The 54,824-nt window shown below is 74.1% G+C and carries 54 protein-coding genes and 1 pseudogene (2 of these 55 running past the window's edge); 25 read left to right on the plus strand and 30 right to left on the minus strand.

Annotated elements, in window-relative coordinates:
* Positions 1-181, plus strand: the final stretch of a protein-coding gene (locus J4557_RS08385; protein ID WP_208265872.1) for a VOC family protein. Its footprint begins 218 nt before the window's first position; 181 of the gene's 399 nt are visible here — the last part of the coding sequence; the start codon falls outside the window, past its left edge; it ends in the stop codon at positions 179-181.
* 37 nt (positions 182-218) lie between these two features.
* On the opposite strand, the gene J4557_RS08390 is transcribed toward J4557_RS08385, so the two are convergent.
* A complete protein-coding gene (locus J4557_RS08390) occupies positions 219-2,306 on the minus strand; it encodes a phosphocholine-specific phospholipase C (RefSeq protein ID WP_208265873.1) in 2,088 nt (695 codons plus the stop codon).
* A gap of 185 nt (positions 2,307-2,491) precedes the next feature.
* Here J4557_RS08390 and J4557_RS08395 point away from each other — a divergent pair, with 185 nt between their 5' ends.
* A complete protein-coding gene (locus J4557_RS08395; RefSeq protein ID WP_208265874.1) occupies positions 2,492-3,916 on the plus strand; it encodes an aldehyde dehydrogenase family protein in 1,425 nt (474 codons plus the stop codon).
* Between the two features lie 146 nt (positions 3,917-4,062).
* Here J4557_RS08395 and J4557_RS08400 read toward each other — a convergent pair whose 3' ends face one another.
* The 4 genes from J4557_RS08400 to J4557_RS08415 all read right to left on the minus strand — a co-directional run bounded on the left by J4557_RS08400 (position 4,063) and on the right by J4557_RS08415 (position 8,656).
* Positions 4,063-4,683 carry a TetR/AcrR family transcriptional regulator gene (locus tag J4557_RS08400; RefSeq protein WP_208265875.1) on the minus strand — a complete coding sequence of 207 codons (621 nt, stop codon included), beginning with the start codon at positions 4,681-4,683 and terminating at the stop codon, positions 4,063-4,065.
* A 13-nt stretch (positions 4,684-4,696) separates the two neighbouring features.
* A complete protein-coding gene (locus J4557_RS08405) occupies positions 4,697-5,566 on the minus strand; it encodes an oxygenase MpaB family protein (protein WP_208265876.1) in 870 nt (289 codons plus the stop codon).
* Between the two features lie 66 nt (positions 5,567-5,632).
* Positions 5,633-7,429, minus strand: a complete 1,797-nt coding sequence (locus J4557_RS08410; RefSeq protein ID WP_208265877.1) for a hydroxysqualene dehydroxylase — start codon at positions 7,427-7,429, stop codon at positions 5,633-5,635.
* An 81-nt stretch (positions 7,430-7,510) separates the two neighbouring features.
* Positions 7,511-8,656, minus strand: coding sequence for a hypothetical protein (locus tag J4557_RS08415; RefSeq protein WP_208265878.1), 1,146 nt, complete (start codon positions 8,654-8,656; stop codon positions 7,511-7,513).
* Positions 8,657-8,822: 166 nt separating this feature from the next.
* Here J4557_RS08415 and J4557_RS08420 point away from each other — a divergent pair, with 166 nt between their 5' ends.
* Positions 8,823-9,500, plus strand: a complete 678-nt coding sequence (locus tag J4557_RS08420; RefSeq protein ID WP_208265879.1) for a TetR/AcrR family transcriptional regulator — start codon at positions 8,823-8,825, stop codon at positions 9,498-9,500.
* Here the strand turns inward: J4557_RS08420 and J4557_RS08425 are convergent.
* From J4557_RS08425 to J4557_RS08440, 4 genes are all read right to left on the minus strand, one after another.
* On the minus strand, positions 9,431-10,846 hold the full coding sequence (locus J4557_RS08425; protein ID WP_208265880.1) for a flavin monoamine oxidase family protein: 1,416 nt from the start codon (positions 10,844-10,846) through the stop codon (positions 9,431-9,433). The two genes, J4557_RS08420 and J4557_RS08425, sit on opposite strands and share 70 nt — an antisense overlap.
* Before the next feature lie 169 nt (positions 10,847-11,015).
* Complete coding sequence (locus tag J4557_RS08430) at positions 11,016-11,237, minus strand: ferredoxin (protein ID WP_208265881.1); 222 nt, start codon at positions 11,235-11,237, stop codon at positions 11,016-11,018.
* The gene (locus tag J4557_RS08435; protein WP_208265882.1) at positions 11,234-12,460 is read right to left on the minus strand and encodes a cytochrome P450; all 1,227 of its coding nucleotides are present in this window, start codon (positions 12,458-12,460) and stop codon (positions 11,234-11,236) included. The genes J4557_RS08430 and J4557_RS08435 overlap by 4 nt, the downstream gene beginning before the upstream one ends.
* Before the next feature lie 237 nt (positions 12,461-12,697).
* Positions 12,698-13,348 (minus strand): TetR/AcrR family transcriptional regulator, encoded by a 651-nt coding sequence (locus J4557_RS08440; RefSeq protein WP_208265883.1) that lies wholly within the window; start codon positions 13,346-13,348, stop codon positions 12,698-12,700.
* Between the two features lie 142 nt (positions 13,349-13,490).
* Between J4557_RS08440 and J4557_RS08445 the strand changes: the two genes are divergently transcribed.
* From J4557_RS08445 to J4557_RS08455, 3 genes are all read left to right on the plus strand, one after another.
* A complete protein-coding gene (locus J4557_RS08445; RefSeq protein WP_208265884.1) occupies positions 13,491-14,378 on the plus strand; it encodes an alpha/beta hydrolase in 888 nt (295 codons plus the stop codon).
* 4 nt (positions 14,379-14,382) lie between these two features.
* Positions 14,383-15,354, plus strand: a complete 972-nt coding sequence (locus tag J4557_RS08450; RefSeq protein ID WP_208265885.1) for an NAD(+)/NADH kinase — start codon at positions 14,383-14,385, stop codon at positions 15,352-15,354.
* 226 nt (positions 15,355-15,580) lie between these two features.
* Complete coding sequence (locus tag J4557_RS08455; protein ID WP_208265886.1) at positions 15,581-17,491, plus strand: DUF8823 domain-containing protein; 1,911 nt, start codon at positions 15,581-15,583, stop codon at positions 17,489-17,491.
* Here J4557_RS08455 and J4557_RS08460 read toward each other — a convergent pair.
* Positions 17,488-18,441 carry an NADP-dependent oxidoreductase gene (locus tag J4557_RS08460; RefSeq protein ID WP_208265887.1) on the minus strand — a complete coding sequence of 318 codons (954 nt, stop codon included), beginning with the start codon at positions 18,439-18,441 and terminating at the stop codon, positions 17,488-17,490. The two genes, J4557_RS08455 and J4557_RS08460, sit on opposite strands and share 4 nt — an antisense overlap.
* Before the next feature lie 50 nt (positions 18,442-18,491).
* On the opposite strand from J4557_RS08460, the gene J4557_RS08465 reads away from it, so the two are divergent.
* Both J4557_RS08465 and J4557_RS08470 read left to right on the plus strand, forming a co-directional pair.
* Positions 18,492-19,151 carry a TetR/AcrR family transcriptional regulator gene (locus tag J4557_RS08465; RefSeq protein WP_208265888.1) on the plus strand — a complete coding sequence of 220 codons (660 nt, stop codon included), beginning with the start codon at positions 18,492-18,494 and terminating at the stop codon, positions 19,149-19,151.
* Positions 19,152-19,315: 164 nt separating this feature from the next.
* Complete coding sequence (locus J4557_RS08470) at positions 19,316-20,218, plus strand: LLM class flavin-dependent oxidoreductase (RefSeq protein ID WP_208265889.1); 903 nt, start codon at positions 19,316-19,318, stop codon at positions 20,216-20,218.
* 27 nt (positions 20,219-20,245) lie between these two features.
* On the opposite strand, the gene J4557_RS08475 is transcribed toward J4557_RS08470, so the two are convergent.
* Positions 20,246-21,436 carry an ROK family transcriptional regulator gene (locus J4557_RS08475; RefSeq protein ID WP_208265890.1) on the minus strand — a complete coding sequence of 397 codons (1,191 nt, stop codon included), beginning with the start codon at positions 21,434-21,436 and terminating at the stop codon, positions 20,246-20,248.
* 128 nt (positions 21,437-21,564) lie between these two features.
* On the opposite strand from J4557_RS08475, the gene J4557_RS08480 reads away from it, so the two are divergent.
* Both J4557_RS08480 and J4557_RS08485 read left to right on the plus strand, forming a co-directional pair.
* Complete coding sequence (locus J4557_RS08480) at positions 21,565-22,968, plus strand: APC family permease (protein WP_208265891.1); 1,404 nt, start codon at positions 21,565-21,567, stop codon at positions 22,966-22,968.
* Positions 22,965-23,834, plus strand: a complete 870-nt coding sequence (locus J4557_RS08485) for an ROK family protein (protein WP_208265892.1) — start codon at positions 22,965-22,967, stop codon at positions 23,832-23,834. Before J4557_RS08480 ends, J4557_RS08485 begins: the two co-directional genes overlap by 4 nt.
* 19 nt (positions 23,835-23,853) lie before the next feature.
* Here J4557_RS08485 and J4557_RS08490 read toward each other — a convergent pair whose 3' ends face one another.
* Positions 23,854-26,643 (minus strand): glycosyl hydrolase 2 galactose-binding domain-containing protein, encoded by a 2,790-nt coding sequence (locus tag J4557_RS08490; RefSeq protein ID WP_208265893.1) that lies wholly within the window; start codon positions 26,641-26,643, stop codon positions 23,854-23,856.
* 190 nt (positions 26,644-26,833) lie between these two features.
* Here J4557_RS08490 and J4557_RS08495 point away from each other — a divergent pair, with 190 nt between their 5' ends.
* Positions 26,834-28,321 (plus strand): MFS transporter, encoded by a 1,488-nt coding sequence (locus tag J4557_RS08495; RefSeq protein WP_208265894.1) that lies wholly within the window; start codon positions 26,834-26,836, stop codon positions 28,319-28,321.
* On the opposite strand, the gene J4557_RS08500 is transcribed toward J4557_RS08495, so the two are convergent.
* Both J4557_RS08500 and J4557_RS08505 read right to left on the minus strand, forming a co-directional pair.
* Entirely contained in the window at positions 28,315-29,160 is an 846-nt protein-coding gene (locus tag J4557_RS08500) for a helix-turn-helix transcriptional regulator (RefSeq protein WP_208265895.1), read from the minus strand. The two genes, J4557_RS08495 and J4557_RS08500, sit on opposite strands and share 7 nt — an antisense overlap.
* A gap of 60 nt (positions 29,161-29,220) precedes the next feature.
* Entirely contained in the window at positions 29,221-29,619 is a 399-nt protein-coding gene (locus tag J4557_RS08505) for a winged helix-turn-helix transcriptional regulator (RefSeq protein WP_307799544.1), read from the minus strand.
* A 100-nt stretch (positions 29,620-29,719) separates the two neighbouring features.
* Here J4557_RS08505 and J4557_RS08510 point away from each other — a divergent pair, with 100 nt between their 5' ends.
* From J4557_RS08510 to J4557_RS08520, 3 genes are all read left to right on the plus strand, one after another.
* A complete protein-coding gene (locus J4557_RS08510) occupies positions 29,720-30,667 on the plus strand; it encodes an alpha/beta fold hydrolase (protein ID WP_208265897.1) in 948 nt (315 codons plus the stop codon).
* A 22-nt stretch (positions 30,668-30,689) separates the two neighbouring features.
* Positions 30,690-31,562, plus strand: coding sequence for an RNA polymerase sigma factor SigJ (gene sigJ / locus J4557_RS08515; protein WP_307799546.1), 873 nt, complete (start codon positions 30,690-30,692; stop codon positions 31,560-31,562).
* A 68-nt stretch (positions 31,563-31,630) separates the two neighbouring features.
* Positions 31,631-32,809, plus strand: a complete 1,179-nt coding sequence (locus tag J4557_RS08520; RefSeq protein ID WP_208265898.1) for an NAD(P)/FAD-dependent oxidoreductase — start codon at positions 31,631-31,633, stop codon at positions 32,807-32,809.
* Positions 32,810-32,847: 38 nt separating this feature from the next.
* Here the strand turns inward: J4557_RS08520 and J4557_RS08525 are convergent, their stop codons facing one another.
* The 9 genes and pseudogenes from J4557_RS08525 to J4557_RS49395 all read right to left on the minus strand — a co-directional run.
* Complete coding sequence (locus J4557_RS08525) at positions 32,848-33,468, minus strand: hypothetical protein (RefSeq protein ID WP_208265899.1); 621 nt, start codon at positions 33,466-33,468, stop codon at positions 32,848-32,850.
* Positions 33,469-33,493: 25 nt separating this feature from the next.
* Positions 33,494-33,832, minus strand: a complete 339-nt coding sequence (locus J4557_RS08530) for an Imm51 family immunity protein (RefSeq protein ID WP_208265900.1) — start codon at positions 33,830-33,832, stop codon at positions 33,494-33,496.
* 100 nt (positions 33,833-33,932) lie between these two features.
* Positions 33,933-34,802 (minus strand): alpha/beta fold hydrolase, encoded by an 870-nt coding sequence (locus J4557_RS08535; protein WP_208265901.1) that lies wholly within the window; start codon positions 34,800-34,802, stop codon positions 33,933-33,935.
* 47 nt (positions 34,803-34,849) lie between these two features.
* Positions 34,850-35,602, minus strand: a complete 753-nt coding sequence (locus tag J4557_RS08540) for an SDR family oxidoreductase (protein WP_208265902.1) — start codon at positions 35,600-35,602, stop codon at positions 34,850-34,852.
* A 199-nt stretch (positions 35,603-35,801) separates the two neighbouring features.
* Entirely contained in the window at positions 35,802-36,332 is a 531-nt protein-coding gene (locus tag J4557_RS08545) for a GNAT family N-acetyltransferase (RefSeq protein ID WP_208266170.1), read from the minus strand.
* Positions 36,333-36,427: 95 nt separating this feature from the next.
* The gene (locus J4557_RS08550; RefSeq protein WP_208265903.1) at positions 36,428-36,811 is read right to left on the minus strand and encodes a group I truncated hemoglobin; all 384 of its coding nucleotides are present in this window, start codon (positions 36,809-36,811) and stop codon (positions 36,428-36,430) included.
* On the minus strand, positions 36,808-37,020 hold the full coding sequence (locus J4557_RS08555) for a twin-arginine translocase TatA/TatE family subunit (protein ID WP_208265904.1): 213 nt from the start codon (positions 37,018-37,020) through the stop codon (positions 36,808-36,810). The genes J4557_RS08550 and J4557_RS08555 overlap by 4 nt, the downstream gene beginning before the upstream one ends.
* A gap of 10 nt (positions 37,021-37,030) precedes the next feature.
* On the minus strand, positions 37,031-37,267 hold the full coding sequence (locus J4557_RS08560; RefSeq protein ID WP_208265905.1) for a hypothetical protein: 237 nt from the start codon (positions 37,265-37,267) through the stop codon (positions 37,031-37,033).
* Between the two features lie 103 nt (positions 37,268-37,370).
* Positions 37,371-37,694, minus strand: a pseudogene (locus J4557_RS49395) (ABC transporter permease); the annotation flags it as partial.
* A 453-nt stretch (positions 37,695-38,147) separates the two neighbouring features.
* Here J4557_RS49395 and J4557_RS08570 point away from each other — a divergent pair.
* The 4 genes from J4557_RS08570 (at position 38,148) to J4557_RS08585 (ending at position 41,765) form a co-directional block, all read left to right on the plus strand.
* Positions 38,148-39,389: an oxygenase MpaB family protein gene (locus J4557_RS08570; protein WP_208265906.1), complete on the plus strand. Its 1,242-nt coding sequence runs from the start codon at positions 38,148-38,150 to the stop codon at positions 39,387-39,389.
* 84 nt (positions 39,390-39,473) lie between these two features.
* Positions 39,474-39,920: a MarR family winged helix-turn-helix transcriptional regulator gene (locus J4557_RS08575; protein ID WP_208265907.1), complete on the plus strand. Its 447-nt coding sequence runs from the start codon at positions 39,474-39,476 to the stop codon at positions 39,918-39,920.
* Between the two features lie 133 nt (positions 39,921-40,053).
* Entirely contained in the window at positions 40,054-41,160 is a 1,107-nt protein-coding gene (locus J4557_RS08580) for an LLM class flavin-dependent oxidoreductase (protein ID WP_208265908.1), read from the plus strand.
* On the plus strand, positions 41,157-41,765 hold the full coding sequence (locus J4557_RS08585; protein ID WP_208265909.1) for an NAD(P)H-dependent oxidoreductase: 609 nt from the start codon (positions 41,157-41,159) through the stop codon (positions 41,763-41,765). Before J4557_RS08580 ends, J4557_RS08585 begins: the two co-directional genes overlap by 4 nt.
* Positions 41,766-41,863: 98 nt before the next feature.
* On the opposite strand, the gene J4557_RS08590 is transcribed toward J4557_RS08585, so the two are convergent.
* Together J4557_RS08590 and J4557_RS08595 are read right to left on the minus strand one after the other, a co-directional pair.
* The gene (locus J4557_RS08590) at positions 41,864-42,439 is read right to left on the minus strand and encodes a hemerythrin domain-containing protein (RefSeq protein ID WP_208265910.1); all 576 of its coding nucleotides are present in this window, start codon (positions 42,437-42,439) and stop codon (positions 41,864-41,866) included.
* Between the two features lie 35 nt (positions 42,440-42,474).
* The gene (locus J4557_RS08595) at positions 42,475-43,047 is read right to left on the minus strand and encodes a hemerythrin domain-containing protein (protein WP_208265911.1); all 573 of its coding nucleotides are present in this window, start codon (positions 43,045-43,047) and stop codon (positions 42,475-42,477) included.
* A 228-nt stretch (positions 43,048-43,275) separates the two neighbouring features.
* Between J4557_RS08595 and J4557_RS08600 the strand changes: the two genes are divergently transcribed.
* From J4557_RS08600 to J4557_RS08610, 3 genes are all read left to right on the plus strand, one after another.
* On the plus strand, positions 43,276-44,481 hold the full coding sequence (locus J4557_RS08600; RefSeq protein ID WP_208265912.1) for a hypothetical protein: 1,206 nt from the start codon (positions 43,276-43,278) through the stop codon (positions 44,479-44,481).
* Positions 44,482-44,555: 74 nt separating this feature from the next.
* Positions 44,556-45,194: a HemK2/MTQ2 family protein methyltransferase gene (locus J4557_RS08605; RefSeq protein WP_243775480.1), complete on the plus strand. Its 639-nt coding sequence runs from the start codon at positions 44,556-44,558 to the stop codon at positions 45,192-45,194.
* Positions 45,178-45,402, plus strand: a complete 225-nt coding sequence (locus J4557_RS08610) for a CDGSH iron-sulfur domain-containing protein (protein ID WP_208265914.1) — start codon at positions 45,178-45,180, stop codon at positions 45,400-45,402. The genes J4557_RS08605 and J4557_RS08610 overlap by 17 nt, the downstream gene beginning before the upstream one ends.
* 97 nt (positions 45,403-45,499) lie before the next feature.
* Here the strand turns inward: J4557_RS08610 and J4557_RS08615 are convergent, their stop codons facing one another.
* From J4557_RS08615 to J4557_RS08625, 3 genes are read right to left on the minus strand one after another with little or no spacing between them, the layout of a single operon-like run.
* Positions 45,500-46,552 (minus strand): iron-containing redox enzyme family protein, encoded by a 1,053-nt coding sequence (locus J4557_RS08615; protein WP_208265915.1) that lies wholly within the window; start codon positions 46,550-46,552, stop codon positions 45,500-45,502.
* A gap of 26 nt (positions 46,553-46,578) precedes the next feature.
* Entirely contained in the window at positions 46,579-47,796 is a 1,218-nt protein-coding gene (locus tag J4557_RS08620; RefSeq protein WP_208265916.1) for a carboxylate-amine ligase, read from the minus strand.
* A 53-nt stretch (positions 47,797-47,849) separates the two neighbouring features.
* Positions 47,850-48,320, minus strand: a complete 471-nt coding sequence (locus tag J4557_RS08625) for a hypothetical protein (protein WP_243775481.1) — start codon at positions 48,318-48,320, stop codon at positions 47,850-47,852.
* Positions 48,321-48,486: 166 nt separating this feature from the next.
* Here J4557_RS08625 and J4557_RS08630 point away from each other — a divergent pair, with 166 nt between their 5' ends.
* A complete protein-coding gene (locus J4557_RS08630; protein ID WP_208265917.1) occupies positions 48,487-49,014 on the plus strand; it encodes a hypothetical protein in 528 nt (175 codons plus the stop codon).
* 121 nt (positions 49,015-49,135) lie between these two features.
* Here the strand turns inward: J4557_RS08630 and J4557_RS08635 are convergent, their stop codons facing one another.
* Positions 49,136-49,840: a methyltransferase domain-containing protein gene (locus J4557_RS08635; RefSeq protein ID WP_243775482.1), complete on the minus strand. Its 705-nt coding sequence runs from the start codon at positions 49,838-49,840 to the stop codon at positions 49,136-49,138.
* 431 nt (positions 49,841-50,271) lie between these two features.
* On the opposite strand from J4557_RS08635, the gene J4557_RS08640 reads away from it, so the two are divergent.
* From J4557_RS08640 to J4557_RS08650, 3 genes are read left to right on the plus strand one after another with little or no spacing between them, the layout of a single operon-like run.
* Complete coding sequence (locus J4557_RS08640) at positions 50,272-51,384, plus strand: TetR/AcrR family transcriptional regulator (protein ID WP_208265918.1); 1,113 nt, start codon at positions 50,272-50,274, stop codon at positions 51,382-51,384.
* Positions 51,381-51,983 carry a transcriptional regulator gene (locus J4557_RS08645; protein WP_208265919.1) on the plus strand — a complete coding sequence of 201 codons (603 nt, stop codon included), beginning with the start codon at positions 51,381-51,383 and terminating at the stop codon, positions 51,981-51,983. The genes J4557_RS08640 and J4557_RS08645 overlap by 4 nt, the downstream gene beginning before the upstream one ends.
* Positions 51,980-53,533, plus strand: a complete 1,554-nt coding sequence (locus J4557_RS08650; RefSeq protein WP_307799549.1) for a pyruvate, phosphate dikinase — start codon at positions 51,980-51,982, stop codon at positions 53,531-53,533. The genes J4557_RS08645 and J4557_RS08650 overlap by 4 nt, the downstream gene beginning before the upstream one ends.
* 248 nt (positions 53,534-53,781) lie before the next feature.
* On the opposite strand, the gene J4557_RS08655 is transcribed toward J4557_RS08650, so the two are convergent.
* On the minus strand, positions 53,782-54,824 hold the 3' portion of the coding sequence (locus tag J4557_RS08655) for an AfsR/SARP family transcriptional regulator (protein ID WP_208265920.1). It continues 841 nt past the right edge of the window; 1,043 of the gene's 1,884 nt are visible here — the last part of the coding sequence; the start codon falls outside the window, past its right edge; its stop codon occupies positions 53,782-53,784.

Here is a 54,824-nt window from a genome sequence, read left to right on the forward strand (position 1 = left end):
GGGCGGCCGGGACACCGGCATCGCGCTGTCGACCGCCGACATCGACGGCTGCCACGCGCGGCTGAAGGCCGCGGGGGCCGACGTCGACGCCGAGGTCAGCCGCATGGGCGGCCCCGTGCCGCCGATGTTCTGGTTCCGCGACCCCGAGGGCAACACCCTCATGGTCGTCGAGGACGCCTGAGCCGCCCCGCGCCTGCGGAGCGGCTCCCGCCCGCCGGTCAGCCGGAGACCGACGGGCGGCCGTTCTCCAGGTGCCCCATCAGGCGGCGGCGGAACGCCGCGTCCTCGGCCGCGCGGACCTCCACGTCGTACCAGCCGTGCCCGGTGGCCCAGGAGACCGTCACGCTCTTGCCCGCGGCCACCGTCGCCTTGCGGGTCGCCTTGCCGTAGGCGAGGGCGCTCAAGGTGAACGTGAGGGGCCGCGTGCCGCGGTTCCGGACGGTGATCTCGATACGGCCGGCGTCGGCGGCGGCGCGGGACGTCACGTCCGCGCCCGCGGCCGCGCCGGAGGCCGCGCCCGCGAACTCGCGGCGGAACCCGTTCGGCCCCGTCAGGGTGAGGCGGTACCGCCCGTCCTTCAGCGCCACCCGCTCGACCGCGCGCCCGGCCACGTCGAAGTGGCGCGGCGCCGCGAACTCGCCCGCGTACGGATACAGCGCGAGGTGCGAGGCGCGCGTGCCCCGCTCGGTCATGGTGACGACCAGGGCGCCGCCGTCCAGGCGCGCCGACGCGTCGGTGCGGTACGGCAGCGCGCGCGCCGGCCGCGTCCCCGGCTCCGGGACGGGGTCCTTCTGGACGACCGGAGGGAGCGCGGGCCAGCGCAGGTAGAACTTCGGCGGCGTCCCGGGCCGGGTCACCGACGGCGGGCCGGCCGGATGCCGGAAGTCGAACGCCGAGGTCAGGTCGCCCGCGACGGTCCTGCGCCACGCGCTGATGTTCGGCTCGCGGATGCCGAGCCACCGCTCCAGGAAGCGGATCGTCGAGGTGTGGTCGAACACCTCCGAGCACACGTACCCGCCCGCGGTCCACGGCGAGACGACGGTCATCGGCACGCGGAAGCCCAGCCCGATCGGCGCGCCGTCGGCGTGCTCGTCCGCGGCGTCCGCGGGCGGCAGCGGCGGCGGCACGTGGTCGAAGTAGCCGTCGTTCTCGTCGAACATCAGGAACAGCGCCGTGGTCTCCCACGTCCGCCGGTCCGAGGCGATCGCGTCCAGGACCTGGTAGGTGATGCCCGCGCCCTGGATCGGGCTGCCGGACCCCGGATGCTCGGACTCGGCGGCCGGCGCGACGATGTAGGACACCTCCGGCAGCCGCCCCGCCTCGACGTCGGCCCGGAACGCCGCGCCGAGGGTGCCGCCCTCACTCCGCCGCAGCGCGCGCTCGAACAGGTCGCGTTCCGGCGCGGGGAGCGCCGCGACTCCCTTGTCCAGCGCGGCCAGCATGCTCTTCCGGTCCTCCGCGCCCGCCCCCGCGACGGCGCCGTAGAACTCCGTGAGGCTCTTGTACGAGCCGGCCGCCGCGAGCGCCTTGCGCATGATCCCCTTGAACCTGGTGAGGAACTCCAGCGGGTTGTCGGTGAAGTTGTCCCATTCCTGGTACACCTTCCACGTCCGGCCCGCCTTCGACAGCCGTTCGACATAGGACGTCTGCGCGTAGCCGGGATGGTTCGCCTCGTCGTAGGCGTCGTTCTCGACCGCGCGGTGCCCGTTCGCCTCGTAGCCGATCGTCCCGGTCCAGTGGTACGTCCTGTTCGGGTTCGTGGGCCCGAACACGGAGCAGTGGTAGGCGTCGCAGACGGTGAACGTGTCGGCCAGCTCGTACTGGAACGGCAGGTCCGCGCGGTCGTAGTGGACCATCGTCGGCATGAGCTTGGCCGCGATCCAGCCGTCGTGCCATCCGCCGCCGCGCGCCTTCTGGCCGCTGTCCCAGCCGTGGTCGACGCCCGCGATGTAGTTGACGTCCGTGAACGGCCCGTGCCCGATCGCGTCGCGGGCCAGGAACGGCTTGACGCGCCGCAGCAGGCCCGGCTGCGCGAACACCGGATGCCCGTCGCGCAGCTCGATCGCGTTGCGGTCGCCGAAGCCGCGCACGCCGCGCAGCGTCCCGAAGTAGTGGTCGAACGCGCGGTTCTCCTGCATCAGGAACACGACGTGCTCGACGGACTCCAGCCCGCCGGGCCGCACCGGCTGCGCGAGCGCGGCGTGCACCGACGGCGGGAGCAGCGAGGCGGCGGCGGCGCCACCGGCGACGCCCGCGCCGGTGGCGAGGAAGGAGCGGCGGGAGGGACCATCGCGGCGAGGGCTCATGACCGCACAGCGTGGGCCGCGCGGGTAACGGGACGACCGCGATCACGCGTCCGCCCGGTAACGGACATGAAAGACTTTCACGTGAGGTTCGGCGGCGCGCCCGGGGTGGGCGTTTACCGGACCGAACGGGTTTCGTATGTTGAGCGTGCAACGAAGAACGGCCCGTTCCCTGCCGGAGGAAGCCCATGGACCACGTCAAGCAGTTCTACATCGGCGGCCAGTGGGTCGCGCCCCGCACCGACACGACGCTCGAGGTCGTCAACCCGGCCACGGAACAGGCCATCACCTCCATCGCCATGGGCGGCGCCGAGGACGTCGACGCGGCCGTCGCCGCGGCGAAGGAGGCGTTCGAGACGTTCTCGCAGACGAGCAAGCAGGAGCGGCTCGACCTGCTCGACTCCGTCGTCGCCGTCTACACCCGGCGGCTGGAGGAGCTGGCCGACATCATCAGCCAGGAGATGGGCGCGCCCCTCTCGCTGGCGCGGGCCGCGCAGGCGATCGCCGGCCTCGGCCACCTCGGCACCGCGCGCGCCGTGCTGGCCGACTTCGAGTTCGACCGCCCGATGGGCGGCACCCTGGTCACCCGCGAGCCGGTCGGGGTCTGCGGGCTGATCACCCCGTGGAACTGGCCGCTCAACCAGATCGCCTGCAAGGTCGGCCCGGCCCTCGCCACCGGCTGCACGATGGTGCTCAAGCCGTCGGAGGTCGCGCCGCTGAACGCGATCCTGTTCGCCGAGATCCTCGACGAGGCGGGCGTCCCGGCGGGCGTGTTCAACCTCGTCAACGGCGACGGCCTCGGCGTCGGCGCGCCGCTGTCGGCGCACCCGGACGTCGACATGGTGTCGTTCACCGGGTCCACCCGCGCCGGCATCGAGGTGGCCCGCGCCGCGGCCCCGACCGTCAAGCGGGTCGCGCAGGAGCTCGGCGGCAAGTCCGCCAACATCATCCTGGACGACGCCGATCTGAAGGCCGTCATCACGCGGGACGTCGGCAACATGTGCACCAACTCGGGCCAGTCGTGCAACGCCCCCAGCCGGATGCTCGTCCCGGCCGCGCGCATGGAGGAGGCCGCGGCCATCGCCGCGGAGGCCGCCCGCGACATCGTGGTCGGCGACCCGCGCGACGAGACCACGCGGATCGGGCCGGTCGTGTCGGCCACGCAGTACGGCCGGATCCAGCAGCTCATCGAGAAGGGCATCGGCGAGGGCGCCAAGCTGGAGGTCGGCGGCCCCGGCAAGCCCGAGGGCCTGGAGACCGGCTACTTCGTGCGCCCGACGGTGTTCTCGCACGTCTCCAACGAGATGACGATCGCCCGCGAGGAGATCTTCGGCCCGGTGCTCGTGCTGATCGGCTACGAGGACGACGACGACGCGGTGCGCATCGCCAACGACACCCTCTACGGCCTGTCCGGCTACATCTCCGGCAGCGCCGACCGCGCCAAGGCGATGGCCCGCCGGCTGCGCACCGGCAACGTCCACCTCAACGGCGCCGGTCCCGACTTCAACGCGCCGTTCGGCGGCTACCGCCAGTCCGGCAACGGCCGCGAGTGGGGAGCGCTCGGCTTCGAGGAGTACCTCGAGACCAAGGCCATCATGGGCTACAACGCCTGACCGGCGCCTGGAGCGGAGCTCCAGCGGAGCGCAAGGCGTCGGTCAGGCTGCTCTTGCCGGGGGTGTGGGGGTCGCCCCCCCACACTGACACTGACCGGCGCCTGGGCCGGTGCCCGCCGCGGTGCGGCGGGCACCGGCCGGCCGGGTCAGCGGATCATCGGGGTGAGGTAGCGGCGGGCGAAGGCCCGGGCGCCCTCGTCGTCCAGCGGGATGTGGCCCTCCGGCGTGAGCAGGAGGGAGTGGGTGAGCCGGATGAGGATCTCCGCCACCACCTCCGGGTCGAACGCGCCGGCGTCGCCCTGCCGCTGCGCGGCGCGGAGCCGGCGGGCCAGGTAGCCGCGCGCGGCGGCGAGCAGCGGGCCGGCGCGGCCGGTGGCGTGCGGGAGGAGCAGGTCGGGCTCCAGGACGAGCAGGCGGTTCACCAGCCGCTGCTCGCGGCTGATCCGCAGCGTCGCGACGAAGCCCTCGACGAGGCGCTCCTCCACCGTCGGGCAGGCCGCGACGGCGGCGTCCAGCTCGGCGAAGAACCGCCGGGCCTCGCGCAGCAGGACCCCCGTCACCAGGTCGTTCTTGGTCGGGAAGCGCCGGTAGAGGGTGGCGCGGCCGAGCCCGGAAGCGCGGGCGACGTCGTCGACGGTGGTGCGGCGCAGCCCGAACGTCCCGTACAGCTCCAGGGCGGCGTCGAGGATCCGGTCGACCTGCGGACCGGACACCGCCGGGCCGGCGAGCAGGTCGTGCAGCGGCGCCCGGTCCGTCGGCTCGGTCATGGTGCCACCGACCCTAGCGCCCGCGCCGGGCCCGCCGCATGGCGCGCGCCGCGATCGGCGAGTAGCGCAGCCGGTCGACCAGCACCCGGTCGCCGGCCCGCATCGCCTGCGCGAACAGCCGGAAGCGCCGCTCGTCGGCGGGCGTCCAGCGCAGCCCGAACCGCTCCCGCAGGACGGGCGGGAGGCAGCCGACGCCCATCCGGCCGAGCATGACCGTCGGCGGCCCGGCGACGCCGGACCAGGCGAGGTCGGGCAGCGGCCAGCGCGGCGGGGGCGGCAGCGGCCTGCGGTCCAGCTCGATGAGCAGCCGCACGGTGGCGTTGTCCTCCAGCCGCTCGTTCACCATGGTGTCGAAGTAATCGCGGAACGCCGCGGGGCTGCCGGGGATGTGGCGTTCGGTGATGCCGAGCGCCAGCGCCAGCCGCGCCCACTCGCCGTGCAGGACGCGTTCGCGGTCGGGCGTGAGGGGCGTGCCGAACAGCCGCTGCGTCTCGATCATGCCGTGCAGCAGGGTGGCGTGCACCCACAGGTAGGCCTCGGGGTTGAGGGCGTGGTAGCGGCGGCCCTGCGCGTCGACGCCCTTGATGTCCTTGTGGATCTCCCGCAGCCGGGCGGCCTCCCGCCGGCCGCGCTCCTCGCCCCGGTAGCCGAGGAAGTTCATGGTCGACTCGACGGTCCGCAGGAGCCGGCCCCAGCGGTCCTCCAGGAACTCCGAGTGCTCGGCGACCCCGGCTCCGACGACCGGGTGCGCCACCTGCAGGAGGAGGATCGCCCGGCCGCTGAAGGCGCCCCGCCAGTCCCCCGCGTACCGCCAGATGAGGGAGCCGCGGCCGGGGATGGCGCCCGCCTCGGTCCGGCCCGGTTTCACGTCGACGTCGGCCATGCCGCATCACCCGCTCTGAGACGTTGATACATCTTTTGTATCAAGCATTCAGTGCGGCGGCCAGGGTCACAGGGTGTCGAAGAGGTTCCGCTCGCCGGCGCGGTAGCGCCGGGCGTCGAGCTTCTTCAGGCCGTCCAGCTCGGGCGGCTGGTAGAGCGTCCACATCTCGACGCGGTCCGCGGGCGACCCCGACGCGTCGAGCAGCGCGTTGACCGCGGCGCGCCCCGACTCGTTGGCGCCCTCCATGGTGGCGAGGTCGACGTTCGTCCGGACGTAGTCGCCCGCCATGAACAGGTTCGGGATCCTCGTCCGGGCCTCCGGGCGCTTCTCCCAGCTGCCGACCGTGTTCACCATCAGCGGCTCGTCGTTGACGTTCCCCCCGGCCGACGCCTTCCAGCTGATCGCGGGGTCGAGGAACCACGAGTGCAGGAGGTCGTCGGGAAGGACGGACCGCCCGGTGTCCTCCAGGTGGTCCTTCATCTGCGCCCAGCATTCCTTGGCGATCTGCGCCCGCGTGCATTTCTTCGCCGGCTTCCCGTAGACGATTCCGGGGGTGTCCCAGTCGGAGATGTCGAGGGAGAGGCAGTCGGCGACCTTCCCGTCACCGAAGTCGCGGGTGAAGTCGTGCTTCCACAATCTGCTCTGCAGCACCGCGGTGATCTGCCACGGCGAGTCCATGAAATTGACCTCCTGGTCGATGCCCTGCGGAGAGCGGCGCAGGAAGAACTGGAGCCCGTTCATCCATTCGGTGCGCAGGTCCCTCATCGACGCCAGGGACGGGTCGAGGGCGAGGACGGCCGGCGACAGCAGCGCCTTCGCCCGGTCAACCGGCATCGCGCAGACGAACCAGTCGGCGGCGGCGCTGCGGCGGCGGCCCGCCGCGTCCACGAGCCGGACGGAGCGGACGCGGCCGCCGCCCACCTCCAGCGCCTCCACGGTCTGCCCGACCTCGAACCGGACGCCGCGTCCGCGCAGGTACCCTGTCCACGGGTCGATCCACGCCTCGTTCGTGGGCGCGTTCAGCATGCGGGCGAGACCCCCGTCGGTGCCGAGCCCGAGCCCCGACAGCAGGAACGCCTCCCCCATCGCGCCGACCGTCCTGGTGCTGGCGACCTCCTCCTTCACCGCGACCAGCCCGCGCGTCAGGAACCGCACCAGGATCGCCCGGTAGTCCTTGGACCTGCCGTCGGCGCGCATGTACTCCCACCACGGCACCCGCTCCCATTGCCCGAGGCGCCGGTCGTCGCTGCTGGTGAGGTACACGATGAAGCGGTTGAGGAAAAGGGCCAGCTCGGAGGCGGGAATGGCGGCGGCCTGCTCGGCGAGGCCGGTCAGGGTCTCCTTCAGCACGTCCAGGCTCAGGCTCCCGCCGCCCGGCGCGAGCACTTCCGGCACGATGATGTCGGACCGGCCGGCGTTGCGGGAGATGCGCGTCGAACTGAGCGGGAAGAGGTTGTCGTGGACGCCGTTGGCGTTACCGGGGAACGGGATGCGCCGCATCGTGTCGGGCACGTTCCGGTAGAAGCCGGGGAAGAAGCGGAACCCGTGCTCGCCCGGCAGGTCCCGCCGTCCGCCCTTGCCGGTTCCCTCGACCGGGATGCTGCGCGCCTTCCCGCCGAGCGCCTTGCGCTCGAAGACGGTGACGGCGAATCCGCGTTCGGCGAGTTCGTGCGCGGCGGCCAGGCCGGCCATGCCGCCGCCCAGGACGGCGACCGTGCCCGCGTTCCGCCTGCCCGCCGCGCGGGCGGCCGCGGTTCCGGGCAGCAGGGTCGCCGCGCCCGCCGCGGCCGTGCCGTACAGGACCCGGCGGCGCGAGACGCCGTCCGCGCCGGTGCCGGTGTCGTTCCCGTGCTCGATGGTCATGGGTCGCCGCCTCCTCGGGGCCGGTGAACGTGCGGGAGGGACGCGTCCGGGGCCGGACCGTCCGGGGTCGCGAGCGCGGGGTCAGGAGTGCGGCAGCCGCGACGGGAGCGTGCGGATGTGCTCGATGAGCCCGAGCGAGCCGGGGACGGTGCGGCCGAGCGACTCCGGCAGGGCGAGGAGCCCGGCGTCCAGGACGAACGGGTCGACCACGTGGAAGCTCGTGCGCAGGCCGGGCCGGGCGCCCTTCAGGCCCTGCGGCGTCGCGAGCAGCGAGGACGGGCAGGACAGCGTGGTCGTCTCCGGATAGGAGAACAGCCCGGACGTCCGCCAGTCCGACAGCTTGATGCTGGTCATGCAGCCGTAGGTCGCGCGGGCGGTGACGCGCCCGACCACGCCCTGCCAGGTGCCGTCGCCCTTCACCACGCCGCCGAGCAGCGTGGCGGTGCCGTCCGGCTCGTGGGACACGCCCCACTCCCAGCCGGAGTAGCGCTGGTCGGCGACGCTGAACTCGCCCCAGTTGTGGTCGTGGTAGCCGCGCCAGCCGTTCACGCTGACGCGCGAGGACGATCCCGGCGGCTGGAGCCAGCCGCGCACCCGGCTCGTCGCGACGGGCGCGCTCCAGTACATCGTCTGCCCGCCGTCGTAGCGGATCGGCCCGCCGGTGACGCCGGGCAGCGCGCGGTCGAACCAGATGTCGGCCTTGGCGAAGATCCCGTGCCACCGCAGGTGGTAGGCGCGGCGCGCGGCGTCCCACACCAGGCTGCCGGCGCTGCTGTCGACGTCCGGGCCGGGCTTCGCGGTCACCGCCGCGGTCGGCTCCGGCAGGACGACCTTCTGCCCCTTCTCCGGGTACCAGAAGATCACGGCGGTGGGGACGGGCGCGGTGAACAGCATCGCGATGAAGGTGCGGTGCGTCGCCGGGTCCATGACGTGCGTGTACCACCACTCGGTGGTGGACCCGGGGTGCGGCCCGTCGTCGGACGGTTCGGCGAGCTTGCCCGGCACCTGCGTGAGGTCCGAGCGCGCGATGTCGGTGTGCGGGATCCAGGAGCCGGGACCGGACGGCGGGGGCGCGGCCTGCGCGCCGGCCGCGGGCGGCGCCGCGACCGGGACGAGTGCGGCGGCCCCGAGGGCCAGCGCGGCGGCGGCGCGGCGGGAAGAGAAGCGGCGGGCGGTGGCGTGGCGGCGGGCGGTGGCGTGGCGGCGGGCGGCGAAGCGACGTGGCACGTTGAGCCTCCTCGGCTGAGCCCCCGTGACGTCCGGCCCCTGCTGGTGAGCCGTGGACCGAGTGTGATTCGGTGTCGAGACGCTGTCAAGCAGTGTGTCGACACACTGTCCGATCTCGGCCGCCGGGAGCCGTCCGCGCCCGTGCCGCCGCGGGTACGCTGCCGCCATGGCGTCCACCACCCAGCCGCGCAGCAAGGTCCGTGAACGGCGCGAGGACGTCCGGCGCCGGGTGCTGCGGACGACCGCGGAGATGATGGCCGACGGGACGCCGTACACCGAGCTGCCCGTCCAGCGCATCGCCGAGCGCGCCCGCGTCGCGCGCTCCACCTTCTACCTGCACTTCCCGGACAAGAGCCGCCTCCTCATCGCGCTGGCCGACGAGGCGGTCGAGGCGCTGTTCGGCGAGGCCGTCATCTGGTGGGGGGCCGACCACGCGGACGGCGTGGACGGCGTCGCGCACGCCATGCGCCAGATGATCGCGGCGTACCGCGAGCACCGCCGCGTGCTGCACGCGCTGGGCGAGGTCGCGGGCTACGACCCCGACGTCGCGGAGTTCTGGCGGGACCGGATGCGCCGTTTCACCGAGGTCGTCCAGGCGCGGCTCGACGCGGAACTGCGGGCGGGCACCGTCGATCCGGAGATGGACGTCCGGACGACCGCGCAGGTGCTGATCTGGACGGTGGAACGGACCATCTCGGCGCACTGCCACCACGACGAGGGCACGGGCGACGAGCGCATCGCGCGGACCCTCGCCCGGACGATCTGGCTGACGGTCTACGGGCTCCCGCCCGGACCGCCGCCCGAGCGGCCGGGATCCGACCGATCGGGCAGCGGAGGGACGTGACCTCCGGCACCGTCCGGCGCGCCGGTGAGGATCTCGGCCGCGGCGCGGCGTCCGGACTGGACGGCCCCGTCGAAGTAGCCGTTCCACCGCGTGGCGGTCTCGGTGCCCGCCCAGTGCAGGACGCCGGCGGGCGCGCGGAGGGCCGGCCCGAACCCCGTCCAGCCGCCGGGCGCGAGGTGGCCCGAGAAGCAGCCGCGGGTCCACGGTTCGGCGCACCAGTCGAACTCCACGTAGGCCACCGGGTCGCGCGCCTCGTCGCCGAACAGCTCGCCCAGCCGGTCCAGGACGGCGCGGCGGCGGTCCCGTGGCGTCCGCGCGCGCAGCAGGTGCGCGTCCGCGCCGTAGGCGAACGAGGTCAGGACCGCGCTCGGCCCGCCGGGCGGGGTGTTGTCCACCGTCTCGGTGAGGACGCCGGCACTGCTGAAGCTGATCCCCGACAGGCCCCGCGCCCTCCAGAACGGCTCCTGGTACACCGCGTGCGTCTTCAGTGCGTATCCGGACGCCATCCGCTGGGTGAGGCCGTCCCGCTGCGGTGGCAGCGGCGGGTCGTACTCGATGCGACCGGCCAGGACGGGCGGGATCGCGACGATGACGTGGGCCGCCTCCAGCCGCAGGCCGCCCGCGTGGACGACCGCTCCCCCGGGGCCGTGCTCGATGCGCCGGACCGGGGCGCCGAGGCGGATCGTGCCGGCGGGCAGGGCGGCGGCCATCCGGATCGCGAGTTCCTGAGGCCCGCCGACGAGCCGCTCGGCCTGGGCACCGCCCGCGAAACCGACCAGGACGTCCAGCCCGCCGCCGCCGGCCAGGTAGAACAGCGTCTCCAGAAGCGAGGCGTCGGCGGCGTCGAGCGAGAGCAGGCCCCCGGCCGTCTGCCGTCCGACGGCCCGCGCGACGGCCGGATCGCCCGTCCGGCCCGCCAGCCACGAGGCGAGCGTCGTGCCGTCCCAGGACCGGGCGCGCGGATGCGTCCAGGGCGCGTCCGCCGGCACCTCGCGGCTGAGCCGGTCGAGTTCGCCGCGCAGCGCCATGGCCTCCGGCGGGAGCGCGTCGACCAGCGTGCCCTCGTAGTCCACGACGGCCCGTCCGTGCTCCGGCGTGGGATAGGTCGGCACCCGGTACCGGGCGATCAGCTCGCGCATCTCGTGCTGGCTCGGCCCGACCCACTGCCCGCCGAGGTCCAGCTGCGTCCCGTCGGGGAGCAGGCGGGTGAGCACCCGGCCGCCGACCCGGTCGCGGGCCTCGGCGACCGCCACGCGCGCGCCCGCGCCGGCCAGCTCGTGCGCCGCCGCGAGCCCGGCGAATCCGGCGCCGACGACCACGACGTCGGCGCTGCGTCCGTCCTCCACTCACGCCTTCCGGATGTCGGGGACCTCCGCGGAGGATTCCGCTCCGGCGGGCAAGCCAACATCAGGCGGAGGTATAGGTTCGCCTCCGCTCCAGGGGCGCATCCGCCCTCCGGGGGGCGGTGCCGCGCCCGCGCCTCGCGCCGGGCGCGGCACCGCCGTCACGTGCTGCTCACTCCTGGGGCGCCAGCACCTCGCCCGTCCCCTCGGCGCGGATGGTGATCGCCTCGACGGGGCAGGACTCGGCCGCGTCGAGGGCCCGGTCGTCCGGTTCCGCCTCGTCGCGGACCGGACGCGACGTGCCGTCGACGACGGCGAAGTGGCCGGGTGCCGTCCCGGCGCAGATGCCCGAGCCGATGCAGGTCCGCCCGTCCACCTCGATCAGCCACGTCATGCGGTCCTCCTTCCGGGGGTTCCGGGCGCGTCCCAGGTGACCGGCATCCGCTCGGGCGCCCGGGTGGCCGAGCCGGCCTTCCAGATGATGTCCTCCTCCCGTCCCGCGAGGCGCAGGCCCGGGAACCCGTCCAGCAGCGTGCGCAGCGCGACCTGGAGCTCCATGCGGGCGAGCTGGGCGCCGAGGCAGTGGTGCGGGCCGTGCCCGAAGCCGATGTGGGACGCCTCGCCGCGCCGCGGGTCGAACGTGTCGGGATCGGAGTAGACGGACTCGTCCCGGTTCGCCGACTGCAACGCGACCACGACGGGCTCCCCCGCCCGCACGGTGACCCCGCCCAGCTCGACGTCCTCCAGCGCGTAGCGCGCGCTGCCGGCTCCACCGCCGAGGGGGACGTACCGCATCAGCTCCTCGACCGCCCGCGGGATCAGGTCCGGGTCCGCGCGCAGCGCCGCGAGCTGCTCGGGATGGGTCAGCAGCACGTAGACGAAGTTGGGGATCTGCGACGCCGTCGTCTCGTGCCCGGCGACGAGGATGCCCTCCGCCATCGCGAGCAGCTCCTCCTCGGACAGCCGGTCGTCCCGGTCCCGCGCCTCGATGAGCGCGCCGATGAGGTCGTCGCGGGGCGTCTCGCGGTGCTCCGCGACGAGCGCCGCCATGTAGTCCCGCATGCGCCCCACGTACTCGGTCACCTCGTCCCGGGTGAACCGCGTCGTGGACAGGAACGCGTCCGACCACAGCCGGAAGTCCGCCCGGTCCTCCACCGGGACGCCGAGCAGCTCGCAGATGACGGTGATCGGCAGCGGCAGCGCGAAGTCCTCGACGAGGTCGGCGGGCGGCCCCTGCGCCCGCATCCGGGCGGCGAGGTCGCCGGCGATCCGCCGGGTGCGGGGGCGCAGCAGCTCCACGCGCCGGGCGGTGAACGCCTTGGCCACGAGCCTGCGCAGGCGGCTGTGCTCCGGCGGGTCCTGGCGCAGCAGGGAGCCGGGCGACCCGATGTGGAGCCGCGCGCGGGGCTCGTCGCGTCCGGTGGCGGCGGCGCGGCTGAACCTCGGGTCGCCGAGGACCACCTTGACGTCCTCGTAGCGGGTGGCCAGCCAGGCGGGCTCGCCGTAGGGCAGCCGGATCCGGCACAGGGGCCGCTTGCGCAGCCCGGCGAGCGCCGGGGAGACGTCGAGGCGGTCGCTCTCGCCGAACACCTCGGACCAGGGTTTCGTGGTCGTCATCACCCACTCCTTCGCGGGGGTTCTCGTTTCACCATTGGCGGGTGCGCACCGGCACGGCACCGGGGCCGGGCGGCCCCGGGATGCGGGCGGCATGGTGACGGCTCGTGCGCGGCACGGCGGCGGGCGGCGGGGGGTGGGAGCCTGTGGGCGGTGACGCTGCCGGACGTCCGTCCGCGACGCGGCGCCGCGCCCGGCGGCCCGCGTGCGGGTGCGACGGCGGTCTGCGCGCTCATCCCGTCAGGCGTCCGGGTCGTCCATCGCGGGCGCCAGGAGGTGGCACACGGCGTCGGCGAGCAGGCCGACCGGGTCGGCGCCGGCCGCCGGCCAGCCCCCGGCGAGCCAGATGGTCAGGTACGACTCGACCTGCAGCACCGCCATCAGCGCCCGCTGCCGGGCCTCCGCGGGGGTCGCGCCCCGCCATCGCCAGGAGGCGCCGGTCAGCAGGCCCACGTAGTGCTCGTGGGCGGCGAGCGAGCGGGCGCGGGCGCGGTCGGCGTCGCCGAGCGCGGTGCCGCCGGCCGCGGTCAGCACGCGGATCACCGGTGCCATCGGCCGCCAGCGCGCGACGGCGCCCTCCAGCCAGGCCCGGACTCCCTCGCGGGTCCATTCCGGAAGGGCGGCCAGGTCGCCGTAGACCTCGTCCGCGAGGTCGTAGACGCGCGCCAGCAGCGCCTGGAGGATCTCCCCCTTGCCGGGGAAGTACGCGTACACCGTCGCCCTGGTGACGCCCGCCGCCCGGGCGACGTCCTCCATCGTCGCGTCGACGAGGGACTTCTCGCCGAACACGGCCACCGCGCCCGCCAGCACCCGCTCGCGGGTGATCCTCCTGTGCTCCTCGCGCAGGCTCGGCCGGGTGCTCGGCTCCGGGACCGGCGGGCGGCTGCTCACCCCACGACCGTACGATTTGACTGATGCCTATACAAGATGTCAAAGCACCTCATGGACCGGGAGCAAGCAGAGCCTGCCCGTGGCGGACACCGGCCGTTCCGCATCGCCGATCTTCCGATGCCGCCCTCTTTACCATTGCCGGATGGCGATCAGCTGGACGGCGGAGCGCGCGGAACTGCCGGGCGCGGTCCGGTACACGCTGGTCACCGGAGGCGAGCCCACCGACCGGTGGCACGTCACGGTGGCCCTGCCGCCGCCGAACCTGCGAGGGGTGGCGGGTCCCGGCCCGTACCCGGTGCTGTACCTCCTCGACGGCCTGCTGACGTTCGCCACCGCGGCGCAGATCGCCCACACCACGCTGGCCTACGCGCCGGGGCAGCTGCGTCCGGTGGCCGTCGTCGGCATCTCGCCCGCCACCGACGACCTCCGCCGGCTGAGCGCCCAGCGCGCCCGGGACATGACGCCGACCCGCGCCGACTCCCCGTACCTGCGGGTGAGGACCGTCTACGGGACGGGCGGCGCCGACGCGATGATCGACCTGATCCGGGACGTGATCGCCCCCCACGTGGAATCCGCCCATCCGCTCGACCCCGCCGACCGGGGGCTCGCGGGCTTCTCCCTGGGCGGGCTCTTCACCTGCTGGGCCCTGGCGCGCCGCCCCGAGGGATTCCGCCACTTCCTGGCCGTCAGCCCGTCGCTGTGGTGGGACGACCACCTGCTGCTCGATCAGCGCCGGACGCCCATCGCCGTGCGGGCCGCGGGCGACGTCTACCTCGCCGTCGGCGAACTGGAGGACGGCCCGCACCGGAGCTGGCCGATCATTCCGGCCGAGACCCTCCGCGCTCTGGCGGGCCTCGACATGGTCGCCGACCTCGCCGCGTTCACCGAGCGGCTGGGCGGCCGCCGCGGTCTCGCCGTCCGCAGCGAGGTCGTTCCCGGCGAGCAGCACGCGACGGTGTGGCCGGCCGCGGTGACCCGCGGCCTGGTGCACCTGTACGCGATCCCGCCGGAAAGGCACCCCGTAGTGTGAGGGCATGGGTGTGGAACCGCAGGTCAACACGGTCGGGCTGGTGCTCCATCCGACCAGGCCGCTGGGCCCGTCGATCGACGCGATCATGGCGGCCGCCCGCGAACGCCCGGCCCGGGTGCTGGCCCGGCCCGCCGACCGGGACCGGGTGCCGCCCGGCGTCGAGATCGTGCCGGACGCCCGGTTCGCGGCCGAGGTCGACGAGCTGATCGCCCTCGGCGGCGACGGCACGATCCTCGGCGCGATGCGGCTGGTGATCGACCGTCCGGTGCCCGTCCTCGGGGTCAACCACGGCAACCTGGGCTTCCTCGCCGAGGTGCACCCGGCGCAGCTGCCCGCGGCGCTGGCGCGGCTCGCCGCCCGCGACTTCACCATCGAGCAGCACGCCGCCCTGTGCGTGGACGCCGGCCCCATCGAGCTGACGACCCGGTCCGGGTTCAACGACATGGTGCTCGGCCGGTCGTCGCGGACCGGCGCCGTCTCCCTCGACCTCACGGTCAACGACCTGCAGTACGGCTACTACCGGGCCGACGCGCTGGTCGTCTCGACGCCGACCGGCTCCACCGCCTACAACTACGCCGCCGGCGGCCCGATCGTGTCGCCCTCCTCCAACGCGGTGGCCATCACTCCGGTCGCGCCCATGTCCGGGATCAGCAGGCCCGTCGTGCTCGGCGCGGCCGACCAGATCCGCCTCTCCGTGGCGGAGGACAGCGCGCCCATCACCCTCGACATCGACGGGACGCCGGCCGCGGAGCTCGGGCACGGGGACCGGCTCACCTCGACGATGCTCCCCGAGGCCGGGCAGGTCGTCCGGCTGTCGGCGCGCGACCACGCGAGCCGCAGCCGCGTGAAGCTCAGCCTCCTCGACCTGCCCCTCCGCCCCGACCAGCTGCTCGAGCTGATCCCGCCGGAGCTGCGCCGCGACGCGGAGGCCGCGGCCGGGCAGCTCCAGGCGCCCGGCTCGCCCCGCCCCGACTGACCGGGGCCGACCCGCCACCGCCCGGCGTCGCCCCGGCGCGGCCCTGGTTCGGCCCTGGTTCGGCCCTGCCCGCCGGAACGCGCGGTGACCGCCCGGCCACGGGACGGCCCCGCCGCACGGCCGCCGAGGTGGGCGATATGAAATGTCCACGGTTCCCCCCGTAGTGTTCATATGCCGGTTCATAACGCCCCGCCGGGCATGAGCACAGACATGGAGCGTCCCGTCAGTGACCGCAGCGCAGGCCCCGCGCGCCCATGATCCCGACCCGGGGCTCGAGACGCCCCCGGACGGCGACACTAAGCAGGCCGAGGGCCGGACCCGCCTCGGCGGCGAGCGAACGCCGCAGCCGACCGGGCGTCCGGCCGGACGGGACGCGCCAAGCGACTCCGGAGCCCGGCACCCGGCGCTGAACCGGTTCCTGCGCCACCCGGTCACGCTGGTGACGGCGATCACGGCGGCCCTGCACCTGCTGTGGCTCGGCACCCTCGCCAGCAGCGGCGGCGACCTCGCGGCGCAGGACGCCTGGGCCGAGTTCGCGGGCCGCCATCCGGGGTCGGCGTACAACCTCGCCTGGTACGGCGGGATGCACCCGGTCTCCTACAGCGCCGTCTCGCCGTACGTGATGTCGGTCCTCGGCGTCCGCACCACGATGATCATCGCGGGCACGGTCTCGGCGGCGCTGATCACCGTGATCCTGGCGCGCAGCGGGCACGTCCGCCGGCCGCTCTGGCCGTCGCTCGCGGGCGCCCTCGCGCTCGTCTGCAACGCGGTGTCGGGCCGCGTCACGTTCGGCCTCGGCCTGATGTTCGCCATCGCCGCGGCCGCGATCGTCTTCGCCACCCCGCGCGCCCTGCGCGGCAACCGCTGGGCGAAGGCCGCGGCCGCCGGGCCGCTCGCCGGCCTCGCGACCGCCTGCTCCCCCGTGGCCGGGCTCTACATCGGGCTCGTCGCCGCGGCCCTGTTCCTGCAGAAGCGCAGGCCCGCCGCGTACGCCCTCGGGGTCGCGCCCGTCGTCGTGGTCGCGCTGTCCGCCTGGCTCTTCCCCTTCTCGGGCACCCAGCCGATGCCCCTGGGGTCGGCCATCCTGCCGATCGTCTTCGGGGTCGCCGTCATCCTCCTGGTGCCCAAGGAATGGCGGACGGTCCGGATCACGGCGGTGGTGACCTCGGCGACCGTGCTGGTCGCCACGCTGATCACCTCGCAGGTCGGCACGAACATCACCCGCCTCCCGATGCTGTTCACCGGGGTCGCGCTGATCGCCGCGCTGCCGTTCACGGAGCCGCGCTCGCGCAGGTGGTACGCGATCGTGCTGGTGTTCCTCGGGTTCACGACCTGGATCGGCATCAAGACCGTCCAGGACGTCGTCCGGGCCCATCCGGCGGCGGCCTGGACCCGCCGCCTCGCCCCCCTCGTCCACGAGCTGCGCAAGGCGGGGGCCGAGCGCGGGCGGGTCGAGGTCGTGCCGGCCCGCTCCCACCGGGAGGCGTCGGCCCTCGCCCCCTACGTGAACCTCGCGCGGGGCTGGAACCGCCAGGCCGACATCAAGCGCAACCACCTGTTCTACGACGGCACGCTCACGGTGGCCACGTACCACGACTGGCTGAAGCACTGGGCCGTCCACTACGTCGTCCTCCCGGCGGACGCGCCCGACAACGGCGCCGAACGCGAGCGGGAACTGGTCGGCAACGGGCTGCCCTACCTGAAGAAGGTGTGGAGCGACAGCAACTGGCATCTGTACGCCGTCACCGACCCCGCTCCCCTCGCCGAGCCGAACGCGACCGTCGTCCGCGCCGAGCAGAACGAGATGACGCTGAAGGTCGGCGCACCGGGCCGGATCCTCATCCGCATCCCCTACTCGCCCTGGCTGAGCCTGGTCGACGCGGACGGCCACAGCCTCCAGCCTCCCTTCGAGACGGAGGCGTCCAAGCGGATGCGGGAGTACGACGGCAGCCGGCCGCCGCAGTACGTGAACCCCAACGGCTGCCTGGCGCCGACCGAGCCGGACGCCACGGGCGACGCGTGGACGGAGCTCGTCGCTCCGAAGGCCGGCACCTACCGGCTGGCCGCCCCGTACAAGATGCCCCGGGGCACCTCCTGCCCCAAGGAGCTGCGGGGCCCGGCCCTGAGCGGCCCCTAGCCCACCAGGACGATCTTGCCGCGGGCGTGGCGGCTCTCGCTCAGCTCGTGCGCCGCCGCGGCCTCGGCGAGCGGGAACGCCGCCGCGACCGGCACCCGCAGGCGGCCCTCGCGGGCGAGGGCCACCGCGATCGGGAGTCCGTGCACCGCCAGCGGGTCGGCGCCGACGCCCAGGGCCGTGCCGGTCTCGTCGACCGGCGCTCCGTGCGACAGGTGCACGCCGTGGGACGCCGCGGTGAGGTCCGGGGCGATCGTCACCACCCGCGCCGGGTCCCCAGCGATGGCGACGAGGTCGGGCAGCGCCCCTCCGGCGCAGTCGAACACGGCGTCCACCCCGCCTGGGGCGAGCGCGCGGACCCGTCCGGCGAGGCCCGCGCCGTACGTCGCCGGCTCCGCGCCCAGGGAGCGCAGGAACCCGTGGTTGCGCTCGCTCGCCGTACCGATGACGGTGGCACCGCGAGCGACCGCCATCTGCACGGCGATCGTCCCCACCCCGCCGGCCGCGCCCTGCACGAGCAGGGTCTGCCCGGCGCCGACCGCGAGCCGGTCGAGGACCCGGGTGGACGTCTCGACACCGCCGGCGGCGCCGCCCGCCTCCTCCCAGGTCCATGCCGCCGGCTTGGGCGCCCAGGCGGCGAGGACCGCGTACTCCGCGTTGGCGCCGCGCTCCGCCGGGTCGGCCATGCCGAACACCTCGTCGCCGATCTCCACGCCGGTGACGCCCTCGCCGACCTCGTCCACCACCCCGGCGGCGTCGAACCCCGTCCGGTACGGCAGCGCCGTGGGCACCATGTCGCGCATCGCCCCGGAGCGGATCAGCGTCTCCCCCGGTGAGATCCCCGACGCCCGGACGGCGACGCGGATCCGGCCCGGCCCGGCGTGCGGCGCCTCGACCTCGGCGACGTAGAGCACGCTCGGCGGGCCGTACTCGTTGAACTGGACTGCTCTCATGCGGCCGACCGTAACGGAACGCCCCGTCCGGTTCGCCTAAAGTGAGAGCGGTGACGGACGAAGTGGCTCGGAAACTGCGCTCGGACGCCCGCGACAACCGGGAGCGCATCCTCGACGTGGCGCGCGAGGCGTTCGCCGCCGAGGGCCTGGACGTCCCGATCCGCGAGATCGCCCGCCGGGCGCACGTCGGCGCGGCCACCCTCTACCGCCGCTTCCCCACGAAGGAGGCGCTGCTCGCGGCGGCCTTCGCCGATCAGATGGCCGTGTGCATCGCCGTCGTCGAGGAGGGCCTGGCCGCCGACGACCCGTGGGCGGGGTTCCGCACGGTGGTCGAGCGGCTGATGGAGGTCCACGCCCTGGACCGCGGCTTCGCCCACGCGCTCATCTCCCAGTACCCGCGGGTCTTCGACTTCGCCGAGGGGCGCGAACGCACGCTGCGCGGCCTGGCCGAACTCGTGCGGCGGGCGAAGGAGGCGGGCGCGCTGCGCGAGGACATCGTGCTGGAGGACGTCGTGCTGGCCCTGATGGCGAACGAGGGCATCCGGGCCGGGTCGCGGGCGGCGCGCGTCGCGGCCTCGCGGCGCTTCGCGGCCCTCATGATCCAGTCGTTCCGGGCGGACGCGCCCGGCGCGCCGCTCCCGCCCGCCGTCCGGCTGCCCATCGGCGTCGGGGGCCGGGGCACCACACCGTCCCCGCCCGCGTCCCCGTGACGTCCGCCCCCGCGCTCTGAGCCTGACCCAGCGCCTGCGGCGGACGAGACTCCTCGAACTTTCCGGCCGCGAGAGCGCAAGAACGGGAAGACGGCTCCGACCTGTTCGTGAAGGGACGCCTTCGCCTGGCCGCACGCCCGGGCGACCACGAACGGAGATCGAAGATGGACATGCCCCGCCTCGGAGTCACCCTCCAGCACTTCGGACCCCACGCCGGGCCCGACGCCGTCGCCGCCGTCGCGCAGGCCGCCGAACGGCTCGGCTTCCACGCTGTGTCGGTCAGCGACCGGCTCCTCACCCCGGTCGGCCCGCACTGGACCAACGACGCCGGGCTGCCCAAGTCGGCGCCGTGGGACGTTCTGGAGGTGCTGACCTGGGCGGCGGCCCACACCCGGCGGATCCGGCTGACCACCGCGATCCTGAACACGATCTTCCAGCCGCCCGTCGTCGTGGCGCGCCGGCTCGCGACCCTCGACCGGCTGTCCCGGGGCCGCGTGGTCGCGGGCGTCGGGCAGGGCGGCGGGACCCGGCTCGCCCCGTACTACATCCCCGAGGAGTTCACCGCCGCCGGAGTGCCCGCCGGCCGCCGCGGCGCGGGCTTCGCCGAGCACGTCGCCGCCATGCGCGCCTGCTGGGGGCCCGACCCGGTCGAGTTCCACGGCGAGCACTACCGGATCCCGGCCTCCAGGATCGGCCCGAAGCCGTACGGCGACCGCATCCCGGTCCTGTTCGGCGCGATCACCCGCCCCACCGTCGAGCGCGCGGCCCGGATCGGGGACGGCTTCGTCACCACCGCCGTGGACTGGGACGACACCCGCACCCACGTCCGCTGGTACCGCGACGCGGGCGGCACCGGCACCGTCCTCGTCAGCACCTTCCCGGCACCGCCCGGCACCGACGTCTCCACCGCCGACTTCGTCGACACCACGCTGCGCAACCTCGACCGGGCCGCCGAGGCCGGCGCCGACGAGATGCACATCGCCACCAACCTCCTGGACGTCCACCCGCAACGCCAGGCCGATCTGCTCGAGGCCCTCGCCGCCGAGCTGGACCTGCCGGCTTCCTGAGCGCCGGGGCCCGCCGTCCAGGCCGGGTCAGGACTCGGTGACGGCGCGGGTGAAGACGAGGTCGCGGGCCGTCTCCAGGCCCGTGGCCAGGGCCCCGAGGACGACGGCGTCGTCACCGAGGGCCGAGACCTCGACGCGCGGCGCGCCGAGCGGGGTCATCGTTTCGAGGCGGTCCCGCACCGCGCCGAGGAGCACGTCGGCACCGTGTCCGCCGATGCCGCCGCCCAGGACGATCAGGTCGGGGTCGAGGAGCGCGACGACGCTGGCCAGGGCGCGGGCGACGTGCCCGGCCTCGTGCGCGACGGCCTCCGCCGCGAGGGGGTCGCCCGCCCGGGCCTCGTCGAAGACGCGCTTGGCGGTGATCGGCCCGGTCATGCCGAGCCGCCGCGCGGCGGCCGCGATGCCGGGGCCGGACGCGACCGACTCCAGCATCCCGTGCGAGCGGGCCTCCCCCGGGTCGGCCTCGCCGAACGGCAGCCAGGCGATCTCCCCGGCCGCGCCGCGGGCGCCGCGGTGCAGCTCGCCGTTCAGGACGATCCCCATCCCGATGCCGGTGCCGATCGACACGAACGCGAAGTGCGGCACGCCCTCGCCCAGCCCGTAGCCCTGCTCTCCCAGCGCGGCGAGGTCGATGTCGTTCTCGATGGTGCAGGGCGCGGGCAGCCGCCGCGCCAGCCGGCCGGTGACGCCCGGGACGTCCCAGCCGGGCAGGTTGGGCGCCAGGCGGAGGCGCCGGTTCTCGACGTCGTGGACGCCGGGCGTGCCGAGCACGATGGTGGTGACGGCGCCGTCGGCGGCCTTCGCCAGCTCGTCGACGATCCGGCCGATCCGGTCGATGAGCGCGGCCGGTTCGGCGCTCCCGTCGGCGCCGACCGAGCGGACGTCCTCGCGCACCGCGATCTCGCCGGACAGGTCGGCGAGCGCGGCGCGGATCCACTCCCGGCCGACGTCGAGCCCGATCACCCAGCCCGTCTCCGGCCGGATCCCGTACAGCCGGGCGGACCGCCCCGCCCCGCCGGTGCGGCGGCCGATCGCCTTGACCAGCCCGACGCGTTCGAGGTCGGCGAGCGCGAGCGAGATCGTGGGCTTGGACAGGCCGGTCGCGGCGGCGAGCTGCGGGCGCGACACCGGCCCGAGCAGGCGGATCCGCTCGTACACGGCGCGTTCGTTCATGATCCGCAGCACGCTGGTGGTGTTGGCGGTCTCCCGGCTCGGCACGTGTAAAGCCTGACATATCCCGGCACGGCGCACGCGCCGGGCGTTGATTTGTTAGGGAGCCTCCCTTACATTCACAGGTACGTCGAGCGGGGGTGAGACGTCCGGTCACGAGGAAGGGAGAGACCGCGATGACCGCTCCCGCGGGTTCGGGGTTCGAGCGGCGGCTCGGCGTGTTCCAGGCCACCACCGTGAACATGACCCAGATGTGTGGAATCGGCCCGTTCGTCACCATCCCGGCGATGATCTCCACGATGGAGGGCCCGCAGGCGATGTTCGGCTGGCTGGTCGGCGCGCTGATCGTGCTGGCCGACGGCCTGGTCTGGGCCGAGCTCGGCGCGTCCATGCCCGGCGCCGGCGGCACCTACCTCTACCTGCGCGAGGCGTTCCAGTACCGGACCGGGCGGCTGATGCCGTTCCTCTTCGTCTGGTCGGCGGTGCTCTTCATCCCGCTGATCATGTCGACCGGGGTGATCGGGCTCGTGCAGTACGCGGGCTACCTGTGGCCCTCGCTCGTGGACGGCTCCGGCCTGTCGACCGCCGGCCACGTCCTCGCGATCGCCGTCGTCGCGGTCGTCGTCGCCGCGCTGTACCGGAAGATCGGCGACATCGGCCTGCTCACAACGGTCTTCTTCGTCGTGATGCTGGTCTCCGTGCTCGGCGTGATCCTGGCCGCGTTCACCCACTTCCACTCCGACCTGGCGTTCACCTACCCGCACGACGCGGGGTCGAAGTTCTTCCACGGCCTCGGCGCCGGGCTCGTCATCGCCGTGTACGACTACCTCGGCTACAACACGGCGGCCTACCTCGGGGCGGAGGTCCGGCAGCCGGGACGGGTCATCCCCCGGGCGATCATCTTCTCGATCCTCGGCATCATGGCGCTGTACTTCCTGTTCCAGGTCGGCGTCCTCGGCGTGATCCCGTGGGAGAAGACGCAGGAGTCCAGCTCGTTCGCGTCCCTCGTGCTGGAGCGGACGTGGGGCAAGGGCGCGGCGCGGGTCTTCACGGTCGGGATCATCGTCACCGCGTTCGCGTCGGTGTTCGCGGGCCTGCTCGGCGGCTCCCGGGTGCCCTACAACGCGGCCCGCGACAAGCTGTTCCTGCCGTGGTTCGCGCGGATGCACCCGCGCCTGAAGTTCCCGACGTTCGGGCTGTACGCGATGGGCGTCATCACGGCGCTCGGCTCGCTGTTCACCCTGACGGACGTCATCAGCATGCTGACCGCGGTGTTCGTGCTGGTGCAGTCGGTCGCGCAGATCGTCGCCCTCACCGTGCTGCGGCGCCGGCAGCCGAACCTGCCGCGCCCCTACCGGATGTGGCTGTACCCGCTGCCGAGCCTGGTCGCGCTCGCGGGCTGGATCTACATCTACAAGTCGGCGGGCACCAGGCCGATCGTGCTGTCGCTGGTCTGGCTCGCGGCCGGCGTCGTCGCGTACCTGGTCTGGGCCCGGCTGGAGCGGATCTGGCCGTTCGGGCCGAAGGAGATCAGCGAGCCCTTCGCCGAACCCGGCGGCACCGAGCCGCAGGCCGCATGATCCTCGGGATCGACTTCGGGGGGACCAAGGTCGCGCTGGCCACCGCCGACGCGACCGGAGCGCCGCTCCGCCGCGTCCGCCTGGAGACCCGGGCGGAGGGCGGCGCGGAGCAGGTGGTGCGCCGGGCGCTGGACGCGGCGCACCGCCTCGTCGCCGAGACCCCCGGCACGCTGACCGCGGTGGGCGTCTCGACGTTCGGCGTCGTCCGGGACGGGCGGGTGCGGCTGGCGCCCAACGTCCCCGGCTGGGAGGACCTGCCGCTGCCCGACCTGGTCTCCGGCGGCCTCGGCGTGCCCGTGCGCGTCGACAACGACGTGAACGCCGCCACCGCCGCGGAGGCGCGCTGGGGCCGGCTCGCGGGCGTCGGCACCGGCGTCTACGTGAACCTCGGCACCGGCCTCGGCGCCGGGCTCGTCGTCGGCGGGCGCGTCGTGCCGGGCGCGCACGGCGCCGCCGGCGAGATCGGGTACCTGCTGCGGCGTCCCGGCGAGCCCGGGTGCGCGCAGGGCCGCGCGCCGCTGGAGGAGTACGCCTCGGGCAGCGGCCTGGCCGCGCGGGCCTCGGCGCTGCTCGGCGAGCCGGTCACGGCCGCCGGCCTGTTCGCCCGCCGGGACGAGCCGAGGGCGGCCGCGCTGCTGGACGACACGGCGGCGGCGCTCGGCATGGCGGTCGCCAACCTCGCGACCACGCTCGACCCGGAGCGGGTGGTCCTCGGCGGCGGCATGGCCGCCGAGCCGTCCCTGCTCCCCGCGATCCGCGCGACCGTGGCGCGCGCGGTCCCGTTCCCGCCGGAGGTGGTGACGGCCCGCTTCGTCGACGACGCCGCGCTCATCGGCGCCATCGCGCTCGCCGGGGGCGGGGCGTGAATCACCCGCACGGGACCGGTCACGTGCGCGACGCGGCGGGAAGGGTCAGCGGCGGCAGGTTCCAGCCGCCGAGGCCGACGACCGGGGCGGCGCCGCGCAGGTCGGAGGCGCGGTAGCGGGCGGTCAGCGTCTGGGACTGCCCGGGCCACAGCGTGACGTCGTTGTCGCTCCAGCGGATCGGCAGCACCTGGCCGTCGCCGGGCAGCGGACGCCCGCCCGGCGCGCCCCGCCGCACGTCCGCCCTGGTGAAGACGGCCGGCGCCGTCCCGGTCGCCCTGATCGTCACGGTGGTCACGAGGTCGGCGCCGTCGCGGCGGGTGGCGGCCGACGCGCGCACGGCGGCGCGCGGCAGGCCGCGCAGCCCGGTCAGGTCGGCGTACCCGCCCGGCCGGAACGCCGCGCCGCTGCCCTTGCCGAGGGTGTTCTTCCAGTCCACCTCGTCCGGCTTCGTGGACAGCCAGTAGACGTTGCGGCTCACGGTCGCGCCGCGCCGGGTCAGCGTGAGTTCGAGGAAGTAGGTGCGGGAGACGCCCTTCGGCGGCCGCGCGGCGGCCACGGTCCGGACGTCCTGCGCGGCCAGTGCCGGGACGGCGACGCGGGAGGTCCGCCTCACGGTGCCGTCGATGTCGATCAGCCGCACCCGCGCCGTCAGCCCGGCCTGCCTCCCGCCGGTCAGGTTGGCGACCTCGACCGCCCCGGACGCGTAGTCGTACATGACGTGCACCGGCTCGCCCGCCTTCTTCGCGCCGAAGTACACGCCGGGCTGGTCGAAGTCCTGGTTGAAGAGGTTCCACTGCAGCGACGGCCACGCCTTGTTCAGCATCCAGTAGATGACGCCGGTGCTCGGGTTGGCCGGGTCCCTGGAGTTGCCGAGGTAGGCCTCGAACTGCGCCCGGGCGATCTCGTACCCGCCCATCTGCGCGATCCGCTGGTAGGAGGCCATGTCGGACCAGGGCCCGTACCGGTGCCACAGCGGGGTGTTGTACTGCCCCATGCGCGCCATCCGGGTGTAGTCGTTGTAGGGGTACACGTGGAAGAGGTCCCGGCCGGAACGCGGGCCGCGCGCGGTGGCGGGATCCCAGAGCGCGGCCTGGTCGCGCGGGGTCAGGAAGCGGTCGAGCGAGTCCCGCGTCGGGACGGTGTTGCCCGCGCTCGTCTCGGTGTCGAAGCCCCAGGCGCTCCCGGCGTTCGTGTACGACGGGTCGTTCACGTCGGCGGTCTCGCGGCCGTTGCTCCACCAGTAGACCGGCGGCACGTAGCCGTACGGCCCCTCCTTGGCGCCGGACGGGCCCAGCCGCGGCGACGCCTTGTCCTCCGCCGACGCGATCTGCGGCGTGCCCCAGTCGGCGGCCTCGAACGCCGGCACGTACACCGATTCCTTCGCCGCGTCCGGCGCCGCGTCGCTGCCCTGGAAGAAGGCGAACACGCTCGGGTGGTCGCGCAGCCTGCGCGCCACGGCCGCGGCCTGGACGGCGGCGTTCGCTCGGAGTTCCTCGCTCCACCTGGCATAAGGGTCCTCCCAGCGGTCGCAGCACTGCCAGCCGGTCATGGCAAGGACGCCCGCGCGGTCCATCTGCCGGAACATGTCGTCCGGCGGGAAGTTGCCCTCGAAGCGCAGCGCGTTCAGCCCGAGGTCCTTGACGTAGGCGAGCTGGTCGCGGGCGTTCCGGGGCGAGTAGCGCAGGAACATGTCCGGCGACCAGCCGCCGCCGCGGATCACGATCGGCACGCCGTTGACCTCGAACCGCCGGTAGCCGTGCGGCACGTGCGTCCTGCCGGGGACGGCGCGGGTCAGCGACGAGGTGACGGTGCGGATGCCGAAGTCCTCGGCGTACCGGCCGCCCGCGCGCAGGCGCGCGGCGAGGTGGTAGAGCGGCTGGCCACCGAGCTGGTACGGCCACCACACGTCCGGATGGTCGAGGCGCAGGCCGAGCGCGACCGGGCGGGCCGTGCCCGGCGGCAGCGTCACCGCCGTCCTGAACGGCAGCCGCGTCGGGCCCCGGCCGACCGTGCCGGAGAACTCGGCCCGCCGCACGGTTCCGGTGTTGTTGCGCAGCACGGCCTTCACGGTGAGGTCGGACCGGGAGAAGTCCTCGGCGTTGCGCTGCACGACGTGGACGTCCCTCAGCGACACCGGGCCGTCCTGGACGATCTTCGGTGGACGCTCCAGCCCGGTGCCCCGGTCCGGCGCGGCCGGGTTCCAGTCGAGGCGGCTGCCGGTGAGGTAGGTCTTCGCCTTGTTCGGCGCGACGTCGAGCGCGATCGCGTTGGCGCCGTCGCGCGCGTACCGGGTCACGTCGTACTCGAACCGCGAGTAGGAGCCCTGGAGCCGCGAGCGGCCGTCGATCCGGGCGCCGTTCATCCACAGGTCGGCGGTGCCGGAGACGCCGTCCATGATCAGGAAGGTGCGGCCGCCGCGGCGCGGGTGCAGGACCACCTCGTCGCGGTACCACCAGTTCACGGCGAACTGCCCGGTCGGCACCGATGCCAGCCGGTCCGAGTAGAAGACGTCCGGGTACCTGCCGTTCTCCAGCAGGCCCGCCATCAGCGTCTCGGGGCGGCCGATCGGCAGCCAGCCGGACGCCCGGTAGCCCGGCCGGGAGATCCGCGCGCCGTCGCTCCCCGCGACGGCCGAGGACTGGATCCGCCAGCCCCGGACGAGTTCCGAGGCGCCGTCCTCCCCCGCGGGCGCGAGGGCGACGGGCTCGGCGCGCCCCCGTGCGGTGCCGCTCGCGGCGTACGGCGGGGCGGCGCCGGTGAGGATCGCGCAGGCGGCCAGGGCCGCCGCCGGTCGTCCGGGCTTCGACATGGGCGCCTCCGCTGCCGCTGCGTCGTCGTTCGGTCACTCCCTGTGCGATCACCCGATCCGGCCGCCGCCACACCCGGACACGGGGAAAGATCCGGCCCGCCGCAAGGCCGCCCGGCCCCGCCTGCACCTGGCAGATGTACCTCCAGCGGAGTTCTGGTCGGCCTTTCCCCCCGGCAGCAGTCTCAAGTGCATGACGACGGAGACCTCCCGGAGCGCCGCGCGACTTGGAGCGCGGGGCCGGCTCATCCTCATCACGCTGTGCGGCGCGACGTTCATGACCGGCCTGGACTACTCGATCATCACCGTGGCCCTGCCGGAGATCGGCCGGGACCTGGGGTTCTCCGGAGCGTCGGCCCTCCAGTGGGTGGCGACCTCGTGCCTGCTGCCGACGGCCGCGCTGATGCCGCTGTTCGGGCGGGCGTCCGACATGGTCGGCAGGCGGCGGCTGTTCATGACCGGCGTGGCGGGCTTCACCCTGATGTCGCTGGCGGCCGCGCTGGCGCCGAGCCCGGCGACGCTGGTCGCGGCACGCGCCGGGCAGGGCGTCGCGGCGGCCATGATCGGCCCGACCGCGCTCGCGCTGATGACCTCCGCGTTCCCCGAGGGGCCGCGGCGCACCCGGGCCCTCGGTGTGAACGGCGCGCTGCTGTCGCTGGGATTCGTGGTCGGGACGATCGGCGGCGGTCTGATCACCAGCGGGCTGAACTGGCGCTGGACGATGCTCCTCCTCGCCAGCATCGGCTCGCTGGTCCTGCTCGGCGCGCTCACGGTGGTGCGCGAGACGGCCGGACGGAGCCGGACCGGGCTCGACGTCCCCGGCGCGATCCTGGCGAGCGGCGGGCTGTTCGCGCTGGTCTACGGAATCTCCACGGGCGGGGACGCGGGCTGGGGCAGCCTCACGACGCTCACGACCCTGCTGGCGGCAGCGGTCCTGCTCGGTTCCTTCCTCGCCGTCGAGGCGCGGCACGCCGCACCGCTCGTCCCGCCGCGCCTGCTGCGCCGCGCGACGGTCAAGTGGGGCATGTCCGTCGGCCTGGTCACCTTCGGCATGTGCGGCGGCGCGACCCTTCTGCTCAGCATCTACATGCAGGACGTCCTCGGCTACTCGCCCCTGCGGACCGGGCTCGGATTCCTCGGCGAGGGCCTCGCGGCCCTGGCCGGCGGCACCCTCGCCGCCCGGCTGATCAACGCCCGCGGGACGGCCGCGACCATCGCGACCGGCCTCACCGTGCAGGCCGCCGGCACCGCCGCCATGGCGGCCCTGCCCGTGCACGGCGGCCTGGCCGTCCTGCTGGCCACGTCCGCGACGATGGGCTTCGGCCACGTCCTGACCGTGGTGGCCGCCATCACGGCGATCACGTCCGGCCTGGGCCGGGACGACCAGGGCGTCGCGGGCAGCCTCGCCCAGATGCCCACCTTCGTCGGCGCGATCGGCGTCGCCGGGCTCACCGCGATCGCCGCCGCCCGGACCGAGGCGCTCGCCCCGGCCACCACCGAGGTGCGGGCGGCGCTGGGCGGGCTCCACGCCGCGTTCCTGGCGGCCGGCGCGGTCGCGCTGCTCGGCGCGGTCGCGGGCGGCGTCCTGCTCCGCCGGGCCGGCGCCGTCCCGGCCGGCGCGCCCTCCACCGGCGAACCGGCCGAGCGTTCGCCGGCGACCCGACCGGCTGCCGGTCAGTGAGCGGCCGCGGCGACGAGCTCGGCGAGCCGGCGCAACCGCTCCCGCGACGGCGATCCCGGTTCCGCCTGGAACACGGTCACGCCCTGGCCCGCGTCGTCGGGCGTCCGCAGCAGCTCGGCGGTGAGGGTCATGACGCCCACCTCCGGATGCCGGTAACCACGCGAGATGGACGCGCAGTTCGCCACCGGGTGCTCCGTCCACATGGCGCGGAACTCCGGGCTGAGCGCCAGCAGCTCCTCGACCAGGGCGGCGAGCCCCTCGTCGCCGGGGAACCTGCTCAGCGAGCCCTCCAGGTAGGCGATGTCGTCGCGGGCCTTCTGCTCCCAGTCGACATAGAGGCCCCGCGAGAAGCCCGTCTCCAGGAAGTCGACGCGGACGAAGTTCGGCTTCTCCTCGCCGTCGAAGTCGTGGTGCGGGGCCAGGAGCGCGTGCGCCAGGCGGTTCCAGGCGAGGATGTCGCCCCGCCTCCCCACCGCGATGGCGGGCGCCTCGGTGAACGAGTCCACCAGCAGCTCGATGCCCGGACGCAGCCGCTCCGGCCTGACCCGCTCCCGGGCCCGCACCACCCGGGCGAGGCGGTGCAGGTGGGCCAGCTCGTCGCCGTCCAGCCGCAGGACGCGGGCGATGGAGTCGAGCACCTCGTCGGAGACGTTCGGACTCCGCCCCTGCTCCAGCCGCGTGTAGTACCCCACGCTGACCCCGGCGAGCGGCGCCAGCTCCTCCCTGCGCAGCCCGGCCACCCGCCGGTGCTTCACCCCCGGGTTCAACCCCACGTCCTCGGGCCGGAGCCGGGCACGGCGGGACCGGAGGAACTCACCAAGGGCGGAACCGGGATACATGGATCAAAGATTCTCAGAACCGCACCTCCCGGCGAAAGCCGCGCGGGACCCGGTGCGTCGTCAGGGAGCCGGGGTGTGCGCGGCGTTGGCGCGGTCGACCTCGGCCATGTGCTCCTCCGCCCACGCGCGCACGACGGCGAGCGCACCCTCAAGGGACAGGCCCAGGTCGGTGAGCCGGTAGTGGACGCGCGGCGGGACGGTCGGCTCGACCCGCCGGGCGACCAGGCCGTCGCGGGCGAGGCTCTGCAGCGTCGCCGACAGCATCTTCTGGGAGACGCCGGGCATCCGCCGCCGGAGCTCGGCGAAGCGCAGCTCGTCCGGCGCGGCGTCGGCGAGGACCTTGACCGCCATGGACGTCCACTTGGTGCCGATCCGGTCGAGCAGCCGCCGGGTGGGGCAGCCGGGATCGAACAGGTCCCCGCGCGCCCCTTTCGCGGTACCGGCCGGTGAGGAGGTCACCTGAGGTTCACCACCTGTCGCAGAAGTGCCGTCTGGCGGCCCGAATGGGAGCCACTTACGCTCCCCTGGTAACCAATGGTAACCAACCAAGGGAGGCACCATGCCGAACCCGTCGGCCACCGGCGGCCCCGTCCCGGACGTCACGCTGATGCGGGTGGCCGCCAACGGCATCGAGGCCAACGTGGCAGTCGGCGGACATGGGCCGGCCGTCCTGCTGCTCCACGGCTTCCCCCATACCTGGCGGGTGTGGACGGAGGTCGTCCCGGACCTCGTCCGCCGTCACCGGGTCATCGCGCCCGACCTGCGGGGTCTCGGCGGGAGCACCCGGGCGGCGGGCGGGTACGACGCCGCGAGCCTCGCCGACGACGCCGAGGGGATCCTGGACGCGCTCGGAGAGGAGTCCGCGGCGGTGGTCGCCATCGACGCGGGCGTCCCGCCCGCCTTCATGCTCGCCATGCGGCGACCGCACCGCGTGCGGCGGCTCGTGCTCATGGAGGGCACGCTGGGACCGCTGCCCGGCGCCGAGGACTTCTTCGTGGGCGGGCCGCCGTGGTGGTTCGGCTTCCACCGCGTCCCCGACCTCGCCGAGACCGTCCTGGCGGGGCACGAAGCCGACTACATCGGCTGGTTCCTGACGGCCGGGACGCGCGGTCGCGGAGTGCCGCGCGACATCCGGGACGACTTCGTCCGCGCCTACACCGGGCGCGACGCTCTGCGCTGCGCGTTCTCCCACTACCGGGCCGGTCCGACCAGCGCGCGGCAGTTCCTGGACGCCGCCGCCTCGTCCAGGCTCACGATGCCGGCGCTGGCGATCGGCGCGCAGCCGGTCGGCGACGCGCTGGAGCGGCAGCTGCGGCCCCTCGCCGACGACCTGACCGGGCACCTCGTCGGGGACTGCGGCCACATCATCCCGCTCGACCGCCCCCGGGAACTCCTCGCCCTGCTCATGCCGTTCCTGACCGGCGGCGACCCGGCGGATCGGCAGGCCGGCCAGGCCGGGGCGGCGGTGAGCGCGGGCGGGTGTCTAGGATCGGACGCCGATCAGTGATCCGAGGGGGCGGGGGCCGAGGGTGGAACCGACCGGCGCGTTGGCGGAGGACGAGTGGGAGGCGCACCGTCCCGCGGTCTTCGGGGCGGCCTACCGGATCCTCGGCAGCGTGGCGGAGGCCGAGGACGTGACGCAGGAGGTCTGGCTGCGCGCCGCCGGCGCGGACCTGTCCGGCGTGCGGGACCTGCGGGCCTGGCTGGTCACCGTGGCCGCGCGGACGTCCTACAACGTGCTGACGTCGGCGCGCGTCCGGCGCGAGTCCTACGTGGGACCGTGGCTGCCGGAGCCGCTGCTGACCGGGCCCGACGCCGCCGCGCCGGTGCTCATGGACGAGTCGGTGGGCACCGCGATGCTGGTGGTCATGGAGACGCTCACGCCCGCCGAGCGCGTCGCGCTGGTGCTGCACGACGTGTTCGGCTTCCCGTTCGGGCGGATCGCCGAGGTGCTCGGCGGCACGCCCGCCGCCGGCCGCAAGCTCGCGTCCCGGGCGCGGGCCCGGGTTGCGGCGGTCCGGGAGCGGCCGCGGGCGTCCAGGGCCGAGACCGAGCGGGTGCTCAGGGCGTTCAAGGCGGCGGCCGAGTCGGGGGACATGGCCGGGCTCGTCAGGCTGCTGCACCCCGACGCCGTCTACGTCGCGGACGGCGGAGGCAAGGCGACCGCCGCGCGCAGGCCGGTCCGGGGCGCGGAGCGGATCGCCCAGCTCGCGGTCAGGCAGCTGGAGATGCGGCGTCCGGACGCGGTCCGGATCGTCGAGGCCAACGGCCGGCCGGCGCTCGCGACCTACCAGGGCGGCGCGCTGGTCTGGCTCGACACCGTCGAGATCGCCGAGGGGCGGATCACCGCGTTCCGGAGGCTGGCCAATCCGGAGAAGCTCCGGCACGCCGGTCACACCTGACCCCGCCGTCTTGTCTCCCTGCCGACTCCCCGGGAGCCGCCCGGGGCGAGGCTGAGAGAGGACCGGCGATGGCGCACGTTGTGATCATCGGAGGCGGGTTCGCGGGCGTGTGGAGCGCGGCGGGAGCGGCGCTGGCGCGCGCACGGGCGGACATCGAGGCGGACGCCGCCGCGGGCGGGGGCCTGCGCATCACGCTCATCGCGCCGGGCGAGCACCTGGTGCTGCGGCCCCGCCTGTACGAGCCCGAGCCGGAGCTGGCCAAGGTCGAGCTGCGCAGGATCCTCGAGCCGATCGGCGTCGGGCACGTGCGGGCCGCGGTGAGCACGATCGACACCGGCCGCCGCGTGGTGGTGGCCGGCGGTCGCGAGATCGGCTACGACCGCCTGGTGCTGGCGGCGGGCAGCGCGCTCGTCCGGCCGCACGGTCTTCCCGGCGCCGAACGGCTCTTCGACATCGACACGCTGGAGGGCGCCCGGCGCCTCACCGCCCACCTGCGCGGCCGCGAGGGCTACGCCGCCGTGGTCGTCGGCGCCGGGTTCGTCGGCCTGGAGGCCGCGACCGCGCTGGCGGCCCGGGGCCGGGTGCTGCTGGTGGACCGGTCGCCGGTGGTCGGCGACCAGCTCGGCCCCGGCCCGCGTCCGGAGATCGAGGCGGCGCTGGACGGCCTCGGCGTCGAACGCCGGCTCGGGACGACGGTGACGGAGGTCGGCGACGGACGCGCCGTCCTCTCCGACGGGACGGAGGTCGCGGCGGACGCGGTCGTCTGGTCGGCCGGGCTCAGGGCCAGCGACCTCACCCGGCAGATCTCCGGCGACCTCGACGCGCTCGGCCGGGTGCCCGTGGACCGGCGGCTGCGCGCCCTCCCCGAGGTGTTCGCCGCCGGCGACACCGCCGCCGCGCCGTTCGACGCCGGGCACACGGTCATGCAGGCGTGCCAGCACGCGGTGCCGCTCGGCAAGGTCGCCGGGTACAACGCGGCCGCCGACCTGCTCGGCGTTCCGCTCCGCGACTTCACCCCCGGCCCCTACGTCACCTGCCTCGACCTGGGCGGCGCCGGCGCGGTCTTCACCCGGGGCTGGGAGCGGGCGGTGGTGGCCGCGGGCGCCGAGGGCGCGGCCGTCAAGAAGTGGATCAACGACCACATCCACCCGCCGGTCGACGACGCCGAGGAGATCCTCGCCGCCGCCGACCACGTCCGCCTGGACATCCCGTTCTTCCCGCGCGAGGAGGCCGTCCGCGCCGTGTGAGCCCGGTGTCCGGCGTGTGAGCCCGGTGTCCGCCGTGCTCAGAGGCCGAGCGCCGCCGTCACCCGGCCCTCCAGCTCGTCCTCGGTCATGGCGGCGTCGACCTCGATGCCGCAGAGGCCCAGGGCCCTCGTCTCCTCCCGGAGGCGCCCGGTGAACAGCCGGTCGCGTTCGAGCAGGTTGCGCAGGGCCCGCTCCGGGTCGCTGGTCCTCCCGGCGATGGACCACGTCGAGCCCCTGCTCTCGAACGCGGCCCGGCGGAACCCGGGCGTCGGCAGGAGCCAGACGGCCTGGCCGGGCGCGGCGAGCAGCGGCTTCACGAGGTGCGGCAGCAGCCGGAAGCCCTCCACGACCACGCGCGGCTCCGCCGGGAGGCGGAGCAGGTCCTCGACGATCAGCCCGAAGCCCTCGCCGCGGAACCAGTGGAACGTCTCGAGCATGGTCTCCGGAGACCGGCTCAGCCATCGCTCGTCCATGTCCATGGACGCGAACTCGCTCAGGTACGGGCCGTCCCCCGGGGTGGTGCGGCCGGAATGGTCCGCCATCGCGTCATCGGTCGAGTACAACCGGAGACCGTGCCGCGCGGCGATGCGGCGGGCGATGGTCGATTTCCCCGCACCGCTCCCGCCGCCGATCCAGTAGACGTGCCGCAGTGCCCTCACGTCGGTCCCCGACCCCGTCTTCGCCTCAGTCGTCGAACTCGAAGCCGGTGGACTCGGCCGACGCCACCAGCTTCCGCATCCGGCCGGCGTCCGCGGCCACGGCGCTCAGGAGCCCGCCCAGTTCCTCCAGCGCCGTCCGGTCGGCGCCGCACGCGCAGAACATGCCGCCTTCCGGGTCGTACGAGAAACGCCCTTCGAGGCCCTTCGCCTCCGTGCCGACCAGGAACCGAGCGACGCCTTCCCAGAAATAGCCGTTCGGCTCGTGGCCGAGTTCCTCGACGACTCCGTCGACCTGGGTCGTTCCCGCGTCCAGCAGCAGCGAGTACGACCCGGGCCTGGTCTCCACCAATGTCAGCGGCGTCATCGGCGGAGCATGGCACGCCCCGAAGCGGGGCGGCAACCTCGATGGCGGGACGCCGCCCGTCCGCCCGCCCGGCCGCGCGACCGGCGGCCTTCCGGGGTTCTCAGCCGGCGCCGCCGAGGACCTCGCGCAGCCTGCGCGCGAACGCCTCGGGCTGCCCGGCGTGACCGTACTCGTCGCCCAGGAAGCCGCCGTGGTGGCTCGGGAACACCGCCGCGCGCCGGCCGAGCAGTCCGGCCGCCGCCTCCGAGGTGCGTCCGGTCAAGGTGTCCCCCGTCTCCTCCCCCACCGCGATCACGATCCGCGCGGGCGCCGCGGTCAGCGCCTCGACGTCGGGCCGGTACCCGCTGACCGCCCACGACCGGTCGGAGAGCAGGGGGTCGGCGCGGGAGCCGTCGTCCTCGCTCGGCAGCCCGTACTGCGCGGGGTCGGGCGCGGGCCGGTCGAAGTAGGCGTCGGTGAACTCGCCCTGCCACGAGGTCATCGCGATGAAGGCCGCCATGCCGGCGCCCAGGCCCTTGGCCTCGTAGACGTCCCGGACGGCGGCCCGCGCGCGCTCGGCGGCCGGGGCGTCGGGCAGTACGGGGATGAGCGGCGGCTCGTGCGCCACCAGGGTGGTCACGTCATCGGGGTGGGCGGCCACGAGGGCGAGCGCGGTCACCGCGCCGCCGCTGCTGGCGAACATCTCGACCGGGCCCGCGCCGAGCGCCTCGACGAGGGCGTGCACGTCCTCGGCCTGGACCTCGGGCACGTGGTCGTTCCGGCCGTCCTTGCGGGTGCTGCGGCCGAGGCCGCGCGGGTCGTAGGTGATCACCGTGCGGTCGGGGAAGTGCGACGCCAGCGTGGCGAAACCGACGGCGTCCATGGGCTGGCCGATCATGACCAGCGGCGGGCGGCCGTCCGCGGGCGGCAGCGGCCCGCGCACGTCGTAGACGAGGTCGGCTTCAGGGGTCGTGAGTGTCCGTGTGTCCATGCCGGTGTCGACCTCCGGGAGGCCGGGAACTCATCGCTCCGGACGCGCTACTTCGGCGGGTTGGTCGCCAGCCAGTTGGTGTACTTGACGGTGCCGAGGGCCGCGCCGTCGGCGGGCACGAGGTCCGGCTCCCGCATCACGCCGCCGTAGTAGGGCGCGTCGGGGTCGGTGACGACCTCGCGCCGGTCGCCCCATGCCGCCAGGGCGGTGCGGAAGAACCCGTCCATCCGGAAGCGCTCGGGCCCGGCGATCTCGACCCGTCCGTTCGTCGGCGACCCCACCGCGGCCTTGCAGACCGCCTCCGCGACCTCCTCGCCGGCGATGGGCTGGAACAGCACCGAGGGCATCCGGACCGTGTCGCCGTCCGTGGCGGCGTCGGCGATCCGGGGGGCGAACTCGAAGAACTGCGTGGCGTGCACGAGCGAGAACGGGATCCCCGATTCCTCGATCAGCCTCTCCTGGGCGAGCTTCGCCCGGAAGTAGCCGATGTCCGGCCGCTCCTCGGTGCCCACCACCGACAGCGCGACGTGATGCCCCACCCCGGCCTTCTTCTCCGCCGCCAGCAGGTTCCCCGTCGAGGTCCGGAAGAAGTCCAGCACCGCCGCGTCCTCGAACGACGGGGAGTTCGACACGTCGACCACCACGTCCGCGCCGGCCAGCGCCTCGTCCAGCCCCGCGCCGGTGAGCGTGTCGACGCCCGTGTTCGGCGACGCGGGGACCGCCTCGTGCCCGTGCTCGCCGAGCCTCGCCACGACCTTCGAGCCGATCAGGCCGGTGCCGCCGATGACCACGATCCTCATGCCAGGCTTCCCTTCCGTTTCCGGGGACGTTCGTCGCCGCCTGACAACCAGCTAAGACGGGGCTTCGTCCGGGCCACGAAAGCTCCGTCAAAAGATCCCCGAAATACTTCGTATGGAGACGCCGCCGATCCGGGGCGCACGCGGGGCGGCGGACGCTCACCGGTACGGAGCCGGAGTCGCGGCGGAACGGACCGGGGCGTCAGGCGGACGGTGTGGTCGCGCCGGAACCGTGCCACTCGCGGTCGAGCATCGACATCTCGATGGACGACCACCAGGCGCCGTCCACCTCGATGACCTCCCGGGACACGCCCTCCCGGACGAAACCCAGCCGCTCGTAGAGGGCGACGGCCGTGCTGTTGTGGGCGAAGACCCCCAGGCCGAGCCTGTGCACGCCCATGTCGTCGAACGCCACCCGCTGGACGGCCCCGACCAGCGCGGCCCCGATGCCGCGGCCGCGCCGGCCGGGGTGGACCAGGACGCGCCCGAGCCGGGCCGTCCGGCCCTGCGGGTCGACGGTCAGCGACGCGTGCGCGACCGGTTCGGCGAGGTTCTCCTCGTCGGTGAACGTCCAGATCCTGAGCCCGGGCCCGGCCTTGGCCGAGTACCGGGCGAGCTGCTCCCGGTCGAGCGGCCAGGTGAACCCGGTGGGGCCCGACCACATCACCAGGGCGGCCGGGCCGTCGACCCAGGAGACCAGCGCGGGGGCATCGGCCTCGTCGAAGTCGCGCATACCGATCACGGCTCCAGCTAAGCAGGAGGCCAGCACGTCATCAATGCGGACTCCGGCCGTGGTCCGCACGCCCCGCACGCGTGCAGGCCACGGGCTCACTCCGGCGCGACGACCTTCAGCGTGGGCCTGCCGGACACGATGTCGTCCGCCAGGGGCATCACCACGGCGGCGATCTCGGCGATGGTCGCCTCCGGAACGCCGGCCGCGGCGAGCGAGGCCACCAGGTGCTCGGCGACCCGGTCGAAGTGGCGGCGGTCGATCCCGAGGCCGCGGTGGACGTCCTTCATCGTCCCGCCCCGGTAGACGGCCGGGCCGCCGAGCGCCTGCGCGAAGAACTCGACCTGGCGGCCTTTCAGCTTGCCGAGGTTCATGCCGGCGAAGAAGGTCTTCAGCGTGCCGTCGGCGAGGATGCGGTCGTAGAGGTCGTCCACCACGGCCGTCAGGGCCTCCTCGCCGCCGATCGACTCGTAAATGCTCATTTCGCCTCCGTCGTGGTCGACTGACCTGGATGTTCGAGCCGCGCGCCTTCGGGCGCGGGGTCGTCGCTCCGCAGTCCCTGCGTCTCGTCCCGCAGGATGCGCGCCGACCTGCCGATCGATCGCGCGAGGTTCGGGAGCCGTGTCGATCCGAGCAGGACCAGCACCACGGCCAGCACGATGAGGATCTCGCTCGTTCCGAAGGTGCCCATGGCCGTCCCGTCAGCCGCCGGTCGAGGGCGACGGTCGGGGCGGCGCGGGCGTGTTCTGCTGCTTCCCGTCGGGGTCGGTCATGCTCTCGTTCGCGGCGCCGACGGAGGTCACGTCGGTGACCTTCCATCTGCCGTGGCTGCGGGCGAGCTTCACCGCCTTCCCGGTCTCCTGCGCCGCGGCGGGGTCCGCGTCCTTCTCTTCGGCCGCGGCGGGCGAGCGGATGTCCTCGGTGGTCTCGGTCTTCACTGATCCTCCATTCATCGGCGGATGCCGGATCGGCGGCGCGCGAGACGATGACCAGCGAGGCCAGCAGCGTCGAGATCAGGCTGGACGCCCACAGCCGCGGCGTGACCAGCCGGTGCACGGGGTTGACCGCCATGGTCTCCATGGCCGCCGGCTCGTCGCGGATGCGGCGGGCGCCCATGTCGGCGGTCATCGCCGATCCGCCCGCGCCCGCGATGATCAGCGCGGCGGCGATCGGCGCGACCTCGCGCACCAGCCCGACGACGACCGCCCCGCCGGTCGCCGACTGGGCGCCGAGCTGGGCGGCCAGCTGTCCCACCTGCAGCGCCACGGTCGCGCCCAGCGGCAGCGACACCAGGATCACCGGCAGGCTCGTCACGCGCGCCAGGAACCAGGCCTGCTCGGCGAACTCCCAGAACCAGCGGCGCACGTCCCAGGTGCGCCGCAGCCCCTCCAGGGACGATGACGAACAGCTCGCCGACCTCGCTGAGGAGCCCGTGGACGCGGGCGGGCAGGTAGGCGACGGCCACGCTGATCACCTCCTCGGTCGTCGTCGGGCACCGACACCGTAGAGCACTGATTGGCGGAGCGCCAATAGTAACCATCAGGGCGCCAATAGATCCCCGGCCGCCCCGCCCCGCGGCCATCCCCCGGCCATCTCGAAGCCATCTCGCCAACAACTATTGGCGGGACGCCAATAACGGTCTAGTGTTCCGGGTGGCTCACCGGAAACCAGGGTGTGTCCCTTGCCGCGGCGGCCGTCCGGACCGCGCTTCGCACGACCCCGCGGCGGGCCGCCGGCTTCCCGCGTGCCGGAGGCGGGCCGCGACGATGCGTCACCGCGTGTCAGGAAGGTGTCTGGCCCCCGAGGAGGAGCGAAGGCATGGAGAAACCCAGCAGGCGCAGCGTGCTGATGGCCGGCGGAACGCTCGGCGCGCTCGGCGCGCTGACCGTCGCGACGCCCGCGCGAGCGAACTCACTGTGGACGTGGTCGCCCAAGGGCTCGGTCGTCGGCCGCGGCGAGGGCGCCGACCCCAAGTGGGTGTGGGACGAGGAGGCCGACCCCCTGGTCGCCTCGCTGCTCGAACGCGGCGACGTCCCCAAGGTCAACGATCTGCTCAAGACGTGGACGAAGAACGGCCAGGCGCTGCCGAGCGGGCTGCCGGCGGACGTGCGGGACTTCGTGGAACGTGCCCGCCGGCTGCCCTCGTGGACCGACCAGGACAAGCTCGCGAAGGCGTTCGAGTTCAACCAGAAGCGCGGGCTCTACCTCGGCGTCACCTACGGGTTCGCCAGCGGGATGATGAGCACGGCCATCCCCCACGAGGCGCGCGCGGTCTACTACTCCAAGGGCGGCGCGGACATGCGCGACCGCATCACCAAGACCGCCAAGCTCGGCTACGACATCGGCACCGAGAAGGCCTTCCAGCCCGACGGCGAGATGATCGTGACCTGCGTGAAGACGCGGCTGGCCCACGCGGGCGTGCGCAACCTGCTGCCCAAGTCCCCGTACTGGACCAAGGTCGCCGACGAGAAGATCCCGATCAGCCAGGCCGACATGATGGTCACCTGGCACAGCCTGCCCACGACGGTCATGAAGCAGTTCGCCAAGTGGAAGGTGGCGATCCCGGACGACGAGTCCGCGGCCTTCCTGCACTCCTGGCAGCTCGCCGCGCACATGCTGGGCATCAAGGACGAGTACATCCCGAAGTCGTGGGACGAGGCGAACTCCCAGGCCGCCCAGGTGCTCGACCCGATCCTGGCGCCCACCGACGAGGGCATCAAGCTCGCCGACATCCTGCTGAACCTCGCCGCCTTCATCGACGGCGGCATCCTCACCAAGCACATCCTCGGCGCGCTCACCCGCTACGTGCTCGGCGACGAGATCGCGACCTGGCTGAAGATCCCGAAGGAACCGGTGTGGGACCCGGTGTTCGAGAACCTCTGGCCGCCGTTCGTCGCCGTCCGCGAGGGCATCCTCGACATCACCAAGGCGCCCAAGGAGCTGCGGGAGTTCTACTGGGTGTTCGACGAGATCATCCGGCAGGGCGTCCTGCTCGTGCTGTCCGGGGCCGACTACCCGATCAGCATCCAGATCCCGACGACCAACAACCCCAACTACTGACCGGCTCCTCCGGCCACGTCCCCGGCGCGACGTGGCCGGAGGCCGGCCCCGCCGCGCGTTTCCGCACGCCGGTACAGTGCCGCCATGGCGACTGAGAGGCTGCGCCCTCTGGAGGACGAGGCCTGGCGGGGCTTCCTGCTCACCCATGACCGGATCTGGCGTTCGATCCAGGACGGGCTCGCGCCCCTGAACGTGAGCATGTCCGAGTACAGCGTGCTCGCGCTGGTCGGCGAGGCCGGCCCGCAGGGCATGCGGATGTCCGAGCTGGCCGAGCGCCGGCTGATGTCCTCCGGCGGGTTCACCCGCCTCGCCGACCGCCTGGAGCGGCGCGGGCTCATCGAGCGGCGCCGCTCGGCAGCCGACGGCCGCGGTTTCGAGGTCACCCTGACGGACGAGGGCCGCGCCCTGCTGCGCAAGGCCTGGCGGCAGCAGTACGGCGACCTCCGCAGGCTCTTCCTCGACCGGCTCGACGACGAGGACCTCCGTCACCTCGCCCGCATCTGGAGCCGGCTCGCCGCCGAGCCGCAGTAGTCCCCTCCGACCGGCCGGGCGCCCGGCGTCCCCTTCCCGTACGGCCGCGGCTTCGCGCCGCGGAATATTTGCCTGTGCAGATAACTTATGCCGGGCGTGGCGGGACGGGCCCGCCGGAGGAGAGGGGACGGCGATGACGTTCGAGATCGGGATCATGACCTTCGGCGAGGTCACGGAGGACCCCGTCACGGGGCGGACGCCGTCGCCCCGGCGGCGCGTGCGCGAGACGATCGAGCAGGCGAAGGTCGCCGACCAGGCGGGCCTCGACGTGTTCGGCGTCGGCGAGCACCACCGCTCCGACTTCGTCGGGTCGGCGCCGGCGATCCTGCTCGCGGCCGCGGCGGAGGCGACCGAGCGCATCCGGCTGACGAGCGCGGTCACCGTGCTCGGCTCGGAGGACCCGGTCCGGGTCTGGGAGCAGTTCGCGACGATCGACCTGCTGTCGCACGGCCGGGCCGAGATCATCGCGGGCCGCGGCTCCTACACCGAGTCCTTCCCGCTGTTCGGCCACGACCTGCGGGACTACGGAGAGCTCTTCCGCGAGAAGCTCGACCTGCTGCTCCGGATCCGGGAGCGGAACCCGCTCACCTGGCAGGGGCGCTTCCGCGCCCCGCTCGTCGACGCCGACATCGCGCCCCGCGCCGACGGCGGCACCCTCCCGATCTGGGTGGGCGTCGGCGGATCGACGGCGTCCGCTATCAGCACCGGCAGGCTCGGCCTGCCGATGGCGCTGGCCCTGCTGCTGGGCCCGCTGACCTACCACGAGCGGACGGTCGAGTTCTACCGCGCGGCCGCCGAGGAGGCGGGGCACGACGCCCGCGCCCTTCCGATCAGCATCAACGCCCACGGGTACGTGGGGCGCACCAGCCGGCAGGCGAGGGACGTGATGTACCCGTACTTCGCGAAGGGGATGATGGAGAACAACCATCAGCGGGGCCGGGGACTCCTGCTGCCGCGGGCCGCGTTCGACGCGCAGGCGGCGCCCGGAGCCGGGCTGCTGGTGGGCAGCCCGCAGGAGGTCATCGACAAGCTGCTCGCCTACCACGAGCTGTACGGCCTGAACCGGGCCGTCATCCAGATGGGCTTCGGCGGGATGCCGCAGAAGGAGCACCTCGAAGCGATCGAGCGGCTCGGCACGGAGGTGGCGCCCGTCGTGCGCCGCGAGGTCGCCGCCCGCGAGAGCGAGCCCGCCGGTCCTTCCGGCCGGCCCGGGCACGGTGGGAAGGGTGAAGCCGCATGACCGGCATGCTCGGCGCAGGGCAGGACGCGCACACCACGGACGCGGCGCTGCGCGTCGTGGTCGTCAACGGCAGCCCGAACGCGCGGTCCAAGACCATGGGTCTCGTCGCCGCCGTCCTCGACACGTTGAAGGGGATGCTCCCCATCGAGACGTCCCAGGTCGACGTGTACCACCTGGGGCCGGGCTTCACCGGGGCCATCGAGCGCGACGATGTCACGCCCGAGGTGGAGGCCGCGCTCCGGCTCGCCGAAGGGGCCGACCTCCTGATCGCGGCGGCGCCGGTGTACCGGGGCTCCTATCCCGGCATGTTCAAGCACTTCTTCGATCTCGTCGACCAGTACGCGCTCGCCAACAAGCCCGTCCTGCTGGCGGCGACCGGCGGAGGCGACCACCACGCGCTCGTCCTGGAGCACGCCATGCGGCCGCTCTTCGCCTTCTTCCAGGCGCTGACCGTACCGGTGGCGGTCTTCGCGTCCTCGGGGGCCTTCGACGGCGTCACGCTGCTCGACCCCCGCGTCTACGGCCGGATCGAGACGGGCCTCGCCGACGTGGCGGACCTTCTCCGATCCCGGGCGACCGGCACGCGAACGCCGGCGGGCGCCTGATCCGCGAAGACGGCGGTGAGCGATGGGATCCGGGGGCGTCGCTCACCGTCTCCACCGCCGGCGCCGCCCGGCCCGAACGCCCGGCCCCGAACGCCCGGTCAGCCCCGATCGCGGCCGGTCATCCTGTCGAGCATCCGGTCGGCCACGCCGACGACCGGGGCGGTCGCCTTCAGGAGCCCCGGCTTCGGAGGCGTGTTGGAGTGCGGGCGCGTCGGCGCGAGCCGTTTGGCGGCCTGGAGCCTGCCGCCGAGCCCGGTCGCCTGCTCCGCGGTGATGACCCCGCGCAGGCGCGGCCACACCTGCTCCTCCTCGAAGTCGATGTGCTCGCGAGCACCGGCGATGAAGTCCGACAGCAGCCCCTCGAACCGGTCCTGCAGCGGATGCACGGCGATGAGGTCGTCGAGTTCCTGCTTGCCGGACTGCTCCTGCACGATGGCGTGGTCGGCGAGCGCGTCCCCGTCCGGGACGTGCTCGCGGACGGTGGGCCAGAAGTACTCCTCCTCGACCGCCTCGTGCATGGACTCCGCGGTGATGAGCTTCTGCAGCAGGGTGCGGCGCCGCTCCAGCGCGTTCTCGCTCGCGCCGGTCGCCGCGGTGGGCCCGGCCTCCAGCTCGTCCAGCATCCGCTTGACCTCGGTGTGGTCGCGTCCCAGCACCTCGAACACGTCTGCCATCTGTCCTCCTCTGCCGGCGGACGGCTCGCGGGCGGTCAGCCGTGGTCGCGGGCGTTGCGGATCATGTCGCGGACGCGGTCGACGACCGCGGCCATGGGACCGGCCAGCATGTTCTTGGACGCCGACTCCACCCCCGGGTGCGGGTGGGTGGGCGCGATGGCCTGGGCGGCGCGGACGGCGGCGGCGAAGCCCCTGAGCTGGGTGGGGTTGAACTGGTCGCGGAGCCGGTCGAACTCGTAGCGCTCCTCGGCGCGGGCGTGGGTGAGCACGTCCATGCGGAGCTTGTCGACGGACTTGAGGAACCGCGGGTCGTCGATGTCCATGCCGTCCAGCTCCGACAGCAGCTCCTTGGCCTCGCGCTCCTCCGCCAGCCGGTCGTCCACGATGCCGTCGCCGCCGGGCAGCCGCCGCGCGGCCGGGTGGATGATCTCCTCCTCGGCGGTCTCGTGGATCGCCAGCAGCCGCACCAGTTGCCGGAAGGCGTCCTCGCGCTCCCGCCCGTCGGAGTGCATCACCTCGTCGAACAGGTCGCGGATCCGGGCGTGCTGGGCGCGCAGCAGGTCGACGACGTCCTCGCTGGTCCGCGCGTCGGTCGGTGTGGTCTGCATGAACCCTTCCCTCGTGTGGATGTGCACCGCGGGCCGGAGCCGGCGGTGAGCGACGCGGCGTCCCGTACCCGGGGGCGGCGGGGTTAAGCGCGGCGGGTCCGGGGCGCGCCGCCGGCCCGTCGGCAAAGATCTCGCAATCGGATTCCGGCGCGCGTGCAGAACGGGCCCGCCCGGGTAGGCGCAGCAAGCATCGTCATGATCCGGTCTCATAAGGAGGGGTGAGCCCCGGTGGCCTTCAACCCGCTCGAACACCGCGGTATCCCGCTGGAGGACCAGCTGCGCAACTGGGCGCAGCTGGACGTCGCCCCCATCGACCCCGACGAGTCCGATCCCTACACCAAGTGCCGCATCATCACGATGAACGGCATCGAGGTGGAGGCGATCATGTTCAGCCACCACTTCGCCCGCGTGTGCCCGGACCCGGAGGTCAAGCAGGAGCTCGCCCGCGTCCGCTACATCGAGGCGCAGCAGCAGAAGGTCGTCAACTGGCTGCTGCCCGGCCAGGCGTCGATCCTGGAGACCACCATCAGCTACGAGCAGGTCGCGGTCGACCTGACCGGCTGGGTCGCCCGCATGGAGCCCGACCCCTACCTCAAGCAGGCGTACGAGTTCGGCCTGCTGGAGGACTTCGACCACCTGTACCGGTACGCCAACCTGTACGAGATCATCGAGCACCGCAAGGCCGAGAAGATCGTCGACCAGCTCACCGAGGTCATGCCCGGCCGCCCCGGCTACCTGCAGCACCGCGACCCGATGGACAACGTCCGCGAGCCCTACGACAAGGCCACCGCCGCGCCGCTGTCCAAGCTCCACGCCCTGACGATCATGTCGGCCGAGCAGCAGACGATGAACTTCTACATGAACGTCGGCCCCATGTACATGGAGCCGATCGCCCGCCAGCTCTACCAGGAGATCGGGCTCGTGGAGGAGGAGCACGTCACCCACTACGAGTCGCTGGTCGACCCGGGCGAGTCCTGGTGGGAGCGCCTCGTGAACCACGAGTACCACGAGTGCTACCTGTACTACTCGTTCATGCAGACCGAGACCGACCCGCGCGTCAAGGGCATCTGGGAGCTGCACCTGAACATGGAGCTGGAGCACCTGCGGATCGCCTGCGACATGATGCGCCGCCACGACGGCCGCGACCCCGAGAGCGTCCTGGCTTCCGCGCTGCCCGAACCGGTCACCTTCGAGCCCAACAAGCAGCTCGTCCGGCACCTGCTCGGCACCCAGATCGACTGCACGACCCTCGGCACCGGCTACGTCCAGGACATGCACGAGCGGTTCGAGAGGATGCAGGACAGGATCAACGCCGAGCGGCCCCCGCAGGAGCGCGTCATCGACGAGCACCGCGACAAGTTCGGCGACGAGTACCGCGTCGTCACCGACGGCCCGCACCCCGTCGAGCGCCTCCGCGACAAGCCCCGGTCGTAACAGGCGCCTCACCGGCTCCCCGCGCCCCCCATGTTTGGCGGGCAGGTGGGGGGTAGCCGGGAGGGATGAGGCTCATGAGGCCGCCGGGGGTCTACGCTCCCCAAGGCGATACCTTCCTGCTCGTCGAGGTTCTACGGAAGGCTCCGCTGTTGAAGGGGGCCCGCGTCCTGGACGTGTGCACGGGGACCGGCGCGCTCGCGCTCGCCGCCGCCAGGGCGGGTGCGGGCCGGGTGACGGCGGTGGACGTGTCCACGCGAGCCGTGCTGGCCGCCCGGGCCAACGCCCGGTTGAACCGGCTGCCGATCAGGGTCCTGCGGGGCGACCTGTTCGGCCCGGTGGCCGGCCAGGCGTTCGACATGATCGTGACGAACCCGCCGTACGTGCCGAGCGGGTCCGCGACGGCGGGGCGCGCGGCCCGCTGGTGGAACGGGGGCCCGGACGGCCGGGCGCTGATCGACCGGATCTGCGAGCGGGCGCCCCGCCAGCTCCGCCGCGGCGGCACGCTGCTGATCGTGCAGTCGGCCGTCTCCGGGGTCCAGGCGACGCTGGACGCGCTGCGGGCCCAGGGAATGACGGCGTCGGTCGCCGCACGGCGCACCCAGCCGTACGGCCCGGTGCTGCGGGCGCGGGCCGCCGAGCTGGAGGCCGCGGGGCTGGCCCGGCCCGGCGGCCGCTCCGAGGAACTGGTGGTGGTCCGTGCCGACCGGAACTGACCGCCCCGCGCCCCGCCGGGTCCGGCTGGACCCGGACGGGCCCGTGCTGGTGGAGGGCCCCGTCGAGGTCGAGCTGCCGGACGGCACGACCGTGTCGTCCGACCGGTTCATGGTCGCGCTGTGCGCGTGCCGCCGGAGCCGCCGCTACCCGTTCTGCGACACCAGCCACCGCCGCAAGCCCCGCCGCAGGCCCCCCGCGCCGAGCTAGGCCGTCCGGCTCCGTCCGGCTCCGTCCGGCTCCGTCCGGCTCCGTCCGGCTTGTTCGGGCCGGACGGAGCCGTTGAGGAGCGGCGAGACGGAGCCGGTCAGACGGAGCCGGCGGGGAGCGCCTGGAGGAGCGAGGTGCGGCCCGCGCGCCACGACGCCAGCAGGTGCTCGCCGAACCGGCCCTCCAGGAACTCGGTGGCGCGGACGCCGAACACCACGTCACCGGCGAGGTCGGGCTCCCGGGCCAGCAGGTCGCCGAGGACGTCGTGCCGGAGCACCTGCTCGTGCACGGCGTCGGCCTCGATGTGCTCGGTGTGGAAGCGCACGCAGCGCGGGCCCGCGCCGAGGCGCTCCAGCGCGGCGGCCATCCGGCGCGCGGCGGGCGCCGTGGTGATCTCGGCGGCGGCGAAGTGCCCGGCCATCGCGCCGCGCAGCGAGCGGTGCAGGCCGAACAGCGACATCATGTTGACGATCGCGAGCATCCGCGCCGGGACCAGGTCCAGGTAACGGCCGTAGGACGGGTCGAGGCCGAGGTCCTCCATGAGGTCGGCGAACAGCGCGGAGTGCATGTCCTCGCCGCGGCCGCCGCCGAACTCGTCGAACTCCACCGCGACCAGCGCCGCCTTCGCCCGGCCCCGCAGCCGGGGGATCAGCCAGGCGTGGGGGTCGGCCTCCTTGAGGTGGTAGGCGGAGCGGTGCACGGCGTGTTCGCGCACCTGCCACCACTCCCCCTCGTCCCGCAGGTGGTGCGAGACGCCGTACGCGTCGGCCGGCTCGGCGAGCACCTCGGCGAGGGCGCCCTCCACGTCGTCACCGGAGCCGGTCTCCGCGCGGAGGCCCTCCAGGAAGCGGCACTCGAGCTCACCGCGGAGGGCGAGCAGCGCGGGCGCCCACTCCCAGCCGTCGTCGACCCCGCCGAAACCGCGGTAGTGCAGCTCGTAGCAGACGTACAGGGCCAGGTGCAGGTCCTCGCCGAAGGGATCGGGGGCGTCCCGGCGGGCCGCGGCGCGGGCGGCGTCCAGCATCGGTGCCGGCTCCGCGGGCTCCAGGCGGGAGAGCGCGGCCAGCACCGCCTCCGACAGCGCACCGCGCGCCGCGGGCAGCGGCGGCCGCGCGCCGATCCGGGACGGGCTCGTCGCAACGGTCGTCATGACCCTCCTCGTGCCTTCCCGGCTGCTCACCGGAGCGTCTCGGGCGATGGGCCTGCGGTACCCGCTCCGATCCCATCCATTCGGCCGTCGGCGTCCACTTCGTCCCCGTTCGCGGAGGTGGGGTGCGGAGACGTCCTGCGGGCGAGCGCCTCGACCACCGCGCGCATGCCTCCGGCCGCCGCCCGGCGCTGGTGGTCGGCGCCCGTCCCCTCGCGCAGGACGCGTCCGAGCAGCGTCCGCGTCCGGTCGAGGTCGCCGGTCTCCTCCAGGGCGGGCGCCACGTGGTCGAGGAGCGCGGCGGCCAGCCGTGCGGCCGGGACGCGCCGCTCCCCGACCGGATCGACGCCGTCGCCCGCCAGCCCGTAGCGGGCCGCCGCCCAGACGGCGGCCGCCCCGACCTGGTCGTTCGGCACCCGGGACGCGGTCCGCCCCGCCGCCAGCTCCGCCAGCGCGGTCCGCACCAGCCCCCGGGTGAGGGCGGCCTGCAGCAGCGCCTCCTCGGCGGTCGGCACGGCGTCGGCCGCGCGGACCTCGACCGTCGGCAGGTGCGGGGAGGGCCGCGCCAGCCAGAACGACATGGCGGGGTCCACGACCACCCCACATTCGGCGAGCCGGGCCGTCTCCCGGTCGTGGTCCTCGGCGGACGGGAACCAGGGCGGCAGCCCGGCCCCCGGGAACCGGGCCTGCTGGAGCATCCGCCAGCTCGCATAGCCGGTGTCGGCGCCACCCGCGTGCGGCGAGTTCGCCGACACGGCCAGCAGGGTCGGGAGCCAGGGGCGCAGGTGGTTGACGACGGCGACCGCGGTGTCCCGATCGGCGACGCCGACGTGCACGTGGCAGCCGGACACCTCGTAGTCGCGCACCACGCCCGCGTACAGGTCGCGGATCCGGGCGAACCGCTCCCCCTCCGAGGCCGGCGGCAGGGGGCCGGGCAAGGGCGCCGTCCCCGAGGAGATCAGCAGCGCGCCCTCCCGCCGCGCGGACGCGGCGAGCTCGCTGCGGGCGGCCGCGAGCCGCCGCCCCAGCGTCGGCAGATCCGTGCACACCGCGGACGCCGCCTCGACCTGCGTACCGAGGAGTTCGAGGTGGAACTGCGCGCCGGAGGGCATAGGCAGGCTCCGTGTGCGCGCGAGCACGGCGTCGGCGCGGGCCGTCGTCTCGCCGCTCACAGGGTCGGTGAGCAGGAACTCCTCCTCGACGCCGACCGTCAGCCCCGGCTCCTCACTGATCGCGGTCGGTCGCATGGCGGGGGCCCCTCCCGGTTCCGGCCCGAGCGGCGTGCCCGCTCCGGTGCGCGTCAGTGTTCGAGGCCGTACAGGACCGCGGCGGTGACCGCGCCGTAGGCGGCGTGCGGGACCAGGTCGCTGATCCAGGACGACACCGGCCAGGTGCGCGGATCGGTGATGCCCAGCGCGGTCATCGGGCCGCTGCTGCCGAGCATGGCCGTGGCGGTGGCCAGCGCGGCGGTCGCGGCCCGGCCCGGCCGCCAGCCGGCGGCGGTGACCATCCCCAGCAGCGCTCCGGTGCCGATGCCGGCCACCAGCCCGGTCAGCGGGCCGAGGCCGGAGACGCGGTTGTCCTGCTCGTCGCCCTCGCCCGGCACCGGGATGCCGGTCTTCTCCGACAGCGCGCGCACCGTCTCCTCGGGCGTGTCGCTTCCCGGGCGTCCGCGCAGGGCCATGTCCAGATAGGTGACGCCGTTGAGCGCGGTCGTGCCCGCCGCGCCCGCGGCGGCGCCCCGCAGCGCTCCTCGCATCAAGCAGGCCATGCCGCGCCCCTTCCTGATCGTCCGCATCGGCCTCTTGTGCTGCGCTCCCCGCCGGCGGATCCGGCAAACATCGCACCCGCGCGCCGCGCCGTTCCGGCCCCGCGTGCCCGGCGGCTCGGCGACGGCGCGGGGTGGCGGGCGGGGCGTCATGTGCTGATCATGGTGGATGGTCAGCCGATTCGAGCACGCACCCGCCAGGGCAACGCCCTTCCGAACCGCGGCGCTCGGCGCCGTGCTGCTCGCCCTCGCCGCCTGCGGCTCCGAGAACGGCGCGCGGCCGTGCGCCCTGGTCTACTCTCCGACGGGCATCAGCATCGACATCGCCGCTCCGGACGCCTCCCGTGTCTCGTCCGCGTCGATACGGGCCTGCTGGGGCGGGACGTGCCGCACCAGGCACGTCGCCTTGCATCCGTCCTCGACGAGCGTCCCGCTGGGTTGCGACGGTGACGGGCCCGACTCCGCCTGCGGCGCGTCCGCCTCGCCCGACGGCGGCCGGCACGGATTCGCCGCCATCACGGATCTGCCCGCATCGCCCGTCCAGGTCACGCTCACCCTGCGCGACCGCCACCACCGCGCGTTCCTGGACCAGGAACTCCGCCTCACCCCGAAGCCCGCCCATCCGGACAACCCGCACTGCGCCACGGGGGTCCAAGCCGCACTGACCGTAGCGAACGGCCAAGCCACCGCCCGCTGACGACCTCCCCCGGCAGCGGTCCCCGGTGCAGGGGACCGCTGCCGCGCTGCGGGGTCACTGGCGGGTGGCGGTGGTGACGAAGAGGGGGAGGGCGAAGAACAGGCGGCCGCGGCGGCCCCGTTCACGCTGCTCGGCGACCCAGGCTTCGGCCTGCGCGTCGCTGATCGCCCCGGCCGAGCGCGCCCCCTCGGCGAGGTCGGCCAGGGCGGGCACCATCGTCGCGTCGGTGAAGACCCTGGTGTGGACCTCGACGGCGGCGTCGGCGAAGCCCGCGTCGAGGAGGAGGTTGCGGCTGCGGCGGACGACGCGGGGCGTGCGGACCCGGTCGGCGCGCGTGCACGATGGTGCGGGTGAGCGCCTCGTCGTCGGCGTCGATGACGAAGGTGTCCCAGTCCTGCCCGATCAGCACGAGGCGCCCGCCGGGGGCGAGCACGCGCCTCGCCTCGCCGATCGCGCGGGCGGGGTCGTCCAGGACGTGGTACATCTTCTCGGCCCGGTAGCCGTGGAGCTCGCCGTCGGCGAAGGGCAGCTCGTAGGCGTTCGCCACGCGGAAGTCCGCGGCGGGCCAGCGCTCGCCTGCCACGGCGACCATCCGCTCGTCGAGATCGACGCCGACGGCCCGCGCGCCCCGCTCGGCCATCTCGGCGACCGCGCGGCCGGACCCGCATCCGACGTCGACCACCGCCGCGTCCGGCGCGATGCCGAGCAACTCGTAGGAACGCGCGCGCAGTTCGCTCGCCCCGGGGATGGAGTCGCCGATGTCGAGCAGGGCGATGAGCGCATCGGTCTCGCCGCTGGTGCGGCCTGCCGTCTGTTTCTGGTCCATGTGCGGGATCCTGCGGCTTCAAGTCCACTTGAAGTCAAGCGGACTCGACCGGGGGGAGGGCGATCAGGCCCCCACGCCATCGCCGGCGGCTTGCCGGGCGCCCCGCCGCGATTCCGGCGAGGGGTCGCGCGATCGCCGATGAACGGATCTCGTTCTGGTGGCGCCGACCCGCGTCCGGCCCTGCCGCTCCCCCGACCTCAAGCAGTCGGACCTCCGGGTCGTGCGGCCGGACGCTCCCGGATGCGAGGGGGCAGAAGGTCACCGAGGCCGGGGAGGACACGCAGCGACTCGCCTGGCTTCGCTCGGTCATCCAGCGATAGCGCGGCACACGGGTTCCCGGGCGCCGAGTCTGCGGAGGCGAACTCAGATGTTCATATCATCCGGATGTTCTGAGTATCCTGAGCGAGGTCGAGGAACGCGAGGGGGATCCGATGGTCCGGCTGACCCGGGCGCAGCAGCAGGCTCGGACGCGGGCCGCCGTGCTCGCGGCGGCGGTGGAGGAGTTCACCGAGCACGGCTTCGCCGATGCCAAGGTCGACCGCATCGCCGCCCGCGCCGAACTGACGCGCGGCGCCGTGTACTCGAACTTCCCGAGCAAGCGGTCCTTGTACCTGGCGGTGCTGCTCGACTCCGTCCAGCGGGACGAGCCCGCCGCGGACGGCCCGTTCGAGGCCGCCGGCCCGGCGGACGGGGCGGACGGGGCGGAGGCCTTCGCCCGCGTCTGGCTCGAGCGGCTGCCGCTGGCCGGCGACGCGCCTGACACCGGCAGGCTGAAGGCGCGCTCGCTGACCGGGGTGTTCGGCGACGAGCCGGGCCGCACGGCGATGGCCCAGCTCGCGAGGTTGGAGGCCCTGCTGGTGGCTCTCGCCCTGGAGTCGTGCGGAGGGCCGGGGGCGGGACGGCGCGTGCGGTCGGCGGAGCTGATCCTGACCCTGCTGCACGGGGCGGGCCATCTCGCCGAGACGGCGCCCGGCTTCGGCGACCCGTTCGACGTGGCCCGTGCCTGCCGGCGTCTCGCCGATCTCGAGGCGGACGACGCCTGGGACCCGCCTCACCTGCCGTACGTCGCCGCGCCGCGCGTGTGCCACGACACCTGGACGCCGCCCGCGGACCTGGCGGATGCGATCACGGGTCATCCCGTCGGCTGGGCTGAGGACGGGGTCGTGGTGGTCCTCGGGACGGGCCGTCTCGGTGCGGCGGAGGAGGCGGTTCGCGCGCACCGGCCGGGAGAGGCCGTCACCGTGGCGCTGGTGACGGACGACCCCGCCGAGGTCGGGGCGCTCGTCCGGCTGCGGATCGCCGACCTCGCCGTGTGCCTGCGGCGGGCGTTCGGGCCGGCGGCCGGGCCGCCGATGCGCCTCGTCCTCGACGAGCGGGGCTCGCTCGCGGCCGCCGCGGGCGCCGGCACGGCCGGGGACACCGAGGCCGCCGTGCGCGTCCGGGACGGGAAGATCGTCGCTCGGGCCGAGGGCAGGGGCGCCGCCTACGCCGCGGCGACCGCCGCCGCGCCGGCCGAGCCGCCGAGCGGAGGGAACGGACGATGAGCACGTCGATCGTGCTGCACGTGCTCCGGTGCGTCGGCCACGCCGGGCTGCCCCGCGTGGCCGACGCGGCGGGGCTCCCCGAAGCGGACGCGGAGTCCCACTTGATCGACCTCGCCGTGGCCGGGTGGGTGACTCGGTCACCCGGGGAGCACGGCGCCTGGGGCCTCACCGAGGCCGGCCGTGCCGAGGACGCCCGGCGGACCGTCCGCGAGCTCGACTCCGCCGGTACCCGGGAGGCGCTGACGGCGGCCTACCAGAGGTTCATGGTGCTGAACTCGGAGCTGCTGGAGCTCTGCTCCGCATGGCAGCTGCGCGCCCTGGACGGCACGATGGCGCCGAACGACCACTCCGACCCGGCCTACGACGCCCTGGTCCTGGACCGCTTCGCCGACCTGGACCGGCGCGCCGGAGCCGTCATCGCGGACCTGTCCGCGGCGCTGCCCCGGTTCGGGCGGTACCGGGTGCGGCTCACCGCGGCGCTCGACCGGGCCCGGTCCGGTGCGCTGGAGCATCTGACGGACAGCACCACGGCCTACCACACCGTGTGGTTCCAGCTCCACGAGGACCAGCTCGCCACCCTCGGCATCCCGCGCCGGTGAACCGCGTTCCGATGGACTGGATCCATCCCCTCGCTGCCAGAGTCGCTGAACCGGCGGACGTCCTCGGCGGCAAGGGCCACGGCCTCGTCGTCCTGCGACGCCTCGGCCTGCCGGTGCCGGCGGGTTTCGTCATCGGCACCCGCGCCTGCCGGGCCTTCCTCCGGGACGGGAGCCTTCCGGCGGGCTTCGACGCCGAGCTGTCCGCCGCCGTCCGCCGGCTGGAGGCCGCGACCGGAAGGCGCTTCGGCGCGGGCCCGCGCCCGCTGGCGGTATCGGTCCGATCGGGCGCCGCCGTGTCGATGCCCGGCATGATGAGCACCGTCCTCGACCTCGGTCTGACCACCGAGGCGACCGCGGCGCTGGCCGCCGAGACCGGCGACCCGGCCTTCGCGGACGAGACGCGCCGCCGGTTCCTCGCGAGCTTCGCGAGCGCTTCGAGCGCGCTCCCGGACGCCGCGGACCCGGCCGCGCCGTCCGCCGCCATGGCCGTCCCCGACGACGCCATGGGTCAGCTGCGGGCGGCGGTGAGGGCGGTCTTCTCGTCCTGGAACAACCCGCGCGCCGTCACGTACCGCGAGCTGCACGGCGTCCCGCACCACCTCGGCACGGCCGTGATCGTGCAGGCCATGGTGTTCGGCAACCGGGACGAGCGCAGCGGTACCGGCGTCGCCTTCAGCCGCGACCCGAACACGGGCGCCGGTTCGCCGTTCGGCGACGTCCTGTTCGGCAGGCAGGGCGAGGACGTCGTCGCCGGGCACTCCAGCACCCGGCCGCTGTCCGAGCTCGCCGGCCGGGAGCCGGCGGTATGGGAACGCCTCGTGGCCGCCCTGCACCGCGTCGAACGGCACTACCGCGACGCCTGCCACGTCGAGTTCACCTTCGAGACCGGCGCCTTGTGGTTCCTGCAGGTACGGCCCGGCGGCCTCACGGGCCGCGCCGCGGTCCGCGTCGCCGTCGACCTCGCCGACGAACGGCTCATCGACCGGCGCACGGCCCTGCGGCGGATCTCACCGCACCATCTCCGCAGCGCCGGCACACCGCGGATGCGCACCGGCGACGGGGTCGACCTCCTCACGCGCGGCCGGGGGGCATGCCCCGGCGTCGCGACCGGACGCGTCGCGGTCACCGCCGACCGGGCCGTCCGCATGGCCGCCGGCGGGCCGGTGATCCTGGTACGTCCCGTCACCTCACCGCTCGACATGCACGGCCTGGCCGCCGCTTCCGGGGTGGTCACGAGCCGCGGCGGACCGGCGAGCCACGCCGCCGTCGTCGCGCGGGCCATGGGCAAGGCCGCCGTCGTCGACGCGGCGGACCTCACCGTCGACGCCGAGGCGGGGTGCGCGCGGGTCGGCGAGCGCGTCGTCCCCGAAGGGACGCTGATCACCATCGACGGCACCGGCGGAGAGATCGCGGCCGGAGACCCGGGCATCGCCGCCTCGCTCGTCGACGACCACCTGCACCGCCTGCTCGGCTGGGCCGACGAGGTGTCCGGCGACCGAGCGGCGCGCCCGGACGAGGAACGCCTGCGCGCGGCGCACGCCCGGCTGTGAGACGACCCGGCACAGCGCGCGGTCCTTCTCCCCGGCGACGGCGCTGGAGCCGGGGAGTTGCGCGATCGGTGCGGGCGATTCGGCGGCGTTCGCGGCGGTGCTCGCGACGGGCCCGGAGGTGGCGGTGGGGGGAGCATGGGAGGCGGCGGTAGTGGGGAGCATGGGGAGCTGGAGCGGAGGCTGGGCGGTCGCCCGCGTGCCTGACGGTGCGATCGGATACTGAGAGGGACGCGTCGGCGAGGCCGGCGTCAGTGGCTCGGGCTCGGCCTCATCAGCGCGAGCTGCCGCGGCGGCGGGGCGAGGGGGACCGTCGGTTCGTCCCAATCGTCGTCGACGGTTCCGTCGGCGGCGTCCACGCCCTCGCCGTGCTCGCCGAGCTCGGCCGTGAACCGCTCCAGGGCGAAGGCGCGGATCATGGAGAGGAGCGTGTAGCGGGTCTCCCCCGCGCCGTCGGCGTCGACGAGCAGGAGCCGGGCGTCGACGAGGGTGGACAGCATCCGCTCGAGCTCGAAGGAGTCGATCTGGAACCACCGGGCGATCTCGTCGACGCCGAAGCGGGCGGGCGCGTGCCGGCCGAGCAGCAGGAGGACGGCCCGCGCGGAGTCGTCGAGCTCGAGATAGCTCTGCTCCAGCCGCGTCCACATGTCGAAGGTGCCCGAGCACAGCTCCTCGATGCGCCGGCGGCCGTACTCCAGGCTCGCCACCCACCGGTCGAGCGAGGGCGAGGCCGGACGGGCGAGCCGGGCGCCGACCGCGCGCACGGCCAGCGGCAGGTTCTCGCAGTAGTCGACGATGGAACGGGCGGCCTTGCGCTCGGGACCGCTCCACCGGCGGCCGACGATCATTCCGAGCAGCTCGATCGCGTCGTCCTCCGCGAGCGGATTGATCTCGAACGTCCGCAGCCCGGAAATCCCGTAGAGCGGTGACCTGTTCGTCATGATCACCGCGCATTGCGGGCTTCCCGGCAGCAGCGGCCGCACCTGTTCCTCGCTCATCGCGTCGTCCAGAACGATGAGCACCCGGCGATCCGCGCACCAGCTGCAGAACAATTGACTGCGGCTTTCCAGCGCGGCCGGTATCTGGCTGTGCGCGAAACCGATCGCGTGCAGATGGTCGGCGAGCACATCGGACGGATCGACCGCCGCCCCGTTGCGGCGCAGCGCGGCGAAGAACTGACCGTCCGGAAAGCGCTGCCGGACCCGGTGGGCGAGCCGGACCGCCAATGCGGACTTGCCCACCCCGGCCATTCCGGTGATCGAGACCATCGGTGGAGCCTGCTTTCTTCCGTTCT

It is taken from the genome of Actinomadura nitritigenes (genome assembly GCF_017573545.1).
Classification (GTDB): domain Bacteria; phylum Actinomycetota; class Actinomycetes; order Streptosporangiales; family Streptosporangiaceae; genus Spirillospora; species Spirillospora nitritigenes.

What these genes read in the sequence shown, in the direction of transcription:
- J4557_RS08620 (WP_208265916.1), bottom strand. Translation starts at nt 47,796, where the DNA reads ATGCGACCGACCGCGATCAGTGAGGAGCCGGGGCTGACGGTCGGCGTC.
- J4557_RS08590 (WP_208265910.1), bottom strand. Translation starts at nt 42,439, where the DNA reads ATGGCAGACGTGTTCGAGGTGCTGGGACGCGACCACACCGAGGTCAAG.
- J4557_RS08615 (WP_208265915.1), bottom strand. Translation starts at nt 46,552, where the DNA reads ATGACGACCGTTGCGACGAGCCCGTCCCGGATCGGCGCGCGGCCGCCG.
- J4557_RS08635 (WP_243775482.1), bottom strand. Translation starts at nt 49,840, where the DNA reads ATGGACCAGAAACAGACGGCAGGCCGCACCAGCGGCGAGACCGATGCG.
- J4557_RS08575 (WP_208265907.1), top strand. Translation starts at nt 39,474, where the DNA reads ATGGCGACTGAGAGGCTGCGCCCTCTGGAGGACGAGGCCTGGCGGGGC.
- J4557_RS08510 (WP_208265897.1), top strand. Translation starts at nt 29,720, where the DNA reads ATGCCGAACCCGTCGGCCACCGGCGGCCCCGTCCCGGACGTCACGCTG.
- J4557_RS08630 (WP_208265917.1), top strand. Translation starts at nt 48,487, where the DNA reads ATGGTCAGCCGATTCGAGCACGCACCCGCCAGGGCAACGCCCTTCCGA.
- J4557_RS08450 (WP_208265885.1), top strand. Translation starts at nt 14,383, where the DNA reads ATGGGTGTGGAACCGCAGGTCAACACGGTCGGGCTGGTGCTCCATCCG.
- J4557_RS08480 (WP_208265891.1), top strand. Translation starts at nt 21,565, where the DNA reads ATGACCGCTCCCGCGGGTTCGGGGTTCGAGCGGCGGCTCGGCGTGTTC.
- J4557_RS08410 (WP_208265877.1), bottom strand. Translation starts at nt 7,429, where the DNA reads ATGACCATCGAGCACGGGAACGACACCGGCACCGGCGCGGACGGCGTC.
- J4557_RS08470 (WP_208265889.1), top strand. Translation starts at nt 19,316, where the DNA reads ATGGACATGCCCCGCCTCGGAGTCACCCTCCAGCACTTCGGACCCCAC.
- J4557_RS08540 (WP_208265902.1), bottom strand. Translation starts at nt 35,602, where the DNA reads ATGAGGATCGTGGTCATCGGCGGCACCGGCCTGATCGGCTCGAAGGTC.
- J4557_RS08435 (WP_208265882.1), bottom strand. Translation starts at nt 12,460, where the DNA reads ATGACGACCACGAAACCCTGGTCCGAGGTGTTCGGCGAGAGCGACCGC.
- J4557_RS08570 (WP_208265906.1), top strand. Translation starts at nt 38,148, where the DNA reads ATGGAGAAACCCAGCAGGCGCAGCGTGCTGATGGCCGGCGGAACGCTC.
- J4557_RS08640 (WP_208265918.1), top strand. Translation starts at nt 50,272, where the DNA reads ATGGTCCGGCTGACCCGGGCGCAGCAGCAGGCTCGGACGCGGGCCGCC.
- J4557_RS08495 (WP_208265894.1), top strand. Translation starts at nt 26,834, where the DNA reads ATGACGACGGAGACCTCCCGGAGCGCCGCGCGACTTGGAGCGCGGGGC.
- J4557_RS08545 (WP_208266170.1), bottom strand. Translation starts at nt 36,332, where the DNA reads ATGCGCGACTTCGACGAGGCCGATGCCCCCGCGCTGGTCTCCTGGGTC.
- J4557_RS08555 (WP_208265904.1), bottom strand. Translation starts at nt 37,020, where the DNA reads ATGGGCACCTTCGGAACGAGCGAGATCCTCATCGTGCTGGCCGTGGTG.
- J4557_RS08405 (WP_208265876.1), bottom strand. Translation starts at nt 5,566, where the DNA reads ATGGCCGACGTCGACGTGAAACCGGGCCGGACCGAGGCGGGCGCCATC.
- J4557_RS08395 (WP_208265874.1), top strand. Translation starts at nt 2,492, where the DNA reads ATGGACCACGTCAAGCAGTTCTACATCGGCGGCCAGTGGGTCGCGCCC.
- J4557_RS08520 (WP_208265898.1), top strand. Translation starts at nt 31,631, where the DNA reads ATGGCGCACGTTGTGATCATCGGAGGCGGGTTCGCGGGCGTGTGGAGC.
- J4557_RS08500 (WP_208265895.1), bottom strand. Translation starts at nt 29,160, where the DNA reads ATGTATCCCGGTTCCGCCCTTGGTGAGTTCCTCCGGTCCCGCCGTGCC.
- J4557_RS08445 (WP_208265884.1), top strand. Translation starts at nt 13,491, where the DNA reads ATGGCGATCAGCTGGACGGCGGAGCGCGCGGAACTGCCGGGCGCGGTC.
- J4557_RS08535 (WP_208265901.1), bottom strand. Translation starts at nt 34,802, where the DNA reads ATGGACACACGGACACTCACGACCCCTGAAGCCGACCTCGTCTACGAC.
- J4557_RS08550 (WP_208265903.1), bottom strand. Translation starts at nt 36,811, where the DNA reads ATGAGCATTTACGAGTCGATCGGCGGCGAGGAGGCCCTGACGGCCGTG.
- J4557_RS08485 (WP_208265892.1), top strand. Translation starts at nt 22,965, where the DNA reads ATGATCCTCGGGATCGACTTCGGGGGGACCAAGGTCGCGCTGGCCACC.
- J4557_RS08625 (WP_243775481.1), bottom strand. Translation starts at nt 48,320, where the DNA reads ATGGCCTGCTTGATGCGAGGAGCGCTGCGGGGCGCCGCCGCGGGCGCG.
- J4557_RS08580 (WP_208265908.1), top strand. Translation starts at nt 40,054, where the DNA reads ATGACGTTCGAGATCGGGATCATGACCTTCGGCGAGGTCACGGAGGAC.
- J4557_RS08605 (WP_243775480.1), top strand. Translation starts at nt 44,556, where the DNA reads ATGAGGCCGCCGGGGGTCTACGCTCCCCAAGGCGATACCTTCCTGCTC.
- J4557_RS08430 (WP_208265881.1), bottom strand. Translation starts at nt 11,237, where the DNA reads ATGACGTGGCTGATCGAGGTGGACGGGCGGACCTGCATCGGCTCGGGC.
- J4557_RS08530 (WP_208265900.1), bottom strand. Translation starts at nt 33,832, where the DNA reads ATGACGCCGCTGACATTGGTGGAGACCAGGCCCGGGTCGTACTCGCTG.
- J4557_RS08490 (WP_208265893.1), bottom strand. Translation starts at nt 26,643, where the DNA reads ATGTCGAAGCCCGGACGACCGGCGGCGGCCCTGGCCGCCTGCGCGATC.
- J4557_RS08420 (WP_208265879.1), top strand. Translation starts at nt 8,823, where the DNA reads ATGGCGTCCACCACCCAGCCGCGCAGCAAGGTCCGTGAACGGCGCGAG.
- J4557_RS08400 (WP_208265875.1), bottom strand. Translation starts at nt 4,683, where the DNA reads ATGACCGAGCCGACGGACCGGGCGCCGCTGCACGACCTGCTCGCCGGC.
- J4557_RS08460 (WP_208265887.1), bottom strand. Translation starts at nt 18,441, where the DNA reads ATGAGAGCAGTCCAGTTCAACGAGTACGGCCCGCCGAGCGTGCTCTAC.
- J4557_RS08390 (WP_208265873.1), bottom strand. Translation starts at nt 2,306, where the DNA reads ATGAGCCCTCGCCGCGATGGTCCCTCCCGCCGCTCCTTCCTCGCCACC.
- J4557_RS08645 (WP_208265919.1), top strand. Translation starts at nt 51,381, where the DNA reads ATGAGCACGTCGATCGTGCTGCACGTGCTCCGGTGCGTCGGCCACGCC.
- J4557_RS08585 (WP_208265909.1), top strand. Translation starts at nt 41,157, where the DNA reads ATGACCGGCATGCTCGGCGCAGGGCAGGACGCGCACACCACGGACGCG.
- J4557_RS08595 (WP_208265911.1), bottom strand. Translation starts at nt 43,047, where the DNA reads ATGCAGACCACACCGACCGACGCGCGGACCAGCGAGGACGTCGTCGAC.